37 protein-coding genes and 2 tRNA genes (1 of these 39 running past the window's edge) are annotated in these 49,408 nt (G+C 56.2%); 23 read left to right on the forward strand and 16 right to left on the reverse strand.

Going from position 1 to position 49,408, the window contains the following annotated elements:
• The 5 genes from WW58_RS04920 to WW58_RS04940 all read left to right on the forward strand — a co-directional run.
• Positions 1–1,534, forward strand: partial view of a GspE/PulE family protein gene (locus WW58_RS04920; protein WP_012420620.1) — the 3' portion only. Its footprint begins 125 nt before the window's first position; 1,534 of the gene's 1,659 nt are visible here — the last part of the coding sequence; its start codon lies beyond the left edge, outside the window; its stop codon occupies positions 1,532–1,534.
• 71 nt (positions 1,535–1,605) lie between these two features.
• A complete protein-coding gene (locus WW58_RS04925; protein ID WP_046435767.1) occupies positions 1,606–2,874 on the forward strand; it encodes a type II secretion system F family protein in 1,269 nt (422 codons plus the stop codon).
• Between the two features lie 18 nt (positions 2,875–2,892).
• Complete coding sequence (locus tag WW58_RS13010; RefSeq protein ID WP_094139497.1) at positions 2,893–3,561, forward strand: prepilin-type N-terminal cleavage/methylation domain-containing protein; 669 nt, start codon at positions 2,893–2,895, stop codon at positions 3,559–3,561.
• A gap of 134 nt (positions 3,562–3,695) precedes the next feature.
• A complete protein-coding gene (locus WW58_RS04935; protein ID WP_046435768.1) occupies positions 3,696–4,640 on the forward strand; it encodes a glycosyltransferase family 2 protein in 945 nt (314 codons plus the stop codon).
• An 8-nt stretch (positions 4,641–4,648) separates the two neighbouring features.
• Positions 4,649–5,470: a glycosyltransferase family 2 protein gene (locus WW58_RS04940; RefSeq protein WP_046435769.1), complete on the forward strand. Its 822-nt coding sequence runs from the start codon at positions 4,649–4,651 to the stop codon at positions 5,468–5,470.
• Between the two features lie 146 nt (positions 5,471–5,616).
• On the opposite strand, the gene WW58_RS04945 is transcribed toward WW58_RS04940, so the two are convergent.
• A complete protein-coding gene (locus WW58_RS04945; protein ID WP_022198738.1) occupies positions 5,617–6,072 on the reverse strand; it encodes a nucleoside-diphosphate kinase in 456 nt (151 codons plus the stop codon).
• Between the two features lie 103 nt (positions 6,073–6,175).
• Entirely contained in the window at positions 6,176–7,036 is an 861-nt protein-coding gene (locus WW58_RS04950) for a hypothetical protein (RefSeq protein WP_215836757.1), read from the reverse strand.
• 21 nt (positions 7,037–7,057) lie between these two features.
• Between WW58_RS04950 and WW58_RS04955 the strand changes: the two genes are divergently transcribed.
• From WW58_RS04955 to smpB, 3 genes are all read left to right on the forward strand, one after another.
• Complete coding sequence (locus WW58_RS04955; protein WP_022198736.1) at positions 7,058–7,624, forward strand: pseudouridine synthase; 567 nt, start codon at positions 7,058–7,060, stop codon at positions 7,622–7,624.
• 74 nt (positions 7,625–7,698) lie between these two features.
• Positions 7,699–7,920, forward strand: coding sequence for a DNA-directed RNA polymerase subunit omega (locus tag WW58_RS04960; RefSeq protein WP_012420612.1), 222 nt, complete (start codon positions 7,699–7,701; stop codon positions 7,918–7,920).
• 114 nt (positions 7,921–8,034) lie between these two features.
• A complete protein-coding gene (smpB, locus tag WW58_RS04965) occupies positions 8,035–8,493 on the forward strand; it encodes an SsrA-binding protein SmpB (RefSeq protein ID WP_012420611.1) in 459 nt (152 codons plus the stop codon).
• Between the two features lie 186 nt (positions 8,494–8,679).
• On the opposite strand, the gene WW58_RS04975 is transcribed toward smpB, so the two are convergent.
• Positions 8,680–9,243 carry a ribonuclease H-like domain-containing protein gene (locus WW58_RS04975; protein ID WP_022198735.1) on the reverse strand — a complete coding sequence of 188 codons (564 nt, stop codon included), beginning with the start codon at positions 9,241–9,243 and terminating at the stop codon, positions 8,680–8,682.
• Positions 9,244–9,323: 80 nt separating this feature from the next.
• Here WW58_RS04975 and WW58_RS04980 point away from each other — a divergent pair, with 80 nt between their 5' ends.
• Positions 9,324–9,788 (forward strand): tRNA (cytidine(34)-2'-O)-methyltransferase, encoded by a 465-nt coding sequence (locus WW58_RS04980; protein ID WP_012420609.1) that lies wholly within the window; start codon positions 9,324–9,326, stop codon positions 9,786–9,788.
• Positions 9,789–10,250: 462 nt separating this feature from the next.
• Here the strand turns inward: WW58_RS04980 and WW58_RS04985 are convergent, their stop codons facing one another.
• Positions 10,251–11,393: a citrate/2-methylcitrate synthase gene (locus WW58_RS04985; protein WP_046435771.1), complete on the reverse strand. Its 1,143-nt coding sequence runs from the start codon at positions 11,391–11,393 to the stop codon at positions 10,251–10,253.
• Positions 11,394–11,465: 72 nt separating this feature from the next.
• On the reverse strand, positions 11,466–12,134 hold the full coding sequence (gene tsaB, locus WW58_RS04990) for a tRNA (adenosine(37)-N6)-threonylcarbamoyltransferase complex dimerization subunit type 1 TsaB (protein ID WP_164907723.1): 669 nt from the start codon (positions 12,132–12,134) through the stop codon (positions 11,466–11,468).
• Positions 12,135–12,258: 124 nt separating this feature from the next.
• Here tsaB and WW58_RS04995 point away from each other — a divergent pair, with 124 nt between their 5' ends.
• From WW58_RS04995 to WW58_RS05005, 3 genes are all read left to right on the forward strand, one after another.
• Positions 12,259–13,167, forward strand: a complete 909-nt coding sequence (locus WW58_RS04995) for a hypothetical protein (RefSeq protein WP_128155069.1) — start codon at positions 12,259–12,261, stop codon at positions 13,165–13,167.
• Positions 13,168–13,247: 80 nt separating this feature from the next.
• Entirely contained in the window at positions 13,248–13,769 is a 522-nt protein-coding gene (locus WW58_RS05000) for a hypothetical protein (RefSeq protein WP_102734525.1), read from the forward strand.
• Between the two features lie 111 nt (positions 13,770–13,880).
• Positions 13,881–14,333, forward strand: a complete 453-nt coding sequence (locus tag WW58_RS05005; protein ID WP_128220536.1) for a hypothetical protein — start codon at positions 13,881–13,883, stop codon at positions 14,331–14,333.
• A 145-nt stretch (positions 14,334–14,478) separates the two neighbouring features.
• On the opposite strand, the gene WW58_RS05010 is transcribed toward WW58_RS05005, so the two are convergent.
• Positions 14,479–15,006, reverse strand: a complete 528-nt coding sequence (locus WW58_RS05010) for a methylated-DNA--[protein]-cysteine S-methyltransferase (RefSeq protein WP_046435892.1) — start codon at positions 15,004–15,006, stop codon at positions 14,479–14,481.
• Positions 15,007–15,362: 356 nt separating this feature from the next.
• Positions 15,363–15,437 (reverse strand) — tRNA-Arg (locus WW58_RS05015).
• 492 nt (positions 15,438–15,929) lie between these two features.
• Here WW58_RS05015 and WW58_RS05025 point away from each other — a divergent pair.
• Positions 15,930–17,117, forward strand: coding sequence for an iron-containing alcohol dehydrogenase (locus tag WW58_RS05025; protein WP_046435778.1), 1,188 nt, complete (start codon positions 15,930–15,932; stop codon positions 17,115–17,117).
• Positions 17,118–17,257: 140 nt separating this feature from the next.
• Positions 17,258–23,608, forward strand: coding sequence for an alpha-2-macroglobulin family protein (locus tag WW58_RS05030; RefSeq protein ID WP_046435779.1), 6,351 nt, complete (start codon positions 17,258–17,260; stop codon positions 23,606–23,608).
• Between the two features lie 107 nt (positions 23,609–23,715).
• Here WW58_RS05030 and WW58_RS05035 read toward each other — a convergent pair whose 3' ends face one another.
• From WW58_RS05035 to WW58_RS05045, 3 genes are read right to left on the reverse strand one after another with little or no spacing between them, the layout of a single operon-like run.
• Positions 23,716–24,909: a GIY-YIG nuclease family protein gene (locus tag WW58_RS05035; protein WP_046435781.1), complete on the reverse strand. Its 1,194-nt coding sequence runs from the start codon at positions 24,907–24,909 to the stop codon at positions 23,716–23,718.
• Positions 24,902–26,848, reverse strand: a complete 1,947-nt coding sequence (locus tag WW58_RS05040) for a DEAD/DEAH box helicase (RefSeq protein ID WP_046435783.1) — start codon at positions 26,846–26,848, stop codon at positions 24,902–24,904. The genes WW58_RS05035 and WW58_RS05040 overlap by 8 nt, the downstream gene beginning before the upstream one ends.
• A 5-nt stretch (positions 26,849–26,853) precedes the next feature.
• Positions 26,854–29,586, reverse strand: coding sequence for a DNA methyltransferase (locus WW58_RS05045; protein WP_046435785.1), 2,733 nt, complete (start codon positions 29,584–29,586; stop codon positions 26,854–26,856).
• A gap of 185 nt (positions 29,587–29,771) precedes the next feature.
• On the opposite strand from WW58_RS05045, the gene WW58_RS05050 reads away from it, so the two are divergent.
• From WW58_RS05050 to WW58_RS05065, 5 genes are all read left to right on the forward strand, one after another.
• A complete protein-coding gene (locus WW58_RS05050; protein ID WP_046435787.1) occupies positions 29,772–30,875 on the forward strand; it encodes a tyrosine-type recombinase/integrase in 1,104 nt (367 codons plus the stop codon).
• Positions 30,876–31,048: 173 nt separating this feature from the next.
• Entirely contained in the window at positions 31,049–31,558 is a 510-nt protein-coding gene (locus WW58_RS13015; RefSeq protein WP_253822217.1) for a DMT family transporter, read from the forward strand.
• Positions 31,537–31,965, forward strand: a complete 429-nt coding sequence (locus WW58_RS13020) for a DMT family transporter (RefSeq protein WP_237970201.1) — start codon at positions 31,537–31,539, stop codon at positions 31,963–31,965. The genes WW58_RS13015 and WW58_RS13020 overlap by 22 nt, the downstream gene beginning before the upstream one ends.
• A gap of 221 nt (positions 31,966–32,186) precedes the next feature.
• Positions 32,187–35,060 carry a PD-(D/E)XK nuclease family protein gene (locus tag WW58_RS05060; RefSeq protein ID WP_046435789.1) on the forward strand — a complete coding sequence of 958 codons (2,874 nt, stop codon included), beginning with the start codon at positions 32,187–32,189 and terminating at the stop codon, positions 35,058–35,060.
• A gap of 1 nt (position 35,061) precedes the next feature.
• On the forward strand, positions 35,062–38,226 hold the full coding sequence (locus tag WW58_RS05065; RefSeq protein ID WP_046435791.1) for a UvrD-helicase domain-containing protein: 3,165 nt from the start codon (positions 35,062–35,064) through the stop codon (positions 38,224–38,226).
• A gap of 212 nt (positions 38,227–38,438) precedes the next feature.
• Here WW58_RS05065 and WW58_RS05070 read toward each other — a convergent pair whose 3' ends face one another.
• From WW58_RS05070 to WW58_RS05095, 6 genes are all read right to left on the reverse strand, one after another.
• Positions 38,439–39,227, reverse strand: coding sequence for a PEP-CTERM sorting domain-containing protein (locus tag WW58_RS05070; protein ID WP_046435793.1), 789 nt, complete (start codon positions 39,225–39,227; stop codon positions 38,439–38,441).
• A gap of 261 nt (positions 39,228–39,488) precedes the next feature.
• Positions 39,489–40,874, reverse strand: a complete 1,386-nt coding sequence (locus tag WW58_RS05075; RefSeq protein ID WP_046435795.1) for a DUF6056 family protein — start codon at positions 40,872–40,874, stop codon at positions 39,489–39,491.
• 32 nt (positions 40,875–40,906) lie between these two features.
• On the reverse strand, positions 40,907–42,352 hold the full coding sequence (rseP, locus tag WW58_RS05080) for an RIP metalloprotease RseP (protein ID WP_046435797.1): 1,446 nt from the start codon (positions 42,350–42,352) through the stop codon (positions 40,907–40,909).
• Between the two features lie 618 nt (positions 42,353–42,970).
• Entirely contained in the window at positions 42,971–43,354 is a 384-nt protein-coding gene (rplT, locus tag WW58_RS05085; RefSeq protein WP_022198715.1) for a 50S ribosomal protein L20, read from the reverse strand.
• 149 nt (positions 43,355–43,503) lie between these two features.
• Positions 43,504–43,713 carry a 50S ribosomal protein L35 gene (rpmI, locus tag WW58_RS05090; RefSeq protein WP_012420592.1) on the reverse strand — a complete coding sequence of 70 codons (210 nt, stop codon included), beginning with the start codon at positions 43,711–43,713 and terminating at the stop codon, positions 43,504–43,506.
• Positions 43,714–44,230: 517 nt separating this feature from the next.
• Entirely contained in the window at positions 44,231–46,378 is a 2,148-nt protein-coding gene (locus WW58_RS05095; RefSeq protein WP_022198714.1) for an excinuclease ABC subunit UvrB, read from the reverse strand.
• Between the two features lie 86 nt (positions 46,379–46,464).
• On the opposite strand from WW58_RS05095, the gene WW58_RS05100 reads away from it, so the two are divergent.
• The 4 genes from WW58_RS05100 to WW58_RS05115 all read left to right on the forward strand — a co-directional run.
• The gene (locus tag WW58_RS05100) at positions 46,465–46,845 is read left to right on the forward strand and encodes a hypothetical protein (protein ID WP_012420590.1); all 381 of its coding nucleotides are present in this window, start codon (positions 46,465–46,467) and stop codon (positions 46,843–46,845) included.
• Between the two features lie 281 nt (positions 46,846–47,126).
• A tRNA-Leu gene (locus WW58_RS05105) sits at positions 47,127–47,211 on the forward strand.
• A 528-nt stretch (positions 47,212–47,739) separates the two neighbouring features.
• The gene (locus WW58_RS13025; protein ID WP_215833422.1) at positions 47,740–48,684 is read left to right on the forward strand and encodes a protein kinase domain-containing protein; all 945 of its coding nucleotides are present in this window, start codon (positions 47,740–47,742) and stop codon (positions 48,682–48,684) included.
• 11 nt (positions 48,685–48,695) lie between these two features.
• Positions 48,696–49,408: vWA domain-containing protein (locus WW58_RS05115; RefSeq protein ID WP_288143409.1), on the forward strand; the 713-nt coding region annotated here is incomplete at its 3' end.

The following is a 49,408-nucleotide window of genomic DNA, read 5'->3' on the forward strand; positions in this document are numbered from 1 at the left end:
CGGCATCATCGGCAGCAAGGATGATATCTGGCAGATGATTGCCAGCGACCTGGGTACGGAATTCATTACACTGGACAACTTCCAGCCGGATCCGAACGTGCAGAACATGATGCCGGCCACGCTCGTGCGCCTGCACGGGGCGCTCCCTGTGCGGCACGGTCCGGAAGGCCTGTACGTCTGCCTGGTGGATCCCCTGAATCCTCAGACGGTGGAAGACCTGCGCTTCGCCCTCGGCCAGGACATCCATGTTCTGGTAGCGCCGGATTACCAGATTTCCGAACGCATCAATGAGCTTTATGGAGGCGAATCCGCCGCCATGTCCGACCTGATGCAGGAACTGAACAACATGCAGGTCAACAATGAGACGGAGGATTCCGCCGCCGCTCCCGTCATCCGCTTTGTGGACCTCGTCATTACACAGGCCATCAAGGAAAAGGCCTCCGACATTCACTTCGAACCTTTTGAGAAGGAATTCAAAATCCGCTACCGTGTGGACGGCGCCCTGTATGAAATGCAGCCTCCCCCCGTCCACCTGTCCGTACCGGTCATTTCCCGCGTCAAGGTCATGGCAAACATGAACATTGCGGAACGCCGCATTCCGCAGGACGGCCGCATCGTCAAGCAGATAGGAAACCGTTCCGTGGACATGCGCGTTTCCTCCCTTCCCACTCAGTACGGAGAATCCGTGGTGCTCCGCGTTCTGGACCGCTCTTCCGTCAACTTGAACATGGACAACCTGGGGCTTCCCGCGCATATCCACGAATATATTCTGGATACGGTCCACAAGCCCAACGGCATTTTCATCGTTACCGGCCCCACCGGCGCCGGCAAGACAACTACGCTGTATGCCGCCCTGCGTGAAATCAATACCATTGATTCCAAGGTGCTGACGGCAGAAGACCCTGTTGAATACGATATTGACGGCATCATCCAGATTCCTATCAATGAAGCCATCGGCCTGGATTTCCCAATGGTTCTCCGCGCCTTCCTGCGGCAGGACCCGGACCGTATTCTGGTAGGGGAAATGCGAGACATGGCAACAGCGCAGATCGCCATCCAGGCATCCCTGACGGGCCACCTGGTTCTCTCCACCCTGCACACGAACGACTCTGCCGGAGCCATTACGCGACTGGTGGACATGGGGTGCGAACCTTTCCTGGTAGCGGCCTCCCTGGAAGGGGTGCTTGCACAGCGCCTGGTGCGCACCATCTGTCCGGACTGCCGCACCCCGTATGAACCCTCATCCACCATCCTCTCCCAGCTTGGCGTATCTCCCTATGAATTGGGGGACAAGCACTTTTTCACTGGCCGCGGCTGTGATAAATGCTCCAATTCCGGCTACAGGGGCCGCAAGGGGATTTATGAGCTTCTGGATATTAACGACACCCTGCGTGACATGATTACGGATCGCGCTCCCTCCGTGGTGCTGAAACAGAAGGCTATTGAAATGGGAATGTCCACGCTGAGAGAAGACGGGCTGAGAAATATTTATGACGGCAACACTACTATTGAAGAAGTGCTGAAATATACTTAATGGACAGCCGGACGCCATTGCTTCCCCACTTATTTCAATCACCAAGAAAAAACACTTAAGAAACAACATATATGCCTAAATATCAATACACAGCACTTGACCATAAAGGCGACCAGAAAACAGGCTCCCTGGAGGCCAACTCCGAAGCGGAGGCCATGGAAGCCATCCGGGCGCATGGCCTGTACCCCACCCAGATCGTAGAAGCGGGCAAGGGCAAGATTCAACAGACGCCTGCCGCCAAGAAAAAGGCCAAGGGGGCCAAGAAGCAAAAAGGCAAACTGGGAGGCAAAATCAAGGCCAAGGCTCTGATGATTTTCACCCGCCAGCTTGCTACTCTGATTGACGCAGGGCTTCCCCTGCTCCAGAGTCTGAACGTGCTGGCCAAACAGGAGGCAAACCCCAACCTGCGCGTAACTATCGAAGCTCTGGGAGATTCCGTTCAGGGCGGCTCCACCTTCTCGGAAGCCCTGGCCCAACACCCCAGAATCTTTGACCGCCTGTTTGTCAACATGGTAAAGGCCGGGGAACTGGGCGGTGTGCTGGAAGTCGTGCTGAACCGTCTGGCGGAATACCAGGAAAAGGCTCAAAAGCTGAAAAGCAAGGTGATCTCCGCCATGGTGTATCCCTCCATCGTCCTGTTTATCGCCGTAGGCATCGTGATCTTCCTGATGCTGGTCATCGTGCCCAAATTCAAGGCGATGTTCGCAGAGCAGAATCAGGAACTTCCCGGTATTTCCGAGTTTGTGTTCGGCATCAGCGACTGGTTCATGGCCGCCCCCTTCTTTGTGCCCAATGCCGTCATTCTGGCCGCTGTGGTCGCCATCCTGTACGCTGTTTTCACGGCCATGAGCAAGACGCCCAACGGACGCCGCAAGATTGACTCCGCTCTGCTGACCATGCCGGTCATCGGCAATGTGCAGAGCAAAAGCGCCATTGCCCGCTTCGCCCGAACCTTCGGCACGCTGGTGACTTCCGGCGTTCCCATCCTCCAGGCGCTTACCATCACGAAGGATACCGCCGGCAACATGATCGTGGGAGACGCCATCGGCCTCATCCATGACTCCGTCAAGGAGGGCGAATCCGTAGTTACGCCCATGTCCTCCTCCAAGCTTTTCCCGCCCATGGTAATCTCCATGGTGGACGTGGGGGAAGAAACCGGCCAGCTGCCGGACATGCTCCTGAAAATCGCGGACGTGTATGATGATGAAGTGGACAATGCCGTGGGAGCTATGACCTCCATGCTGGAACCCATCATGATCGTATTCTTGGCCGTGGTCGTGGGCGGCATCGTGTTCGCCATGTTCCTGCCCCTCCTGCAGGTTATTGAAAAGATGGGGTAACCCCTCAAGCAGAATCAGATGAAAAATCATTCCGCATACCGTCGGCTCCGGGAAACAAAGGGGTTCACCCTCATGGAAATCCTGGTAGTGATGGTGATCATCGTGGTGCTGGCCACGCTGACCATCTCCATTTACACCTGGCTTGAAACCAGAAAGAACGAACAGGCTACGGAATCCATTGTCCGCAAAATTGAAATGGGGTTGGAGAGCTACCACAGCGACCATGACCGCTACCCCTACGGCACGGAAGCTCCCTTCAATAATCACGGCGTAGCCGTGGCCAACGGGGAGGAATACAGTTCCAACGTGGTTTACATGGCTCTGTTCGGCGACCATAAGAATGAGGGTATTCCTTCCAGGGATACAACCATTTACAATGATGAGTTGAACCCCTCTACGCAGCCCAAAAGCAACCCGACTGTCCGGGAAGTCCATGTGAAAAGCAAGGACGGCAGGCCGGTTACCCTTTATATTCTTGCGGATCCATGGGGTTCCCCCTACCGCTACCGCCTGGGCAGCGAGCAGTCCATCCCCACCAGAACCGACAGGGCCAAAAACCTGAAAATGGGCAACGGCCTGAATCCGGATTATGATTTCTGGTCTTTCGGAAAAGACGGGGATAGTGATTTGAAAGATCCGCACGCCCCTGAAAACGAAGATGACATCGGCAACCTGCCGAAGTTCTGACCTTACCGGTATTTTTCCGCGCACGGCTTCTTTTCCGGCAGCCTTCCTCCCCTTCCAGTGGAGGAAGGCTTTGTGCATGGAGGGACTATTTTCTGGCATCCGCACGGCTTCTGAAGTATGATTTGGGCACTGACATGAAACGCATTTCCCTGATCGTTCCCTGCCTGAATGAAGAAGAAGCCATTCCGGCGTTCAAGCAAGAAATAGACCGGGTCTTCAAGGAATGCCTGGAGGGCTACGCCCCGGAACTTATCTTCGTGGACGACGGTTCCACGGACCGCTCCCTGGAAATGATTAAGAAAATGGCGGAACACTCCCCTGAAGTAAAATTCATTTCCTTCTCCCGCAATTTCGGGAAGGAAGCCGCCATCTATGCGGGCCTGGAAGCGGCCACAGGGGATTATGCCGCCGTCATGGATGTGGACCTTCAGGATCCTCCTTCTCTGCTCCCGGATATGCTGAAAGCCATTGAGAAGGAAGGATATGACTGTGCGGGGACGCGCCGCGTCACCCGGCAGGGGGAACCGCTGCTGCGGTCCTTTTTCGCCCGCGCCTTTTATAAGACGATTCATCAAATATCGGACACCCGCATCGTGGACGGAGCCCGGGACTACAAGCTGATGACCCGTCCCGTACTGGAAGCCCTGCTTTCCCTGAAGGAGTACAACCGATTTTCCAAGGGGCTGTACGAATGGGTGGGGTTCCGGACCAAATGGTTTGAATATGAAAATGTGGAACGGGTGGCAGGAGAAACCAAGTGGTCTTTCTTCAAGCTGTTCCTGTACTCCATTGAAGGTATCGTGGCCTTTTCCACCGCCCCCCTGGCGCTGGCCTCCATCATAGGGGTACTTCTTTCCTTCATCTCATTCCTTTCCATCATTATCTTGACGGTCCGCGAATTGATCTGGCCCCATTCCGCTTACGGATGGACTTCCCTGGTATGCGTCTTCTGCATGATGGGTGGCATCGTGCTGCTGTGCCTGGGCATTTTGGGCCAATATCTGGCCAAAACCTATACGGAAGTTAAAAAGCGCCCTATTTACATCGCCAGGGAACGTTCCATCAAGCCTTTCAACTAACCTTGCCTATGGACACAGAACCGGATTTCAGCATTATTACGCCCAGCTATAATTACGCCCGCTACGTAAAGGAATGCATAGAGAGCGTCAAAAACCAGGAAGGGGTTACATTTGAACACATTATCCAGGACGCTGGGTCCACGGACGGCACCCTGGATATCCTGCACTCCTACCCTCACCTGAAACTGCATGTGGAAAAGGATTCCGGCATGTCGGAAGGCATTAACCGCGGCTTCCGCAAGGCGCGCGGGAAATGGGTTATGTGGCTGAATACGGACGACCGGCTGTTGCCGGGGGCTCTGGCGGCGGTCAAGGCCTTTGCGGATTCCCGCCCAGATGCGGACATTGTGTATGGAGCATGGAATTTCATCGGACCGGATGGAGAGATCCAACGCGCCATGAAGGCCCTGCCCTACAGTCTGAACATGCACATCTGGTACGGTACCTATCTGGCTTCCACCGCATTGTTCCTGCGCCGGAGCACTACTATTGAAGAGGGGTTCCTGCTGGACGAACGTTTCCACTACGACATGGACGGGGAATATTACGCGCGCCTGGGCCGGGCGGGGAAGAAGTTCGTGCATTACAACAGGCTGCTGGCGGATTTTCGCTGGCATGGCGACAATCTGAGCGCCCCCAATATCGAACGCCGGGACATGGACGCTGAGTTAAAGCGCCAGAAGCAGCACGGAGAGGATGCCGCCATCAAGCGCATTTACGGCCATTCCTTTTCCAAACACAGCTGCAACAATATCATGGACGGCTTCATGCGTGAGGCCTACCGTATGAAAAAGGCCTTCCTTTATCTTACCACTCCCTGGGAAAAGTAACCCGTTCTTTCCTGCTTCTCCCGGAAAAGCCGCTGCCTCCCCCCTTCATCCTCCCATGGGAGGTACAGCCTCGCAACGGCAAGGGCCACAGCCGTTATTACAGCTGCGGCCCTCAATTAACCTGATGGGAAAAAGGCGGCCTTCCCTTAATTAAGGCCGTCAAACAGTTCTTCTTCCCGGAAAAATCTTGCCAGCTCCACGGCGGCGGATTCACGGCTGTCGGACGCATGGCAGATGTTCATCATGCTGTCTGTTCCGAAATCACCGCGGATTGTGCCTTTCTCTGCCTTCTGGGAATTGGTGGGCCCCAGCAGTTCGCGCACGCGCACAATAACGCCGGGCCCTTTCAGGGCAATGGCAATGACCGGAGAACTGGTCATGAAATCAAGCAGCTTCGGGAAAAGCGGTTCCCCATTGATGACCAGGTCCAGAATATGGGCGTAATGTTCCCGGAGCACCGGTTCATCAAGCTGGATCATCTTTATGCCGCGCAGGCGAAACCCTTCGGACAAAAAACGTTTCAAAATGGTGCCGGAAAGGTTTTTCCGCACACAGTCGGGCTTCAGCAAAATCAGCGTTGTTTCTTCTTGAGTGTTTGGCATAAAATCAGCGAAGTTTCAGGATGGAGTGAGGGAATTACACCCTAATCCCCGTCAGGTCAAGGATAATTGCACAACTGGTCTTTTCTGTTGGGAAAGGACTTCGTCACAAATTCCTCTTATAGGAATCGCACCGGTTCCGCCATCCGGCAAGCCAGCGCGCTTCTCCGCGGCCCGGCGGACTGTTGTCCACGCGGCGCTGAAGCACCCTTTTGGCCGCTTCCGCAAATTCAACCGCCGCAGGCTGTCCGGGAGAAACGGAGCGCATTTCCTCCAGCACCTGCCTGAGCCCCCAGCCTATCCCCCGGTAATGTTCCGCCGGATTGGTTCCTTCTCCCTTGAAATTCACGTAGTCAATCAGGGCATACATGCCGTTGGGAACCGACGCCACGGCGTAATAGCGGGCCGCCATCTCTTCCGGGCGGCGGGACTGGCCCTTGATACGCTCCAGAGCGGCCACAGACCTGGCAATAATGAAATCCGCCTGCATTTGCAGGGCCGCCGGACTGGACAACCACCGGCGCATCCGTTCAGGAAGACCGCCGCGAACGTCCGCCGCTTCAAATTCCTTTCTGGTCCGCCACGGAGCCGCACCGGAAAACCATTCCGGAACCCGGATTCCCCTCCTGCGGCAGAACTGAATGAAAGCAGGGAAACTTTCCTCAAACCTTTCCGTGACTCCGGCAGGAAACCAGATGAAATGTCCGATGCCCAGGGAAGGAAACGCTTCTCCCCGGTTCCAGGAAACCAGCCCCCTTATTGTCCCGGCACATTCGTTTTGCCAGATTTTCCGCGCAATTTTTGCCTTCACTTCCCCCGCATCCGGCGCCGCCTGAACCCAGACGGGCACGCAACACGCAAACATCAGGACGCAACCTGCCGTTTTTCCATGCATGCAGATACTTTCCTTTCCCAACGCAGACAAGTCAAGCCGCTTCAATTTCCCGTGCCAAAGCCGGCGGTTCATGCTACCCTTGCCGTGCACGGCATGATTCTGGCGTTCAATAAACCTTACGGTATTCTCTCCCAATTTACGAAGGAGGCTCCCCACCACCGGACCCTGGCTGAATTCGGTTTTCCTCCCGGCGTGTATCCTGTAGGAAGGCTGGATGCGGATTCGGAAGGGCTGCTTCTTTTATCCGATGAGAAGGGCCTGGCGGACCGTCTCCTGAACCCCTCCGGCAGGCATCCCAGAACCTATTGGAGCCAGGTGGAAGGCACTCCTTCCGAAACGGACCTTCGCCCTCTGGAACTCGGGGGCCTCCGCATCCGCGGGTACTGCACGCTGCCTTGCCGGGCACGCCTCATGCGCAGGGAGCCTGACGTGCCGCCCCGCATCCCTCCCGTCCGCTACCGCGCCTCCATTCCCACCTCATGGCTGGAATTGACGCTGGTGGAAGGGAAAAACCGCCAGGTGCGGCGCATGACCGCCGCCATCGGCTTTCCCACGCTCCGGCTTCTTCGTGCCAGAATCGGAAATTTCTCCCTGGCGGGACTGAAACCCGGCGCATGGAAAGAACTGGATTCCCGCGAGCGAAGGCAGCTCATGCCGTAATATAGGCTTGATTCCGAGCAGGAACCGTTTTTATATCTCTCTCCGCATCAGGATATCTACCTAGACCTTTTTACATGAAAGCCGAACTCGTCGAACAAGCCTCCAAAATCATTCCCGAGCCCCAAATGCTGATCAACGTGGTTTCCCGCCGCGTAGCCCAGCTTAATAATGGCCGCGCCCCGCTGGTGCCTACCACGCCCCATATGGGCAATGCGAACATTGCCCTGACGGAAATCATTGAAGGCAAGCTCGTCTATCATACGGAATCCGGCAGCCTCCAGGAAGACAACCAGTAATAATACATTCCCTTTATTGCCGTTCCGGATCGGAATTCCGTACGGAATCCTCTCTATCCGGCCAGGCCCCGGTCTCCCAGCCCGGGGCCTTTTCATCCTTCTCCCCTTCGTGCCATGAGCTCCGACATCTCCACCAACAAAAAAGCCCGCCGGGATTACGAAATTCTGGACACCTACGAATGCGGCATGGAACTCAAGGGAACGGAAGTCAAGTCCATCCGCGCCGGCAAGGTGAATATTGCCGATTCCTTCGCCAGGGTGGAAAACGGCCAGATGCTCTTGTACGGCTGCGACATCCAGCCCTGGGAGACGGCGGGAGAATTCTTCCAGCACCAGGCGCGCCGGCCCCGCCGCCTTCTTCTCCATAAACGGGAAATTTTCAAACTGGAACAGCAGACTTCCCAGAAAGGCTGCTCCCTGGTAGCTCTCAAGCTGTATTGGAAAAACGGCAAGGTGAAACTGGCTTTAGGCCTGGGCAAGGGCAAAACCCACCGCGACCAGCGCTACGATTTGAAAGCCCGCGTGGAAATGCGCGAAGCCCAGCGGGAAGTGGCCCGCATCAACCGCCGGTAAGTCAGGCGGCAACCGCGCAGTTGCCGTCCGCTTCTTCCCGGAAGCCTTTCTCTGTCCCAGCCATTCCCTGATAACCGGTATCTGCCCGGGATAAACGGCAACGCCGCCAAAGGAGGGAAACCAGACCCACTCCATCGCCCGGGAAAAGAACCGGCCACAGCCGGCCAGGCATGCCCGCAGAAAAAGTTACAATTTCCAATCTACGGGCAATTCCACCTGGCCGCCCTTTTTATCATCATAACGGATGAAACCGTGTTCCGCTCCGTACCAGTGCACATCCCGCGTCACCTTCACGTCAAAACAGCAATAACGGGCTATATCCATTAAAAGCTCCGTATTGCCCGTCTGCACGTATTCCGCCCACCATTTGAGAGCCTGGGTGCCCACGGCCGTTTTTGAAGAACCGATGGAGGCAGCCGCCACGGAATCCAGCTTGACGCGCACTCCCCCGCGCTGTTCGATGTCCTTGCACAAATCAAGGTTGTTCGTGATATCAATCATGTTCCACATCGTATAACGCTGCAACACGCCATAGTCGAAATGCTCGTGGTTGTAACCCACCACCAGGTCGGCTTGGGAAAGCTGCCGGATGAGATCATCCACCATTTCCTCGGAATAAATCGTATATTTTCCGGAAGCCGTGGAATAAGTCACGCCCACGGAAAGGCGCATCTCGGCCGTATTGTGCCAGCCGCCCACCTCCGCCGCGGAATGACGGGTTTCCAAATCAAAATACACGATGTCTCTCATCGGGTGAAAACGTACATTATTTGCCACTTTTGGACAAGTCCCACTTGAACGGGAGGCATGTTTGTGATGAGAATAAGCACATGCAGCCCCGTTTCCACATCGTCATGTTTCATCCGGAAATTCCGCATAATACGGGAGCTGCCGGACGGTTGGCTTTGGCAACGGGTTCCAGGCTCCATCTGATCAAACCTTTGGGGTTCAGCCTGGATGAAAAGCATGTGCGCCGTACGGGGCTGGACTATTGGGCCAAAGTGGATCTGCATGTCTGGGACAGCCTGGAGGAATTGAAGCAGGCGGCAGCCCCCGGAGCGCAATTCTGGTACCTGAGCACCAAGGCGCCACGTTCCCATTGGGATGCGGTTTTTCATGCGGGGGACTATCTGGTTTTTGGACCGGAATCCCGAGGACTGCCGGAAAGCATGCTGAGAGAGCACGCAGATACCGCCCTGACGATTCCGATGCCCGGGGAAGGAGCCCGCAGCCTGAATCTATCCACAGCCGTAGCTGTTGTTCTTTATGAAGGACTGCGCCAGACAGGCATTTGACGAAGCCGCCGCGGCCATCACGGGAAAAAGAGATCTGAAAATCCCAGCCGGCTCTTTTCCGGCATATTTCCTGCGCATCAAATATTCTTCTACGGGAAAGGCATAAAACTCCACCGTAACACGGGCCACCCGGTCAGACGGGTTGCGGGGGGGAGGGGGGGCTCCCATCAGCCCCCCGGAATCACTTGAAAGGCGTCTCTGCAAAAGTGCCATGTGCTCCACTATATGGAAGGACAGTCAAAAGAACATCAACGTCTAGAACTAACCGCTAATATAGAATCTCCGGAATCCCGCAGCCCAAAGGCTCACCGCCAGTACTACGGGAATCATTTCCCCAGCCAGACGGAACGGAGAGAAGGAAGGAAATGCCCAAGGCAATAAACAAACATTACGGAGAAGCGGTAGACACTTACAGAAAAGGCGCCGGAAGTAATATCCGGCGCCTTTCCTGATTAAAACCTGTCACCGCATGTCGATCGTAGGAACCGGAATGCGGTCCTTGGGTCCTGTGTAAAGAGTCAGCGGCCTGTACAACGTGTTATCCTCCATTTGTTCCAGAACCTGGGCCACCCAGCCGCTACAGCGGGCAATGGAGAAAATGGCGGTAAACAGCCTGGTGGGGATCCCGATGCTGTAATAAACCGTGGCGGAATAAAAATCCACATTGGCATTCAAGCCCTTGCGCTCCCGGACAAGTTTCGCGATGCGTTCCGACATGCGGATCCACTTGGGTTCCCCGATTCGGGAGGAAAGGCGGATGGCCATGCGTCGCAAATGCGGGGCGCGGGGATCCAACACGCGGTACACGCGGTGGCCCATACCCATGATTTTTTCCTTCCGCGCCAGCTTGTCCTCAATGTAGGAGTCCACCCGGTCCTCTGTGCCTATTTCCTTGAGCATTTCAATCACGCCCTCATTGGCGCCCCCATGAAGCGGCCCTTTCAGCGTGCCGATGGCCGCTGTGATGGCGGAATACATGTCCGAAAGCGTGGCGATGCAGACACGCGCCGCAAAGGTGGAGGCATTCATGCCGTGGTCTGCGTGCAAAATGTAGGCTACCTCCAGAATATGGGCTTCATCCTGATCCGGTTCCTCACCCTTCAGCAACCACAGGAAATGTTCCGCCTCGCTCAGATCCTCCCGAACGGGGGGAAGCTCCAGACCCTGGCACAAACGGTAGTAATACGCCACCATCACGGGAACCTTGGCAATGAGGCTGAGGCCTATTTCCTTCAACTGCCCGGCGTCCTTCGTCCGGTCGTCATACATGCCGAGCATGGAAACAGCCGTCCGGAGGGCGGACATGGGCCGGGCGGACTTGGTGGCCGTTTTGAAGAAATCCAGAATGGGCTGGGGCAGGTCGCGGTCGGAACGGAGGCGCTTCTTGATGCCCTCCAATTCCTCCCGGTTGGGAAGACGCTTGTTGAGAAGCAGATAAACCACTTCTTCAAAACAGCACATCTCCACCAGATCATCGATATCGTAGCCCAGATACAACAGACGCCCTTCCTCGCCGCGCACGTCACTCAAAGCGGATTCATTGGCGATGATTCCTTTTAAACCTTTGGGATATGCGAGGCGCTCGGAAAAAGTGTCATTGCTCATGTTAAAAAATGCTACTGGTGGTGAATATTACCGGTTAAAAGTCTAACAATCTTCCAAAAAGTCAAACCTTAATTACGCCTTCACGGCCCATGCGGGACGTTTGGCGCGGGTGATGTGCGGAGCCCTCACATACAGCGGTTCCGCCGGACTTTCCAGAAGTTCTTCTCTGCGGGCCTCCGCCAGGGACAGCCACGCGGCCCCGAGCGCCTCTGCAGAAGGAAACACGGGGACAATCCCCGACATTTCCCGGGCGGCCAGATGTTCCGCCGTTTCCGTGGAAAAAACGGGCACGCCTTTTTCCATGCACTCCGCCACGCAGGCGCGGGCCTGCTCCGCAGGCAGCACTGCCGGCACATCCGTCAGAACGCCGTTTTCCAGCCTCCCCCACGTCCAGCCGCCACGCCGGGCATCTGACATTACGCAGGCCTCACCATGATGCAGACCAAGTCCGTTCCAGGAGGAAAAAGCCGCCACGCGGGAACCGTGCACCAGGGAAAGGCCATCCGCCACGGCCAGCGCTACGCGGATTCCGCCGTAAGCGCCCGGACCGGAACCTACCACGATTTCCTTCAAACGCCGCCCTTCCAAAGCATCCAGAACCTGCCGCACCGCCTTGAAAATAGCGGAGGAATGGTTGCGCTCCGCTCTCCATGCCGCCTGGCACAGCAGACTTTCCCCGCTCCAAGCCGCAACGGAAGACTGCACACAGGAAGTTTCCAGAACCAGCAGGACATCTTGCATGCGGTGGATTATACAGGAACAGCCGGCGTGGATAAAACATTTTTTCCTCCGGTTTCTGGAAGAGGAAAATTTGGTTCGCATTTCTCCTCAAGTCCCTTTATGCTGGTTCCAGACCTCACACCGCATGCCCAAGGCTCCCAGACACACACCGCCGCGCCAGGACTGGCGCCGGTATGCAGAAACCGCCCGGAAACCAAGATCCGCGGCAAGCCTCGGCGACATGATGCGGCAATGCAACCGGGACGCCTGGAACAAGACTTACCGCGCCCAGGTATCCTCCGAATACTGGGAGGACGAATGCCAGGAATTTTCCTTCATGGATCTCCCGCGCAGAACCCGGTTCATCAGGCATGCCGTAGCCACCCTTATCCTGCTTCCGCTGGCCCTGATCACGGCCATGTCCCTGTGCGACCAGCTAGCCCATGCCTCCGGCAGCCTCAATATTCTCTTCTCCATTCCCGTATGGTATGCCCTGATGGGAGCTGCCGTGTGGGTGGTGCTGGGCAGCAGCAGGCTGTTCACATCCTCCCTGCTGTACCTGTACGTATTGGGGCATGAACTGACGCACGCTCTGGCGGTCATTTGCAGCCACGGCTCCATCCATGCTTTCAAAGCGGATCTGGACGGAGGGTACATCCAGACGGACAAAAACAACATCTTTATCTCCCTTTCCCCCTACTTCCTTCCTCTCTGGGCCATGCTGTGGGGATTGGTATGGGGCGTAACGTACCTCTTCTGGCCTACAGTCACCTGCCAGGCCATTCTTTACTCCGGCCTGGGCTTCTGGTGGTGCTTCCACCTGTTCTGGACGGCATGGATCATTCCCAAGGACCAGCCGGACCTGGCGGACAACGGCACCTTCTTCTCCCTGATTCTCGTATATTTTGCCAATCTTCTTCTCTTCCTGGCGCTCCTGCGCCTGTTCAACGCCGTAAGCCTTCACCGCTTTCTGGCGGATTGCATCCACAATGCGGAAAAATTGTGGGACGTTCTCAGGGACCTCGCCATGCTGGCTGCCGGGCTGTTCCTGTAAAAAATATTCTTTTCCTTACACGGAATGATGAACGGCAGAAGGAGAAAAGGAATCCAACCTTTCAATAGAAAGGAGTTTCCATGCGCACCACACACTTGATCATTCTGACAATGGCCGCAGTTTCCCTGATGGGCTGCAATCCCAAGGAAACGGTAAACGCCCTCACCTCCGACCAGAACGTTACCCAGAAGATGGCCGTGAGATTCGCGGAAAATATGGTTGGCCTGCCACGCGCTCTGGTCGTTTCAGATGCCAGAAAAGCGGCTCCGGGCGACAAAGTCACCGTCAAGGGAGCGGTGATCGGAGATGACCCCGTCTTTTCAAAAAACATTGCTTCCTTCACCATCGGAGACCCGGCTCAGCTCCTGGTCAATATGAAGGAGAAGGGAGTCTGGGCCGCCGGTACGGTACCGGTGGAAATACGGAAAAACAATACGATGACCGTCCAGTTCGTGGATGAACAGGGGCAGCCCATCAAGCACTCCGCCAAAGGCGTGAACGGGCTGAAAGAACAAGACGCCGTCATCATTACCGGAACCATTGATCCCCATTCCACTCCGGAACGTCCGGTGCTGAACATTGAAAGCATCGTGATTGAGTAACCCCTCTTCTGTGCCAAACCCTGATTCATGTCAAACGGTTCAGGCGTTTTGCGCCTGAACCGTTTTTCATATCAGAATGCGCGCATGGGATTTGATCCAGCATCATTGGGAATGATAACACTGGCCGCTACTTCAGCGGCAGCAGGTGCGGCATCCGCGTCTGCACAGAAAAAAAGCGCGGAAGCCACCAGACAGGCGGCGGACGCAAATGCCGCCACCCTCAGGAACGAAGCGGACCTCCAAAAACAGACAGGGATGGAAAATGCCAAACGCATGCAGCAGGACGCTGCGCGCCAAATGGGAGAAGCCCGACTGGACGCCGCCCAATCTTCCCTGCTTCGGGAAGGCTCCGTTCCAATCAGGGAACAGGCTCTGGCGACACGCCTGCAAACCCGGATTCAGGATGAAGCGGCGGAAGCCATGAGGAACGCCCAATCCCTGTACAACCGCGCCAACATGGAGCAATACACGGGCCGCGCCAATGCAAGAGCCCAGAAAACCTCAGCAATGGGCACCCTGCTCTCCGGATTCGCCCAGGGAGGGAATACCCTCCTCAAATGGTGAAGCGCCTCACAAGGCACCTCCATTTAAACGAAGACAGCCGGAAATTCCGGCGCAAACGCGGAAGCTTCTTAACGCCCCCCCTGCCAGGCTGCCCCGGAAGAGCAGCCTCCCAAAACAGCCTTGCCTGTCTTCCTCACATCACGGGTCACAAGGCCAGCACACTTCCGCTCACCTGCGCTTCCAGGGCAAGCAATTCCCGTTTCGCATCAAGCCCCCCGCCATAACCTGTCAGTTTCTGATTGCTGCCGATGACGCGGTGACAGGGCACGAAAATGGAGATGGGGTTGGTGGCATTAGCGGACGCTACAGCCCGGACAGCCCTCGGATGATGAATGCGGCGCGCCAGCTCTGCATAAGAAATGGTGGAACCGTAAGGGACTTTCATCAATTCATGCCAGACTGAGTTTTGAAATTCCGATCCGGTAAATACAATGGGTATATCAAAGTCTCTGCGTTCCCCCTGGAAATATTCACGGAGCTGGCTTACCGCCTGTTCAATAACCTCGGAAGTCCCTTCTTCATATTCAGCGTTGAGATGCTGGCAAATGCGGCGGTCTATCGTGCCGCGGCGTTTTTCCTTCGCCCAGTCGCAAATGCAAAGATAGCCGCCATATGAGCCAATCATCATTTCTCCAACGGGCGACAGATAACGGATTATTTTAATTGCCTCCATCTTCTTGTCCTTGTTATTGCATAACGCTCTTTCATCCATCCCCTGTACGGCTGGGAAACATTGCTCCATGCCTGCCTGTCATGTCCCGAAGCACAATGTTCCGCCCCAAAGGCTCTTCTCCGGCAGCCTTTAGCACATTTTCTTGCTGTCTGCAATCTTTCTTCCGCATTTGCTTTTTGTTTCCAATCAGACATGAATTCCAAGTTATTCGCCCTCTCCGGCCGGGCGCCGATAATCCGGATACCTGCTTTCCCCTTGAACCATTCCCCATTCAATCAACCATGACGATACCTCGCACAAGAGAGGCAAAATCCTTGCGTTTTTAATGCTGATGCAAGGCTCTGAATAATATTGGGTGGCGTCCCCGGCAGGAATCGAACCTGCATCTAGTCTTTAGGAGAGACCCGTTCTATCCATTGAACTACGGGGACCGGACATGGCCCGTGCGTGACAATAAACGGGAAGGCCTCCGCGCTCAAGCAAAAAGCAGGAGGAGTATGCCATGCATCGTGAATTCGAACAGTATTCACCAGGATAATTTTTACGGATTTCTGCAACTTCCCGTTTCCCCGCCATTCTCCGCACATCCCTGTCCGAATACAGCCATTGCTCCGATTACCTGCCGGAAGCGGCCCAGAATAATGAAATAACCGTCTTCCGCTGCCCCCTCGGGGCCGGAAGGCGCCGCCACTCCCGCAGAGAGTTATTTCCGCTGAATCTTATCGCCAAAAACAACGGAAAGAAAACAATCCCCCAGAAAGCCCCGTCCAGATGTGCCAATGATGAAAAAACAGAGAAGAACAGAACCACTGCATGAGAGAATATCCTCCGGAACAGCATCCCCTCCTGGAAATGGGAACAGGCCATACAAAAATCTTGAGAAGGGGGCGGAAGGGCCGTAGCGTTGCCGTATCATTCCCGCCATGCTCAACTTCGTTTACGATAACAAAACCACTCTTATTTTCGGAAAAGGCACCCACCATGAAACGGGAACCCTTCTCAAGCCGTTAGGCAAAAAAATCCTGCTTCATTACGGTAGCGGCAGCATCAAACGTTCCGGTCTTTACGATGCCGTCACGGCATCCCTGAAAGCCGCCGGCGTGGAGTATGAAGAATTGGGAGGCGTTCAGGCGAACCCCACGCTCCCCCTGGTGTATGAGGGCATCCGCCTCTGCCGGGAACACGGTCTGGGCCTCGTGCTGGCCGTGGGAGGGGGCAGCGTGATTGATTCCGCCAAGGCGATTGCGCTGGGCGTTCCCTACGAAGGGGACGTATGGGAACTATACCTTTCCAAAAAACAGCCTCAGTCCAACCCTCTGCCCGTCGCCACCGTGCTGACCATTCCCGCCGCAGGCAGCGAGAGCAGCCCGAATACGGTCATCACCAATGAAGAAACCAGAAGAAAACTGGGGTACGGTTCCCCCAAACTGCGCCCCGTATTCAGCATTATCAATCCGGAATTGTTCTTCACGCTCCCGCGCCGCCAGATGGCCAACGGCGTCAGCGACATGATGAGCCACATTTTTGAGCGCTATTTCACCAGAACCCTGCATACGGACCTTTCCGACAGCCTTTGTGAAGCCACTCTGCGCACCATCATGAAAAACGCCCGCATCCTGAACGGGGACCTGAATGATTACAACGCCTGGGCGGAGATTGCGTTTTCCGGAAACATCGCCCACAACAACCTGTTGGGCGTAGGCCGCGAACAGGACTGGGGCTGCCACGCCATGGAACACGAATTGAGCGCGCTGTACCATGTGGACCACGGCGCAGGGCTGTCCGTCGTCACCCCGGCCTGGATGAAGTATGTTTCCCCCAAACACCAGGAAATATTCGTGCAATTCGCCGTGAATGTGATGGGTGTGGAAGGTTCTTTCCGGGAACCGGAGGCCATCATCCGGGAAGGTATTTCCCGTCTGGAACGTTTTTACCGGGAATTAGGGCTCCCGACGACTATGGAGGAGCTGGACATCCTTCCCGGGGATTTCCCCCTGATGGCGGAACAGGCCGTCAGTGTGCGCGGCCCCGTCGGCGGCCTGGAAAAGCTGGATGTCCGGGACATCCAGGCCATCTACAGACTGGGTTGCAGCAACATTCAGCACGCATGACGAAAGGGGTAAAACATCCATTCATGAAATTCCCGGCCTTCCAGCATTCCCGGTGTTGTTAACAGCGTTAAGACACTCTCCCTTTTCCCGCAGCCTACTTGCAACTTGCCAAAGATTTTACTTGGAAGTAGTCTGGCGGAATGAACAGATTCTTTTCCGCTCTTTTTCTGGCGGCAGGATTGCTGGCCTCAGGAATGCCGTCTCCGGCGGACGCCTCCACCCCTCCGCAACAACATGCCCCAGCGGAAGTCAAAAGTTCCCCTGTTTCCCCGCAGCAAAGGAAGCAAGCTGTTGAAAACCTTGAAAAACTTCTGGGTAAAAGACTGTTCAAGAAGGCGGCGGAACAGGCTCTGAAACAACTTCATGAATATGACGACCAATACAGCGGGACAGATCTGCTTCTTTACTTCCAGGCTCTTACCCGTCTCAATGCCCTGGATGATTCCATCAATCTGGATTCCATTCTGCAGGAACAGATGAAGCGTCACGGCGGCAACCCATATTTCCTGATGGACGCCGCGCTCCTGTCCCAGAACGCCTGCCATACGTTCAAACTGGTGAACGGCGCCTATATCCGCGGCTCCGGACCATGGGATGGGGAATATTCCGGAGAAGCAAGGGACCGCGTGAAAGCCCTGCGGTGCCTTGTCAAGGCCATGCGGCTGGCGGAAAAGGACAACAACATGAAACTTCTGGGACAACTGCGCTTCATCACGGCACAGGCGTTGCTGGTGAAAGGCAGCCGCTACAGTTCCCCTTCCCCCTTCCAGGCTTACGCCGCCCTGGGGAACCTCACCAGCCTGGAGGAACTGCCGGGGTACGTCGCCAGGGAGGAAGCCCCCCCGTTCCGGAACGTCGCCACCGTGCCCGTCGAGGTCAATGCCAAAACGGGGAAGCCGGAAGTCGTCTTTTACCATGCCTCTTCCTCCTGGGAGACGGCTAAAAACGACGGAGAACGCATGCGCTGGCTGCTGGACGCCGCCATTCAGGCGAATCCGGAACTGGCCAACCAGGTCAATTATTTCACCGCATCCTGGTGCCGCCGGCTGTTCTCTTATGCCAATACGGCGCCGGATCAGGAATTCGTGTACGGTCCCGGCAATGCGGGCATGGTGGCGGGCATCAACCCGGCTAAATTAAAAACGAACCAGACCGTCGTTAAAACCGACCGGACGGGCAACGGCAAATTCCTGCTCGCCACCCTTCCCCCGGATTACGATTTCATCCGGATTGCTTCCGCCGTCCGGATAACTCCGGAGCCGGATGATTACATCAACGCCGCCCATCTGGCAGCGGACGAGTTCCTGGCCCGCAACCAGAGGCCTTCCGCCGCGCAGTTATTAGGAAAAGCCCTTCAGAACTGGAACGCGCAATCCTGGGACAAGAAAGACAGGAAGGAATTTCTGAACGTGGCGGACAACCTGAAGAAACGCATCGCCTCCATCACGGAACCCAACGGGACATTTGATACGGATAAAAGGACGCTGCTGGCAGGAGAACCGGTGACCGTCTCCTTCTCCTACCGCAATGCCTCCCGGGCTTGCGTAGCGGTCCGCCCCGTAGATATGAAGCGGTGGCAGGAAGAGCGCATGGACAAGATCCAGACCTCCAAAACGCTGGAAAAAGCTTACAGAAACGGGTATTCCAATCTGGGAAACCTGCTCTCCAATTTGCTGCATGACTCATCCTGTGCCCGCTATCTGGGGGAGGAAATCAAGGGGGAGGAAATAGCCCTGACTCCCGGGGACCGGCACCTGAACCACATCGCCCATATTCCCGTTCCCACCCGCAAGCCAGGCTGGTATCTGCTTACCGTCACCCTAGAAAACGGCTACCGGTTCCATCGCTTTCTCACTCTGTCAGACATGGTGCTGGTACGCCGTTCCGTTCCGGAAGGCAATCTCTGGTTCCTGGCGGACGCCGGAACGGGAATGCCCGTGGAAGGAGGCAGCCTGCGGATCCTCCGCTACCGGCAGGATAAAACGCTCCAAAAACGCCAGATAAAGGGGATCACGGACAAGGACGGAGCCATGGTGGAAACAATACCTCCCCGCGATTCCAGCGCCTTTTCCTACAACATGTTCCTGGGCATCGCTTCCAAGGGGGAAAGTTATGTGCTGGCGGGAATATCTGACTACGGCTGGGAATCCGGCAATTACCTCATGGATACGGCCAACAAGGCCTCCGACTCCTATTCCTGCTTTTTCCTGGAAAGCCAGCCCGTGTACCGCCCCGGACAGACGGCCCGTTTCAAAGGCGTCCTCTTCCGCCCGGACATCGCGAATCCCGGAACAAAAGACTGCGCCGGGAAAAAACTGACGCTGACCATTGCCTCCCCAACAGGGGATGAGAGCATTTTCCCTCCAAAAACCGTCACGACGGATTCCACAGGCAGCTTTGAACTGGAACTGCTTATTCCTGCGGACGCCCCGCTGGGCCAGTATGGGGCCAAGCTGAAACTGCATGACTCCGCAGACCCGGATTTCCGGCTGTATGCCCCCCTTTTCCGGATGGAAGAGTATAAAAAGCCGGAATTCTCCGTCAGAATGGAAGCCCCCGCCAAACCAGTCCGGCTGGGCCAGCCCATTCCCGTCGCCATTCAGGCGGATTATTACGCGGGCGGCCCCGTAAGCGGGGGAAAGGCAACCATCACGATTACCCGGACGCTGGGAGCGGATGTCTGGACGCCTTACTGGAAATGGAGCTGGCTGTACGACAGGTCTTTCAGCCCGTACAGCATTCCCTTTTCCCCGGATGCGCCTCTGACCATCCTGGAAAAGACGGTGCCGCTGAACAAAGACGGAAAAGCATCCGTAGAATTATCCACGGCGCAGGATGCCCGGGATTTCCCCTCCAACAACGTCACCTACCGCGTTTCCGTCAGCGTGACGGACGCCTCCCTGCGGGAAGTTTCCGCTTCCGGACAGGTCATTGCCACTTTCCGTCCGTTTAATATCTTCACCACCCTGAACTGCGGCTATGCCCCCGCCGGAACGCCGGTCCGGGCATCCATTACCGCAGCCACGGCGGATGGCGCCAAAATTGCCCATGCTAGGGGAACCTGCGTCCTGCAGCATATCCGTGCGGACGGCAGACGGGAAACGCTGGAAACCTGGGATATCGCCACCGGGAAAGATGGGGAAGCCTCCCTGTCCTTCCAGACCGGGGAATCCGGCCTGTATGCCCTTTCCACAACCCTGGAGGACGGGCACGGCAACAAGGTGGAAGAATCCTTCCAGTTCCTTTCCTACGGCAAGGGCAAACAGAATCCTTTTAAAATCAATCCTCTTTCCATCCATCCGGACAAAAAGGAATACGCTCCGGGAGATACGGCCAGGCTGCTCGTCACCTCTGATTATCCGGACGCCCGCGTCTGGACCTTCCTGCGCAACTCCTGGAAAAACGAATCCCGCCGTCTGGTTTCCCTGGACCGGCAGACAGCCCTTGTGGAATGCCGCCTGACCCGGGAAGATATGCCCAATATGGGAGTCAACGCCTTCACCGTCAGAAACGGAGAACTTCATGAGGCTTCCGCCGAACTTCTGATTCCGCCCGCCGGACAGCTTCTGGCTCCTTCCATAGTGCCGGGCAAATCCCAATACCGGCCCGGTGAACAAGGCAACGTCACCATTCAGGTCAAGGGGCCTGACGGCAAACCCGTCAGTAACGGCATCGTCGCCCTGGCCGTTTATGACAAGGCTCTGGAATACATCGCACGCCCCAATATTACGGACATCTCCAAAACCGTATGGGGCAGACTGAACGAAACCGGCTTCCTCAGCCTGAAAAAAATGACGGCTTCCGGCACGCAGCAGGATCGCGGTCCGGGCCAGCCCTCTTTCCAATCCCTGCTCTACAGAAATTACGGACCTATGGCGAGAAAGGCCAAAGGGATCGTTAACGGCTTTGCGGAGGCAGTGTTCGATTCCGGTGCAGATGCTGCCGCAAGCCGCGCATTGGCTACAGGAGCGGCCGCCCCCGCCGCCGTTCCGGTCATGGCCATGGCCGCGGACAAAGAAAGTGCAGAAAGCGAGTCCCTTGCAAACGGACAGGGAAATGCGGACGCACAGGAAAACGGTTCCCCGCACATTCAACTGCGCACCAATTTTGCGGACTGCATCAAGTGGTGCGGCACGCTCAAAACGGATGAAGAAGGAAACGTTGCCGTACCCGTGGAAATGCCGGACAACCTGACCACATGGAAGGCCTCAGCCTGGGTCATCACCCCCGGATTGCAGGTTGGGCAGGCTTCCGCAGAATTCCTGACCACGAAGGACTTCATGGTCAGCATGCAGGCCCCGCGCTTCTTTGTGGAAAAAGACATCGTGATGCTCAGCGCCCTGGTCCGCAACCGGACGGGAAAGGCTGTCCGCGCCCGCGTTTCCATTTCCCTGAAAGACGGGTGCCTGGAACTTCTCCCGGCTGACGATCCGGCCGTGAAGGGGCTTTCCGCAGATACGGATAATTCCGCCGTGCGGGAAGTGGACGTTCCTGCCCAGGGGCAGGCAGTCGTCAACTGGTGGGCTGCCGCCGTCAGGGAGGGAACCGCCGCCGTCGCCATGGAAGCGTCGGCTGGCTCTACCGGAGACGCCATGCAGATGAACTTCCCCGTACTGGTGCACGGCATGAAGCAGCTCCACGCGGAAAGCGCCGCAGTGCTCTCCGGAGAACAGGAAAAGACACTTTCCATTTCCCTGCCGCAGCAGCGGCGCAGGGAGGAAAGCGAACTGGTCGTCAAGGTCTCCCCCAGCATCGCCCTCAGCATGGTGGAGGCCCTGCCCTATCTGGCGGAATACCCCTATGGCTGCGTGGAACAGACGCTCAACCGCTTCCTCCCCGCCCTCGTCGTGACGGACACGCTCAAGCAACTCGGCCTGAATCCCGGAGCGGCGCTGAAAAGCCATCGCAGCCTGAATCCCCGGGACATCAAGAACAAGGCCTTCCATGACAGCGTCATGAAAAAACTGGAACGCAACCCCGTTTATGATGAAGCCGCGCTGAAAAAGATGGCTGCCAGGGGAATCTCCTCCCTCCGGGAAAAACAGCTCTCCAACGGCTCCTGGGGATGGTTCGGAGGGGCGGAAGAGGGAGATCCCGTCATGACGGCCCACGTGGCTCACGGCCTGAAAATTGCTTCAAACACGGTCAACGTGCCGGAAGGCATGATTTCCGGAGCTGTCCGCTGGCTGAAAAACTATCAGGAACGCCAGACAGCTCTTCTTGAACAAGGAGACAAATTCCGGAAACTGGAACAACTGCCGGACGGACCTGAAAAGAAGGAAGCTCTCCGCAAACTGGGGAATTACCGCCTGACGGCCTCCGCGACGGATACCCTGGTCTACTCCGTCCTGGCGGAATGCGGCGTGAAAAACCTGCCTATGGAACGCTACCTGTTCCGTGACAGGCTGGAACTTCCCGTCATCAGCCAGATTCAACTGGCGGAAATCCTGCTGGACGCCCACCGCATGGACGACTTCAACAAGATAATGCCCGTCATCTCCCAATTCCTCCAGCAGGACGATTCCCTGCAAACCGCCTGGCTGCGCCTTCCCAATGCAGGATACTGGTGGCGCTGGTACGGCAGCAGCGCAGCCACGCAGGCGGCCTACCTGAAACTGATGGCCAAGAGCGCCCCCGGCAATCCCGTCACGGCGCGCCTGGCAAAATGGCTGCTCGACAACCGCGCCAACGGTTCCTACTGGGACTCCACCAAAGATACGGCGGATTGTCTGGAAGCCTTGTCCGCCTACCTTCTCCAGACCAGGGAAGGCATGGAGGACATGGAAGCGGAAATCCTGTACGACGGCGTTCCGGTTAAAACAATCGCCAGTACGAAAGAAACCCTGTTCACCTTTGACAACGCCTTCCGCATGAGCGGGAAAGACCTGACGGACGGCAGCCATGTCATCACCATCCGCAGGAAAAAGGGCAGAGGGAACATTTATGCCAATGCCACCCTCAGCTACTTCTCCCTGGAAGATCCCATTCCCGCCGCGGGGAATGCCGTCACCGTGGAACGCTCCTACTACCGCATCCGGAAGGAAACGGTGAAAGACGGTTCCGTGAAGGACACCCAGACGGATGCAGGGGAGCTCGTCTCCCAGGGCAGAGACCTGACACGGCGCACGCTGTTGAAAAACGGGGACGTCATTGCCAGCGGCGACATCATTGAAGTGGTGATGACCGTGAAAACGAAGAACGACGTGGAATACCTCATGCTCCTGGACCCCAAGCCCGCAGGCTGCGAATCCCGGGAAACCGCCAGCGGCTACGCCCGGCTGGGAACCGTCTTCGGCTACAGGGAAATAGGGGATGAGGAAATACGCCTCTTCCTTTCCTCCCTTCCCATGGGCCAGTACCAGATCAGCCACCGCCTGCGCGCGGAACGTCCGGGACGCTTCAGCGCCCTTCCGGCCGTCATTGAGGCCATGTACGCCCCGGAACTCCGCGGCAACAGCCGGGAACACAAAATCGGCATCTCCATGCCATAAGACCTTCTGGAAATATCCGTCATTCCATGATGGCCCCGGCGGATATTCCGCCGGGCGCCTCTGGAAGCAGGCCGGTCAGGTGAAGAGCGGCCTGTCTGCCTTCCCCCTCACCTTCCTTTTCCGTCTCCCGCCCGTTTTTCCAACGTCATGGACTCCGGATCATACCGGTAATGAATAATGCTGCCGTCCAGCAACAGAGGAATCACCTGTTCAATAATCCCCAGAGGAACGGAAAACCATTCCCGCGGACGACACAGCCGCCCGCTCCCATCCCTGATTTCCAAATCCAGGCAGGCGGCGGCAAAGAAATGGTGAAGCAGGTTTTCCGCCTTGCGGGCATCCAGATTGTAACAATCCCACTTCCTCACGGGAATGACATCCGCCATCAGATACGTCGCCTCATGGCGAGCATGGGCAATACGTTCTTCCAGAGGCACGGAACTTACCCCTATTTTGTACAGATGAGGAATGGCCCGCACTTCCGGGAGCCTGCTGGCGGATTTCAGCACATACACGCAGCCGGTAAGGCAGTCATCTTCATTTACGGGGCCTTCCAGCTTCAATTCCGTTTCATCCGGCTCGCTGACCAGGCGGCCGCCGTCATACAAGGCACAAAACAGGGAGCGCATCAGCAGATCGGCCTCCGTTCCATTTTCAAAAATCACGCGCAAACGGTTATTCCGTTCTTTGCGGCGGTTATACGTAGTCTCTCCCTTATCGGCTATATAGGCCAGCATCCCTTTCAACAGAACAAAATTTCCCTGTTCCAGCACATTTTTCTGCCCATTGGCCACACGTGAAGTATGGCGTTTACCCTCATTCAGTTCACGCTGGCACCGCGCAAAAAGTTCCCGGAACAGCTCAAAATTCCGGCATGGCACGCGTTTGGCAATATATTCCGGCAGCTCCCGCCGGGGCAGAGCGCTCACGTCAAAAATATCCGCAGCGTCTTCATCCTCCAGCAGAGCCTCCATGCTCTTATCATGGAACACCTCCTCCACCGTGGCAGGCGGCTGGGGCAGCAGCCCGTGCCGGTCAATGGGGCGCAGCTGGGCCGCCCTGACGGGATCCTGACGGATTTGTTCCAGCCGGGCGGCCAGCCTGCGTTCATTCATGGATAGCCCCTTGACCGGTTCCCTCCCGCATTCATCCACAAAACGGGAGATCTCCTCAAAAGACTCCGCCAGCCTGTCCCCCCTGCTCACAGGGACTCGCTCCGGCTTGCTGTCCAGGTGGATCCCGGCTTCCTCCGCCTCCTCAAAAATGGCAGCAAGCCTTCTTTCCAGCGCTTCCTTATCCATGCCGCGCCCTCCTCCGTTTTTCCCTGCGTATCAGCACCAGGGCCTGCCCCAAAGTGGCTTCATTGGCATCCTCCGCGTTCGGGTCAGGTTCCCTGCCGCGCGCCTTGTTGAAAGCCAGCACAGATTCCCACAGCAGAACGGCCTCTTGCAGCCCCAGGGTGATGCGCGTTTCCGCAATGGCATCCCGTATCAGCCGCAAAACGGGGGCTGTCAGTTGCTTGGACATAATCTCAAATGCCCCGCGGAAGGGATTAATTCCGTCTATCAGGTTGATATCCAAATCATTAACATTAACAAATTTTTCACCCATCTTAATAAATTCCCGGCTCTGACCGCTCACGGAATCCTTCTCTTCCCTGATTTCCCCGCTCCTGATGGCGCAATCCGTCACCACGGCCTGACGCACTTCTTCCCGTTCCTCTTCCGTCAATCCGGGATAGCGTTCCGCAATGATTTTAGGCACCAGCACCTTATTGACGATGCGGGGGTCCGCATCCGGATGGGCAATCAGCTTTCTGACCGTATCATCCTGCATGATGCGGGCTTTCAAATCCGCCAGGTCATTCTCCACGATATCCCTCACACGCCCGGTGCCCGGTTCTTTGAATCCGCGGATGTGAATCGTCCCCGGCCTGCGTTCGTCCTCGCTCTCCGCACGGGCCCGGAATTTGAATTCCGGGGTCAGCACCTGCTCCATCAGCAGGGAGGCCGTCACCGCTTTCAACATATTATTCACCGCCAGCGTCACTTCCTCATCCTTCGCCGCCGGGGCGGCCACCAGATTGGTGAACTGGGCATGGGTCTTGCCCGGGCAGTCGCGCGTGGCGCGGCCGATAATCTGGATGATCTCCGTCAAAGACCCCCGGTAACCCACCGTCAGGGCATGTTCGCACCAGGGCCAGTCAAAGCCTTCCTTGGCCATGCCCAGGGCAATGATAATATCCAGTTCATCCTTCTGTTTCACTTTACGCAGATAAGCCACCAGCCTGTTGCGGTGGGCGGCCTCATCATTCACCAAATCCGCCACTTTCAGCACGCGCCCGTCCGCGCGGCGGCGCACGTAAAGGAGGCCATTCTCCGGGTCTTCTCCCTCCACCGTGCCCATGATATCCAGAATATGGCCTACTTCATCATACTTTTCTTTGGTGGATTCCCCGCTGTTCACATGGGGAATGTGCAGGATGGTCTTCCTGTCCGTATCCAGAACCTCCGGCAGGGCGTCCAGATAACGGCCCTGGTAAAAATGATAGCCTATCCCCAGGGATTTCAAATGCCTGTACCCGTTCAGCTGGTCATAATACGTATACACTACCCGGCTGAACCTGGCTTCATCTTCCGGCAGCAGAATGGGCACATTGTCCCCGCGGAAGTAGGAGCCCGTCATGGCCAGCACATGGGCGTCCGTTTCCCTCATCACGTCATGCAGAAGAGCGCCCAGCCGGCTGCTTTCACGGTCCGCGGACACATGGTGAAATTCATCTATCCCCAGCAGGCAGCCGCTGAACGCTTCCGTAGCCAGCTTTTCAAACGCGAAGCGTAGCGTGGCATGCGTGCAAATCAGGATGCGGGCCTCGCTCTCCATAAACTCCACAAAACGGGCCACCTTGCCGGCATCCGCTCCGGGCGTGCACAGGTTGTAGCGCAAGTCCGGCGTCCAGTCCGCGAAAAATCCGCTTTCCGTCAGCCGTACGGGCGCGAAAGAACCGCCAATCGTCCGTTCCGGCACAGCCACAATCACCTTGCGCAGCCCCTGCCGTTCCAGCTTATCCAGAGCCAGATACATCAGCGCACGGCTCTTGCCGGATGCCGGCGGCGCCTTTAGCAGCAGATACCGCTCACGCCTTTTGGCGTACGCGCGCGCCTGCATATCGCGCATCCCCAGCGCGTCCACCGCCGTGCTGGTCCCCGTGGCCCCGTAGTTGACCTGCATCATGTTCATGTTTCTTATTCCGTTTGTTGCCCCTGCGTCATTTCCCGGTACAGCTCAAACAGGCATTCCAGCCGTTCCCCGTCATCCTTAAAGCCCTTCACCCGGTAAAGCCGGTCCACCTCCGCATCCAGCCGGTCATGCGCCTTCCTCAGGTTCTCCGGCATCCTGTCCGGATCATACAACTCCGCCGGCGTCTTTTCCGGATGCGCCTCCCGCGCGTCCAGTACCCTCAGCGCCGCTTCCGTCACCCGCGCCTTTTCTCCCTCCGTCAGTTCCCTCAATGGAAAAGTGTTGTAGCAAAGCGTGGCGGAATAACGAAGTCCTGTCCCTAAACGTCCACAAGTCATTAATGCCCACACCATATGCATTTTAGATGATAGAATGCCAAATACCCACGGCTTAGCATCATAAACAGCATATGCTGGATGAGAGATAATTACATTATCGTTTACATAACCCATAGGTATTCTCCCTCGTTTTTCACTTGAAACCCCAGGAATAATGATAGCTTCAGTTGGTTTATAAGTCCGTTGCATAAATAGATGAGGATTTAACGCCTGTCTTTTTGTTGCATTTTTTTTACTTTGCAAACGAAATGACTTCACGGCATCTATTCTCTGACATACTTTATCAATACTCAAAGCATATTGATATTGATCATTTTCTATCCATAAACAATATCTTTTTTTCCCTTTAATCAATTCATCAGCCCCCATATACTTCTTCATAAGACATATGGATTCAGGATATAATTCCACCAATTCATCTTTTTGCGTCTCCGTCAAAATCAGATGGCCACCATCTACCGGAGCATTTCCTATCAGAATAGCGGGAAAATTCTTATTCAGGCATTTATTGCGCTGTTCCACAAAAACCGTTTTCCCGATGGTCAAATAAGGCGTAATATTAGAAACGCTCATTTTTTTATTCTCTTGGTAAAACGTTTTATCAGGACATTCATCCCTGTGGGAAAGGCCGAGGATCACACAAGAAACCCCTGCCTGATATTTCGCGTTGTTGCTCCATTTGAACGATGCGTAAGCAAAACCAATTTCCACACCCAATCCCAAGATGGGCTTCCATAAATTCGGCACCTGTGTACCCTGAGTGATGGAATTGGTACACACAAACCCCGATCTGGCGGAAGAATGCTGCATATACTCGGCAGCCAGCATCAACCAGCAGGAAACATAATCCAAATCTCGATAATTATTGCCGTATTTGGAAAATATATTTTCCTGTTCCTGTTTTTGCTCTTCATTCTCCTTTTTACCACCCAGATACGGCGGGTTGCCGAAGATATAAATCTCCGGCTCTCTGACGTCTGGCGCGGCGCGCTGAAGCAGGGGTTCCACCGTCCAAAGGGGCGCAGCCTGAGCGGGAGCCGTCTTCGGGCACACGGTTTCCCAGTCTAGGCGCAGGGCGTTGCCCAGCACGATGTGCTCATTGGGGCGGAGCGGCAGGGTAGGCACCCGTTTGCCCAGGCGTTCAAAAAACTCCTGATTCATCTGGTGTTCCGCCAGCCAGAGGGAAAGCATGGCGATTTCATGGGCAAAGTCATCTACTTCAATGCCGTAAAACTGGCTGATGGAAACGGAGGGCATGGGCAGCAGAGCGGGCACGCTTTCCAGCACCTCCATTTCCAGCCGGCGCACTTCTTTGAACGCCACAATCAGGAAGTTGCCGGAGCCGCAGGCGGGGTCAAAAAAACGGATGTTGCTGAGCCTCTCAATAAACTTCCTGGCCCGGGCTTCATGGCCCCGGGCCTGCCGGGCGGCGTTTTCCAGCTCTTCCAGGAACAAAGGGCGCAGCACCTTCATGATGTTGGGAACGGAAGTGTAATGCTCCCCCAGGCAGGAGCGTTTGTCCGGTGCCACGCAGGCCTGGAACATGTTGCCGAAAATATCCGTATTGATGTCTGACCAATCCAGATTCCCCGCGTCAATGAGCGCTTTCCGGGAACGGGAGGAAAAGCGCGGCACGGCGTGCACCCCCTGGAACAGGCCGCCGTTGACGTAAGGGAAACGCGCCGCGGAAACCGGGACGGCGGCGCGTTCCGGGCTGCCCGGCGGAAGATTCATGACGGCAAATGCCCGTTTCAGCTGTTCCCGCAGGTCGGATCCATCCGAAGCCGTAGCGCGTTCAATGAAATCCGTAAAAAGCCGTTCTTCCTCAAAAATTCCGCTGTCTTCCGCGAAAAAACAGAACAGCAGGCGCGCCATAAACACATTCATGGCGTGGCTGTCCAGCCCCGGGTTATCTTTTTTCAGGGAGTCAAATATTTTCCCCATCTTCTCCGCGGCGCGAACGTCGGCTGGATTCTCCAGCGTGATGACCGTCTTCTCCAGCCCCGCCCAGGGAAGAAAAAAGTCATAATGCCGGGGCAGATCCTTCAGGGGGAATTCCAGGGCTTCCCCGGTTTTCATGTCCGCCGCGGCCCAGGAACCGCCATCACAGACGATGATGAACCGGGGAGCGTACTTCAATACCTCCGGATCCCGGCGGCAGGCGTCAACCGCGCTCATCAGCAGCCCCGGCTCCGCCCTTTTGTAAAAAAGCTTTTTTTTCCACAGCAGATCCCCCGGACGGGCGGCCGCATTTAAGGCGCCGCTTTTCAGGCGGCTGACGCTGGATTTGGGAAGCCCATAGGCCAGGAGAAAGTCAAAAATCAGGGAATCCCCGTCCGCATGCTTCCACGTTTCCCATGCTTCCGCAACGGCCTGTTCTATCTGAAGAGGAGTCAGCACCCGTTCAGAGTATGTTGGCGCAACATGCTACCTTATTTCCGTATGCATTTATTATAAATTATATACAGAAGCCATCCAACAAAATAGCAGCAATATTGTTCATTCCACTCATTCTTTTTTCCTTTCATTTTCAACATTTCGAGCTTGATGCACATGTTGCGCCAACATCCATTATTTCATCCCGTATGGAACATCATCAGGAACCATGGGAACAGGTTTGCGCCCTGCTGACGGGCGGAAAGGTCAGCCCGGCGGAAGTTTTCATGCTGGGCATGCAGGCTCTGGAAACCGCGGGAAGCCTGCGCGGAGGCAGGGGAACCCTGAAAAGAGCGCGCCGCATTATCCTGCTGGGGGCAAAAAACCTGGAAGAAATGGAACAAAGCGTCAGCGTAGCCCAGGCGGCGCAGGATATGCTGGAGAGTAAAAAAGACCGTCTGCGCCCAGTCAGCTTAAAAGGGCTGCGCACTCTGACGGGCAAACTGCTCCGGGACAGGCCGGATCTGGCCCGGCGGCAGGTGCGCGGGCTGGATGCCGCCAGTTGCCGGGAATGGCTCAACGGCAGTTTCCGCACGCCGCGACGCTTTCTGAATGGCCGGGCGGCCCTCAGCGCGGTCTGCTCCCACGCCATACGCCGCGGCTGGGCGGAACGCAACCCAACGGCGGGGGTGGATATCCCCGTCATCAAGGAACGCCGCATTGCCGCCCTGCCCGTGCAGGCATGCTCCCTGCTGCTGCGCCTGGCCGGGGACATGCACCACGGGGAATGTCTGGCGGCGGCAGGCATCATGCTGTTTGCGGGAATCCGCCCGGCGGAAGTGGAGCGGCTCCGCTGGAAACACGTCTGCCTGGAAGACAAGGTAATCTCCATCCCGCCGCAACACTCCAAAACGGGCGGGGCGCGCCATGTCAGCCTCCAGCCCGCGCTGTCCAGCATCCTGAAACGCGTCAGGAGGCCCGCAGACATGCCCGTCACCCCCGCCAACTGGAAACAAAAATGGCGACAGGTCAGGGCGCGTTTCTCCGCCCTGACCGGCAGGCCATGGCAGGCGGACGTGCTCCGCCACACCTTCGCCAGCTACCACGCCAGGCAATTCAGGGATTTTTCCTCCCTGCAAATGGACATGGGGCACTCCAGCCTGTCTCTGCTCCGCACGCGTTATCTCAATATGGAGGGGATTTCACGCCGGGAATCCGCAGCCTTCTGGCAATTAAACCACAACGCTCTCTTCATCGGGCCTTCTTCATCCGGCTCCCCGGAAAAAGAGGGAACAGTTCCCGGCATCGCCTGAAGCCGGAACCATGCCTGCCGCGTTGACTCCCATATTCATTCCAGGCGCAGAATTATCTGACGGACAGAGAAACCATCTTCCGTTTTTTATCTTTGCCGGGAACACCCATAAAACTCTTGCAATCCGCTTGCGGAAGCGGAGAATATGCGGCCCGCCGCGCAGCGGGCCGCACCATGCCGTCAGAAACGCTGAAAGGACATATCGCGATGGGAGCGGCGGCCGTCATCTGGGGCCTCATGTCTCCCGTCAGTAAACTGGTCATGCAGCAGGGAGAAGTAAGTTCCGCTTCTCTCGCCACATTCCGCCTGCTGGGAGCGGCCATCCTGTTCTGGCTGGCCTCCGCTTTCGTGCCAGGGGAACCCATAGAGAGGAAGCACCGCCTGCCCCTGTTTTACGCCTCCCTGTTCGGAATCATTTTCAATCAGATGGCTTTCACGGTGGGCGTAGGGTTCACTTCCCCGGCGGATGCGGCCATCATCATCACCATTACGCCGGTATTGACCATGATTCTGGCGGCGTTCGTCCTCCGGGAAATGGTCACGGGGAAAAAATCATCGGGGTCTGCGCCAGCGCCATCGGAGCCATTCTGCTGGTTTCCGGCAGCGGAGGGCATGCGGCGGCCCTCCCGGGAGACAACAACCTGCTGGGGGACATTCTCTGCCTGGCTTCCCAGTGCAGCGTAGCCGTTTACTTTGTCTTCTTTAAGAACCTGATTGGCAGATACTCGCCCGTCACCCTGCTGAAATGGATGTTTACGTATGCCGCCGCCGTCTGCCTCCCCTTCACCTTCCGGGAAGTGGGGTCCATCCACTATTCCGCCCTCCCCGCACAAACATGGCTGGGCATTGCCTACGTGGTGGCTCTGGCTACCTTTGTCAGCTATATCTGCCTGTCTTTCGCCCAGCAGCGGCTGAAACCCACCGCCGTCAGCATGTACAATTACTGCCAGCCGGTGATTGCCTCATCCGTGGCGGTGATGTGGGGCATGGACCACTTCGGATGGATGAAAGTCCTCTCCGTCCTGCTGGTCTTTACAGGCGTGCTTCTGGTCACCGGAACCGGGGGAAAACGGGCCGTCCAGGAACAATAAACACGCCATTCCTCCGGATTTCCGCCGCCACGCCCTACCGGAAAGGCAAAAAAGTTCCTCCCTTCTCCGCCAACATGCGGCCAAAGCCCGCTCACCTCACGGCCCGCTATGCGCCGCCCCGTTAATCATGAAAAAATAGATGGGAAATTCAGCCATTCTGATATAGCATTCCCATGTAGCCCTCAACTTTTCCCCTTTCCGGGGATTCCTGCTTCCCTGCCATGAACCGATTCTTTCTATCCTGGGACAAACCGGCCTGCCGGGCCGTGGCGGAACGCCTGCTTTCCCTGGGAAATGACTTCCACCGGCATCTGGTGCTGGTTCCCACACGGGAATCCGGGAGGCAGCTGAGGGAATTCCTCGCCTCCATTTCCCGTACACAGGCAATCTTCGCTCCCCAGGTCATTCCGGCAGACCAGTTTCCCCGGATGGAAGAAAAGGAAGAAACGGCGTCCGCTCCGGAAGAACTGGCCGGGTGGCTCCTGGCTCTGGGGGACTCTCCCCATCGCCTTTATCCCCGCCTGTTTCCCCGCCCCATGCCGGAGGATTTTTCCAGCATGCTGGAAATGGCCGGCAGCCTGCAAAACCTGAGGCACGCCATGGCGAACCAGGGCGTCTCCTGCATCATGGCCCACCATGCCTGTGCGGGCAGAGACGAACGCTGGACGGACATGGAAAGGCTGGAAGAACAATGCACGCAACAACTGGAAAGCTGGAAGCTTGAAAACAGAACCTCCATGAAGGCGGAAGCCCCGCCCCGGCTACTGAACTCCCTGAGGGAAACAGGTGGAAATATTATTCTGGCCTGCGCAGCGGAGGTTCCGGCCCCTCTGCGCCATGCCCTCCGGCATGCGGAAAGCAATGGCGTACCCGTCCAGATATGGATCCACGCGCCGGAGGAAGAAGCCGCCTCCTTTGATTCCTGGGGATGCCCTCTGCCGGAAGAGTGGTCCCGGCGCCCCATCAAAATCCGCGACGACCAAATCAAAATTGCGGCCAATCCGGCACGGCTGGCTGAAGAAACGTGCCGCATCATCGCCCGCACAGCGGAAGGAGAAACGCCGGACATCGCCCTGGGCGTTTGCGATCCTGACATGAACGTCGCCCTGGACGCAGCCCTGCGCCAATACGGTTGGGGCCTCCACAATCCGGAAGGGAAGCCTTTTGCCGGAAGCGGCGTCATGGACCTGCTCCGCAATCTCCAGCGGGCGCTGGAGGAAAAAGGGACGGCGCGCCCCGTCTATTCCCTGGCGCGCTCCTCCCTGCTCTGCGCCTCCCTAGGGATAAGGAATCAGCAGAGTTGCTGCGCCGCGCTGGACAAAATCCAGCAGAAATACCTTCCGGAAACGGAAGAATACCTGCTTTCCAGGCTGAAAGAGGCTTATCCCGAAGCCTTTCCTTCCATCCAGGCCATTCTGGAATGGCGGAACCGGATGGCGGAACCGGGAATGCTGGGGGAACGGCTGATGGAATGGTTCCCGGCCCTGGCAGCCATCTATGGCCCGGAGACGGAAGCCATGGAAATGTTCCATTCCTGCCTTTCCGGACTCATGCGTCTGCAACAGCGCTCCACCGCGTTTTCCAGCCCGGAGACGGCTCTCCTGCTCCTGATGAAATGCCTCCAGCCGCTGCGCGTCAGAAACAGGAGAAAAGCTCATGCGGCGCTGGATTCCCTGGGCTGGATGGAAGTTCACTTCCGCCCGGAAAAAAACCTCATTCTCACGGGACTAAACGAAGGGACCGTACCGGAAGGAGGCGTTTCCGACCAGTTCATGCCGGAGGAACTACGGGAAACCCTGGGCATTGATTCCTTTAACCGGAAGAAAGCCCGGGACAGTTTTCTGCTGACCGCCCTGCTCCATTCCCGCGAACGGGAAGGCAGCCTCACCATCCTTCTCTCCCGGACCAGCAGCAGGAATGATCCTCTGACCCCATCCTCCCTGCTCATGCGCTGCCCGGAGGCGGAGCTGCCGCACCGCGTAGAACTGCTTTTCCAGGAAATCAGCGATGCGCCCGCACCCCTGCCCTACCAGCGAGGAAACTGGCACCTCCAACCCGAGGAAGGCTGGAAGACCGCTGCGGACATCGGCGCGATGGCGCCCGGCTACAAAAACCCGTGGAAGGAAAGAGGGAAGCCCTTCTCCCCCTCCGTCCTCAAAAGGTTCCTGTCCTGCCCCATGCGTTTCTGGACGCAGGAGGCTCTGCACATGAATGAGGAAGAATTCCTGCCGGACAAAGAAGATATGGCCGCCAATGAACTGGGCACCATGCTGCACGACGTGCTGGAATGCTTCTGCCGGGAACACGCCGTCCTGAAAGACGGCATGAACGCAGCTTCCCTTCAGGCCGCCATCACGGAAATACTGGAACAAACCTTCCGGAAACAATACGGCCCCTCCCCCCTCATGCCCCTGCTGCTGCAAAAACGCTCCATGGAACAGAGGCTTTCCGTTTACGCCGTTCAGCACTTGCAGGCCCTTCAGGAAGGATGGTCCTGCATTGCCTTTGAGCGTCAGGTAGAGAACTGGACACTGGGCGGCTTCCCCATGAAATTCCGTATTGACCGTATTGACCGCCATGCGGACGGGCGCATACGGGTCATTGACTACAAAACCGGAGCGGCCTCCTCCTGTGAAAAAAAGCATCTAGAACCGCTCGGACGGCCGGACGCCCTGTCCCTGCTTTCCCCAGCCCTGCATCCCTACACCAAACGACGGAAAAACGGGAAGCTGGCGCACGCGCGCTGGAAAGACCTGCAGCTTCCCGTTTATGTGCTGTGGGCCTCGGAAACCTACGGCGGCGCTCCCTCAGCGGCCTATTACAACCTTCCCGCCAATCCCATGGATATCGGAATCTCCTCCTGGGACACCCTCCACGACACCATGCCCGGATATGAGGAATGCGCGCTGGACAGCGCCCGTTCCTGGGCGGTGGAACTGATGAAGCTTCTTTATGAAGGCCGCGGGCTCATCACCGCGGAGGAACTGGGCTGGCCACCGCCCTCTTATGACGTATTCAAGGACCTGATGACTTCCCGGAGGGAAAGCCTGCAGGATCTTTTGGGCCTCCGCCTCACCCCCCACCTGCCTTTCTAAGATGCCGCCCCTGACCAACATGCTGATCTCCGCTTCCGCCGGAACGGGAAAAACCTACCAGCTCTCCCTGCGTTTCCTGGGGTTGCTGGCGCTGAACGGCGGCAACCACCCCGAACGCCTCATCGCCATTACGTTCACCCGAAAAGCGGCGGGAGAATTCAAGGACCGCATTCTGACAGACCTGGCCGCGGGGGCCACGGATGAGGCAGGCGCGGCGCGGCTGAAAGAACGGCTATGGGCGGTTATCAAAGGAACGGACGGGGAACCCGGTCTCTGGCCCGGCGCTCCGGAGGCATGGAAGGAGGAAAACCTGCATCGGGAACGCTTCCTCCATTTACTGCACATTCTGGTGCAGAATTTGGCGCGGCTCAACCTCTGCACCATTGACAGCCTGTTTGCCCAGATTGCCTCCGCCAGCGCCTTTGAACTGGGAGTCAGCGGCTTCAGCATGATTGACCCCACGGCGGAGAAACTGGCGCGCCGTGAAGCCCTGCTCTCCCTGTACCGGGAATGCTCCGTAAACAGGGAGCGAAGGAAGGACTTTGAAGATGCCTTCCTTTCCGGGGCGGATTCTGACGCGGAAGCCGCGGACGCGGAGAATTCCATGATGCGCCGCCTGAGCACCTATCACGAACTTTTTCTGGATGTGCCGGATGCCGGGATGTGGGGAAACCCCGTCACACTGGGCTTCACACTGGAGGAGCTAGCGCCTCCCGTTCCCCTGGAACAATTTGACTCCGTACTGCATTCCCTGGTTTTCCAGGTTCAGCAAACTCCTGCGCCGGAAGGGAAAAACGGCGTAAAAAACAAAGAACTGTTCCTGCGCTTCCTGAACGGATTTTCCCAATACGCCAGGCTGGGCCGCGTGCGCTTCCGCACAGAGGGAGGTTCCCCCTGGGCCATTACCGTGGAAGAGGCGCGGGAAAAATTCCGGGATTTCTGGACGCCTGCTCTGGAAAAACTCATCCAAAGCTGGCTGCGCATGGAAGCCCTGCACACGCTGCGCCGCACACGCGCCACGCACGGACTGATGCTCCTGTTTGAGGGCAAATACTCCTCCCTGGTCCGCAACAGGGGGAGGTTCCTGTTCCACGACGTTACGCGCATGCTGGGAGGGGGCACCATTACGCCGGAACTTAAACGGGATCTGCAATACCGCATGTACTGCCGTTACGACCATTGGATGCTGGATGAATTCCAGGATACGTCCCAGCCCCAATGGCGCGTCATCAAGCCTTTCCTGGATGATCTGGCGGAATCCAAGGCCGGAAATGAAGGCAGCATTTTCGTGGTGGGGGACATCAAGCAGAGCGTGTACCAGTGGCGCGGCGGAGACCCGGAGCTGTTCCGCTCCGTTTCTTCACAGCTTCAACTGGAACAACGCGGCATGTCCACTTCCTACCGCTCCGTCCAGCCTGTGCTGGATCTGGTCAACGATATTTGCGACTATGCCCGGACAGCGCCCGGGTGCGAACCCGCCGCCCTGGAACAATGGGGGGAATATCCGGAGCACCGGTGCGCCCCCCATCTGGAAGGCCGCCCCGGCGCCTCCCAAATCTGGCAGGCGCCCAAGACGGAAAACGTCTCTGCCAATGACCTGGTATGCCAGGCGGCGGCTGATATTCTGGAGCGTACAGGAGCCCTGCGTCGCGGCCTGGAAACAGCGATACTGGTCAGTACGAAGAACCAGGCTCTTGTCATCAAGGGATGGCTGACGGATCACGGCATCCCCGCAGAAGTGTGTGACGACGTTCCGGTAGGCGTGGACTCTCCGCTGGGGAAAAACCTGCTGTACTTCTTCCGCTGGCTGCTGATGCCGGGAGATCCCTTTGTCGTCGGCCTGCTCACCCACTCCCCTCTCCGGCCTCTCATCACGCCGGGATGCCCGGAAAGCATGGAGTGGAAAGAATGGCGCTTCCTGCTGGAACGGGACGGTTACGCCGCCGTCATGGAGGAACTGGAACGGCGTCTGCTCCGGGGAGGAACGGAACTGACGGACTTCCACCGCGACCGACTGGCCGTCTGGCAGAATGAGGCGGAACAGGTGGACGAACAGAGCGTTTCCCTGGATGAATGGATCAGGCGCATGGAGGACCTGACCCGGCGGGAAGATCCCGCCGCGGGAATTGTCCGCATCATGACCATCCACAAATCCAAAGGGCTGGGATTTGACATCGTCATCCTGCCCCAGATCGGCAGGGATACTCCTTTCGCAAACGCCACGCATTTGACTCACTTCGTCAAAAAAAACAGGGATGGTGGAATAGAAGGAATCGTCATCAAACCGCCCAAAGAAATCTATCAAGAAATTCCGCAATTCCGGGAACTTTACCGGGAATGGCGCGCCCGACAGCAATTTGACGGATTCTGCAAGCTGTATGTGGCGCTTACCCGGGCCAAGCGGGCTACCTACGTTATCCTCCCGTACCGGGAAGACAAGGGAGAAGAGACGGCAGATTCCATGTGGAAAGTGGTCCGTTCCTCTATCCGGTCCCTCAACCGGGGAACGGAAGACATACTTCCGGAATCCGGAGCGTCATGCCTGTACTCCCGCGGTCTTGAAGGGTGGTACGCGGAATTCCCGGAAATCATACACAAACGCGCGGAGGAAAGCGCGCTGGAATGGCCGACGCAAAAACCGTTGGCCAGAGAACGGATATCCCCCTCCGGCCTGTCGGAGGAAGCCTCCCCGCTCCGGGGAGAAAAACACGCGGGCGCAGGGAAGGCCGCCGCGCTTGGTTCCGCCGTCCATGCCGTGTTTGAACGGATTACCCGCTGGGATGATGAAAACAAGCCGGAGTGGGCTCTCCACCCTGCTACGGAGGCGGAACGCATCGTAGCGGAGTGTATGGAAATCCCATCCATCCGCGGACTTTTCACGTCTCCGGAAACGGCGCGCATCATGAAGGAACAGCGTATTGAAGCCATTGACGGGAACAACTGGATTTCCGGCATCATTGACAGGCTGATTCTTGATGACGGAGCCGCCGTCATCGTGGACTTCAAGACGGATCATGCCGAATCCCCGGAACAACTGCGCGAGCGCCACTCAAACCAATTGAATGCTTATGCCCGCATTGTGTCCAGAATCACCGGAATACCGCTGGAACGCATAACGCGCATCATTGTTTCCACTTGCTTAAAGGAAACCGTTCCCATCCAATAAGCCTTTCTTTCCGGACAAATCCGTTTCCCTGTATTTTCCCGCGCTTCACTCCTATTCCTGCTCATTTCCAGTATGGGAAAGGGGAACCCGGAAAACAGGCTGGAATAGAAATGCCCTGCCGCACAGACAGGAAGAGGAAAAACGCCAAATAAAAAAACCGCTCCGTGTGAATTAGGAGCGGCGTTGATAACAAGGCTTTGTTGCTTTCCGGATCAGGCCCTGCGGCGGCGCAGGAACAGAGCAGCAGCGCCCAGCAGGCTCAATGCTGCCGTAGCGGGTTCCGGAACCTGCGTCAGGGCAAGATAATTGAGGGCCGTCCGGCCGTAAGAGCTGGAACCATTCCCCTGAATCGTAAGGGTAAGCGTTCCGTCTTCCCCCACGACAATGTTCTCCACCGAGGAATAAAGCCCTTTATTGGCGGTAGCGCTGGAAGTTCCAGCATTTCCCGGAGTCAGAACGCCGGAATTATCTCCCGTCACGGAAGAAATTTCGGCCCAGTTCCCGCTGGCATCTGTACCGAAGCTTGTCCACACGGCATTGGAAGCATCGGCGTTTCCGATCGTCCAAGTCTGACCGGCAAACACGTCCTTGCCTGTGAAACCTCCAAAGATGGACAAGGCATATTCCCCGGCGGCAAGACCACTGAACGTTACGGTGAAATAACCGGAACCATCGGCCGTTTGCGTTAAAAGACCGTCACGAAAGGTGTCCCCCAGACTGAAAGGCATGCTGCCGTTGAAAGGATTTTTCCAATCTGCTTCTTCCTCAGCCGTCTTGGTGGTGGTATAACCGTTTTCCGATACATATCCTCCGGCCGTGCTCCACGCCAAAGAAACGCTTCCCGGCATGCTGCCCAAAGAGGCGGAGGCGTTATCATAATTCATATTGAGAGCGCCTTCCGTCGTGGCGTCACTGCGTCCGAAATCAATCTGTACCGTCGCCGCCTGTACTGCAAGCAGGGAACTCGCGATCAAAGCTAAAGAAAATAAGGATTTCTTCATGACAAAAGAGAGTAAACCGGTTCAACAATCCGGTGTCAATGGAAATCATGAAAACTTAATCATATACTACATTTATTTTTTATGGCATCAGTCATCTTCCATCAAGATGATAGAAATATATAACATGTTTAATGAGAATAAAATGGATTTTTATTGAGACAACCCGGCACTCACCGGATTGTTGATCCGCGGACATTAGCCGGTATCTAAATAAAAAAGGCCGCCCGGAAACGGATCAGTAAAACGGCAAAAAATAAGCCGTCAAGGTTCAGGAACAGCCACCCGGATGCTTTCAATCCCCAAATACCGGGCCATGGAACGATTGATAAATTCATCCGGATCCCCGCTGCTCATGCGCCACATCACGGAAACATAAGGAGCCAACGGCACGGAATCATAAGGAGGAACCGTAATGTTTTTCTTGCCTTGTTCCAATTCACGGCGGATGAACATGTTCCGTTCCTCGCACTGGCGGTGGATACGGGGAAAAGCCTTCAGATATCCGGAGCATATCCACAGGGCCGCGCCAGCCGCCGCCAGCAGCACGCAGAATGGAATCCAGCGCCTTTGCACAGCCTCCATCCATACTCCGTACAACCCCAGAATGCCCGTCATCATCAACACCGTAGCGGAAAACATGGCGTGCCATGCCGGAATCACACGTACAAAAAAGCTGATTGCCATGGCATGAGCCACCAGAATAAACAGCAGGGAGGCGCACATGCGCCGCCCGGCCTCCCCCCGCCAGATTTTCATCCCCGCTTTCACAGTCAGCAGGATCAGAGCGGCGGTGGCAACGGCCAGCAACATTTTAGGAATCGGCATGAATTCATAAAAGGCGTTTACCAGTTCTGGAATAGCGCCGAAACGCTCTCCCCAGGAATGAAGGACGGCAGCGCCGCCCGCCGTTTCCGAATGAAGGCGGGCGGCATTGCCCGGAGCCAGCAGAAGAAAGGCCCCTCCCAACGCATGGAATCCCCAGCCAATGAAGAACCAGCGGGGGAGAACCATTCCCCGGCTGCGAGCGTAAAACCAGTACACGAACAGCATGCCCAGGGAAGCGGGAATCTGGTTCTCATTCGTCATGCCGGCGGCAAACGCCGTGACGCCTATCCAGAACCAGGAAAAAGGAGTGTCCCGAATCCGGGAAGTTCCTGCCCATAAGGAGCGGTACAGGCACAGGAAACCCAGCCAGATGGCGGCCGACCATGCGTAATTGGTCCCTCCGGACAGCCAGAACATCGTGATGCCCGGCCTGGATGAAGACGTAAGCAAAAGAAGCGCCCCTGCGGCAAACAGCAGCACATCCCGCCAGTTTCCGGAATTGACCCTTCTTCCCTGCGCCAGGAAAAACATCATCAACGCCAGGGAAAGAAGCACGAAGGGATTGACGGCCAGAAAAAGCCATTTTCCCGCCGTAGCCGTAAAAATAGCGAGGAATTCCCCCAGCCGGGGATTCCAGTGCATGTATGACCACCAGCACCGCTCCAGCACGGGCTGAAAGGCAAGGCGGTGGTCCGCCCCGAACACGGAATGCATCAAGCTGTCCCCGGTGAAAGGAGTCCACCAGGTAAGCAGCATGGCATACACAAGAAACGCCAGCACCACCACCCGGAACAGGAAACGCGCCGCCAGTGACTGCTTCATGGAACAGGCCGGAATAAAAACGCCGTCCGCAACTAATCCGCGACGGCCTTGAATACCGGGGTGGGCAGCTTGTCCGGCTTCTTGCCAAAGAAATCCCCCACATCCTTGAATGTCACGAACAGGAAGAACCCCATCAGCAGGAACACAAAGCCGAACTGGACGAATTCCAGGACTTTTGTATTCAGGGGCCGCCGGAAAATCAATTCAACGGCATTCATGACCACATGGCCGCCATCCACCACCGGAAGAGGCAGAATATTCAGAACTGCCAGGTTCACGTTCAACACCACGGAAAACCACAGGGCCAGCTTCCACCCTTCATCCAGAGAGAACATCTTATAAAACTGATTGGCAATGCCCACAGGTCCGGAAAGATGCTCCACTCCCACGCTGCTGCCGGGAGCTACCACCTTCGCCAGGGTATCCCCCATCCATTTCAGACTCTGCTTGATCTGCGCCCACGGAGAAGGATGGACGGTGACGTCACGGCCCACGGAACTCAGGTCCCAGCTCACGCCCAGAATAGGCTGGGCCCCTTTGAGCAGGGAACCGTCCGCACCATTGTGCCAATTCTCCGGAAGTTTCCCCTGGATATTCACCTGCCTTGCAACTCCGGCCCCGTCCGTCACATCCAGCAAGAGCGGTTCATTCTTCTTCAGCAGAACATCCAGTGCGGCAGGGTTCCAGAGGCGTTCTCCATTGGCGGCCGTAATCTTATCGCCCGGGTTCAATCCGGCCAGGGCGGCAGGAGAATTGGGGATCACTTCCCCAATCACGCAGGGCATGGCCTGCATCAACCCCACCTGACGCATGCCGGAGCGCTGCCACCAGGACGTTTCCGGAATCCGGAATCCGCAGGAAATTTCCATCTCTCCTTCATGTCCAGGTCTCTGCACCGTAAAAACCACCCGGTCATGCTCGCCCAGCATGATCAATTCCCGCACGCCTTCCATATTGCCCGCCCACTTGTCCACAGGATGGCCGTCCACTTTCACAATCTTGTCGCCGGGAAGAATGCCGGCCTGAGCCGCAGGGCTGTCCGGAGCAACAAAACCGACCGTAGTCACCCCCATCTCCACATCCGGCTTGCCCACCATCCAGACAGCCACGGCAAACAACACAGCCAGCAGAAAAGAAGCGGCAGGCCCGGCGGCGGCCACGATAATCTTGTCCAAGGGAGTAACCGGCTTCAAATCCTTGGGAAGCTCCGCACGTCCTTCAATGGCCTCCATAGGAGCCATCTGCGGCAGGGATACAAAACCTCCGGCCGGAATCCACCCCAGCCCCCACTGCACGCCGTTAACCGTTTTTTTCCAGATGGGACGGCCAAACCAGATTTGAAACCTGTCCACATACAGACCACGCCAGCGGGCAGCGAAAAAATGACCAAGTTCATGAATAAAAATCATGAAGTTAAACAACATCACCACGCCGAAAATAATGGCGATGGTGGCAAGGACGGAAAGAATGCTATCCATGGTAGTTTTTGCCGTCTAACTTACCACGGGCCTCTCCGGAGAACAAGCTTCAAAGATGTCCTAATGACAAAGTGGATGCTGATATTCCAAATGGATTTCAAAAGGTGCCTGACAGCCCAGAAAACAGCCTTTACCTTCCGGGAATTCTGAAGCCGCAAGTAAAAGACCGCGTCCCCTTTTTTCGAGCGGTGCCTCTGGGAGAGGCGGCATCATCCCGCCCCGGAACCTGGACGAATAAAAGCGCCTTTTTTACCAGGAGAAAAACCGGCGGGGCATCAAACGCCGCAGCCCGCTTTTCTGTCCGAATCCCTGAACAGCCTTTGCAATAAATGCCTCCGGAATTGGAAGCAATGATTAAAGAGCCATTGTGTTCTTAACAAAAATGCGCACTGGCGGAAACAGGATTTTTCCCAGCCGGCATGGGAAAATCGACGCTGCAATAAGAGAAACTGGCTGGCGCACTAAATGATGAACGTGCGAACACCTGCTCCATAAGGCATTTACAGGAAAATGCCAACGGCCGGAACTGTCATATCCGGACATGAAAACAGCCTCCGGAAAATTATTTCCGGAGGCTGTCGGTTAACGTTTACTGAACAGATGGAAACTCCCGCACATTCAGGCGCGGAGAGCGGCGCCATCCTTGGCTTCAATGGCCTTCTTCGCTTGAGCGAAGATAGCGTCAAAAGCCTTTTCGTCAGAGACGGCCAAATCGGCAAGAACCTTGCGGTCCAAATCGATATTGGCGGCTTTCAAGCCTTCCATAAAGCGGGAATAGGTCAGACCGCGGTCGCGGACGGCAGCGGAAATACGGGCGATCCAAAGACGGCGGAATTGTCCCTTCCGACGCTTACGGTCGCGGTATTCATACTGCCAAGCCTTGTAAACAGCATCCTTGGCGTAGCGGAAGAGTTTGCTGCGGAAACCGCGGAAACCCTTGGCACGCAAGAGAATGCGCTTACGACGCTTGCGAGAGGCCGGTCCATTAGTGGCACGTGGCATAGCTTATTTCTATTTCTATCTTGAACAGACTGTTCTTCCTCACCTCCCTGCAGTCTCGCCTGTTCTTATCTTCTCATCGGAAGAAGGCTGCATGAAGGCCCCCCGTTCAGCGGGGGGAAAGCTCGGCATTAGTCGAGCGTTTCCGCGGTTTAGGCGAAAGGCAGGTTCTGCTTGACTGCCCAGACTTGCGTCTCGTCCACCAGAGCCACCTTGCCAAGCTGGCGCTTGCGCTTGCTGGACTTCTTCTGGAGGATGTGGCGCTTGCCCTGTTTACGGCGCAGTACCTTGCCCGTGCCGGTTACCTTGAAACGCTTGGCGACTGCCTTGCGGGTTTTATTGATACCACCTTTGCGGGTCATGGTGGAAGGAGATTACAGGCTTTTTCCAAATACGCAAGTATTTTTTATGCAAATCTTTTCTTCAGACGATGGCAAATGGGCCCTTCCTGACCATACATTGCCCGGCGCCTTTGACGCAGCCGGCTGCATCAAGAAATAAAATGGGGAACATAACCGGCAAAGGATAATCAGACAGCTACTGCTGCCAGCCTGGGAATCCTCTGTCATCCGCCATACCCTTTGCCACTTCGGCAAGTGCTTATCATGAGAAATTCTTATATATAAGAAAAGACTGGAACAAAGAGCCCTTCATATACTTCCCCATCGGTGTAAGGCCTTCTTAGAATATTTCACGTTGACAGCGGACTCCGGTCCGGAACACTGACGTCACATCAGCAGAATTCTTTAAGCAATTAACTGTTAAACCCAATATCCAAATCACCGTCAAATGACGGCCAAGAATAAGATGGACAAATATCACGAAAAAACAGCATGCCATCCTACCAGAAAGCTCATCCCCAATTCATCACGCCGGATATTATCCCCTGCCTTTTCCATATTCTCCACGCATCTGCCTGATTTCATCCCGAATCAAGGCGGCGCGTTCAAATTCCAAATGGGAAGCAGCCTCCTTCATTTCCGCCTCCAGCCTGGCAATGCGCTCTTCCAAACCATACCCGGCTTCATCCTCCGCTACGCGGAAGGACTCTTCATCATCCTCTGCGTACAACTTCAACTGCCCCTGTTCGGAACGGCTCACCGTCTGGGGGACAATACCGTGTTCCCTGTTGTATTTTTCCTGAATACCCCGGCGGTAATCCGTCAGCTCAACCAGCCGTTTGATGGAATCCGTCATCACATCCGCAAACAAGACGCACTCTCCATTCAAATGCCGCGCGGCGCGGCCCGCCGTCTGCACCAGGGATGTCTCATTGCGCAAAAACCCCTCCTTGTCCGCATCCAGAATGCACACCAGGGAAACCTCCGGCAAATCCAAACCTTCCCTAAGCAGGTTAATGCCTACCAGAACGTCTATCTTCCTGGCTCTCAAAGCACGTAAAATCTCCACACGCTCAATCGCATCCACATCCGCGTGAATATAGGACACCTTCAATCCTACCCCTTTCAGGTACTCCGTCAAATCTTCCGCCGTCTTCTTGGTCAGCGTCGTGACCAGCACGCGTTCATTTTTGGCAACGCGTTCATTGCACATGGCGATCGTCTCGTCAATCTGCCCTTTCAATGGACGGATGGTAATCTTCGGCTCCAGCAGCCCGGTAGGCCGGATAATCTGCTCTACAATCAGGGGTGTAGAACGCCTGGTTGGGTCAAATTTTTCTACCGGTTCCGTGGATGGGCTGGGAGCAACGCGAATGTCCTTGGGAGAGGTAAACAAAATTCCTTTGAACCCTTCCGGAGCCTTTTCTCCGGATCTGGCGGCACGGCGCACGGGAATATACGTCTTATTATCCGCACGGCAATTTACCAGTTCAAATGGCCCCGGAGTAGCGGAAGCATACACAATCTGGTTCTGCCTTTCCATAAACTCATGGAATTTCAAAGGCCTGTTATCCAGAGCGCTGGGCAGGCGGAACCCATGCTCCACCAGAATATTTTTGCGGCTTCGGTCCCCCTCGTACATGCCTCCCAGCTGCGGCACCGCCACATGACTTTCATCAATCAGGGTCAATGAATCCTTGGGAAAGAAATCCAGCAGGGTGGATGGGGCGCTTCCGGGCAGGCGGCCGGACAAATGGCGGGAATAATTTTCAATCCCCTTGCAGAAACCCAGCTCTTCAATCAGTTCCAAATCATAATCCGTGCGCAATTTAAGCCGCTGCGCTTCCAGCAGGCGCCCATGCTTCTCAAACCAGCCTACGCGGTCCTCCAGCTCTTCCCGGATAGCCTTTAACGCCGCCGCCCTTTTCTCCGGAGCGGCCACATACTGCTTGGCCGGGAAAAAAGTGTAGCTCCCAAGCCGTTCCCTCACACGCCCGGTGGCGGAGTCAATCAAAGAAACCCGTTCCACCTCGTCGCCGAAAAACTCTACGCGGATTGCTTCACCTTCCGAATAAGCGGGAAACACCTCCACCACCTCACCGCGCACGCGGAACGTGCCGCGGGTAAAATCAAAATCCTGCCGCTCGAACAGGCGTTCCACCAGTTGCTTCAAAAACACGTCCCGGTCCATGACATCCCCCTCGCGCATGCGCAGCGTCAGGTTCCTGTAATCCTCCGGAGTGGACAGGCCGTAAATGCAGGAAACGGATGCCACCACAATCACATCCCTCCGTGTCATCAGGGAATTCATGGCATTCAGGCTCAGGCGGTCCAACTCGTCATTAATGGCGGAATCCTTTTCAATGTAGGTGTCGGAACTGGCGATATACGCCTCCGGTTGGTAATAATCGAAATAGGAAACGTAGTAATCCACCGCGTTATTCGGGAAAAAACTCTTCAGCTCCGAATGAAGCTGTGCGGCAAGCGTCTTGTTGTGGGAAATCACCAGCGTGGGCCTGTTCATCCGGGCAATCAAATTCGCCATGGTGAATGTCTTGCCGCTCCCGGTCACTCCCAGGAGCCCCTGGTGCTTGTTACCCGCCTCCAGAGACTTGAGCAGCTTGCCGATGGCCTGCTCCTGGTCTCCGGAAGGCTTGAAGGAGGAATTCAACTCAAAAGACGACATACGCAATGCCGTCAGTATATTGCTCCCGCCCCGCCGGGCTAGGACAATGTTTGACAATTTTCCCCTCCTGACCCAGTATATGCGGCATGTACATTCCCACACAGGAAGAACGGTATGCAAAAAAAGGGGTTGTTTCCCTCATCCTGTGCGTTGTAGTCCCTTCCTGCCTGTATGTCTCTCTTTTGTCCAAGCAGCTGATGATGGTACGCGGGCATGAATGGGAAGCTGTCATGAAACTCTTTCTGGCATTTACCTACCCGCTGGCGGCCCTCTTCGCCATGACGGGCATTCCGTTCTTCTGGTGGTCTGTGGGCATCTCTCTGGCGGTTCATGCCGGCATCGTCGCCTGGCTGAAAACAACGCCTCTCCTGTCCCCTAAAAAAGCCGTCTGCATCGCCCTGTGCCTGGGGATGCTGGACTTTCTGTTCGTGAAACTATTTCCTTTTCCGGCACAAATCATGGGATAAGCCTGCCCGGGAAAATATCTGGGATATTCCATTCTTTACCGGCAGACAAACCAAGACGTATTCAATGCCCCCCTTCTAATCCGGAGTAAATGTGCCTTTGGGGAACCAGACATCCGCCCATGAATGGAAAATGCCGCCAGAAAGCAGACACCCAACAGGACAGCTAACTTTCCTATGGGTTCTCACCACAGGTGCTTCCCATAAGCGCGTCAAAGGTAAAAACTCCTGTTTAATCTTGAACGCCAGAGCCTGGTATGGCAGAGTGCGTCCGCCCATTCGTTGCGCCTGTGGCGAAATTGGTAGACGCGCCAGACTTAGGATCTGGTGCCGAAAGGCGTACAGGTTCGAGTCCTGCCAGGCGCACCATTTCATAATCCTCTTTAAACGAATAGTTTGAAGAGGGTTTCTTTTGAGTGTTGCAATAGATGCAAATTTCATAAAACGCCCCCAATCTGTGTACAAAGTGTGTACACTTTCAGGCTGTTTATAGCCTTATTTCATAAGCTATTTCTGTCATACGATTCACACAATGAACGGCACATTTGGCCGCTTTGTAAAACGGAAATCTTGTGAGTTATATATAATCGATGCAATGCCAATATATTGCGTTAATTTATGTCTATCTATACACTCCACCGTCAGGTGAGGCAACTGGATAAAACGTTCTGCGGCAATGGCGGGAAGTATTCGACTGGAGATGTTTTATTCTCAGGCCAGGGGAAACGAATCGTTCTGCATACCCCTATTGCGGAAGGCGGCGAAGGATCGGTCTTTACCGTTCATCTGCCATCAGAAACAACTCTCGTTGCCAAGCTCTATCATCCAGCGCAACGGATGCGTTGGCGAGAGCAGAAGCTTCGGTTGATATGTTCCCGGCCTATTCGTTCTCCGTGCGTGGCGTGGCCTCGTGCTATGCTGTACGACGAACTACGACGCTTTGTCGGCGTACTGATTCCCCGGGTGGACGGTGTTCCTCTCGGGGCATTTACTTCTCATGCGGAACTGCTGAAGAAACAGTTTCCATTATGGACTCGATACGACCTCATCAAACTGTGCCTGCATTTGGCTGAATCAGTCCACACGCTGCACCGTCATGGCGTTATCCTGGGTGATCTACATCCAGGCAATGTGATAGTGTCAGACAATGACTCCGTCTGCTGGGTAGATGTCGACAGTATGCAGATCGAAGACTATCCCTGTACTGTCGGCACGGAACGGTTCCGGGCTCCGGAGCTCCACGGCAATTACGGAGGTTTCCTCCGCACCTGCAGTCACGATGCCTACGCCCTGTCCGTCCTGCTCTTCATGACGCTGACGCTCGGTCTGTCTCCGTTCTCCCGACAAGGGGAAGAAGGAGACATGCGGGAATCCGCCAGAAAGGGAGAACCGCCGTATGCGTTTGCTTCGTACAAGCCACCTGCGGGAATCTACCCGCCCGATACCCCCGGACGCTATGTCTGGTCGTATCTCCCACGCAAGCTCCGCGATGATCTCGGTCACAATCTTACCTGTGTCCAGCGTCGCGATTTGCGTCCACGCGTCATGCCGGGGTATCTGGCGCGTTGTTTGCAGCAATACCTCAGGGATATGGAACCGGGTGGTAGGAGGAATCATCCCATGTATCGGGATCTTCTGCACGACAGTTCCTGCCCACCCCCCAGTTTGCTGGAGAAGATGACACCCAACATCTGCTCAGACTGCGGTATTCGCTTCCGGGAGGCTCCTGACGATGTCGCACGGCGTTTACGGCAATCTCATGCCCGTCCCCTGTGCAGGCTCTGCATCAGGCGTCGTAGCGCATTGAATCAGTCATCCCGGAATCCTACCATCAACCATTAACAAAAACCATAATGTCTACATCATCAACACACCCAACCAGACAGGAACAACTCGCCGCCATGCGCGAGTTCAGCAACAACACCAACGCCCGGCTTCCCGTTCTCTTCCTGCTGGATACCAGCAGCAGTATGAACGGTATTATCCGGGGCGACAACCAACACATCGTCCGTCAGGAATACGCTGACGGGATCAACTGGAATATCGTCACGGGAGATAACATGGTCACCCGGATGGATGAGCTCAATACTGGTCTTCAGCGGTTCGTCAGCGACATTCTTGCCGATCCTCTGGCCAAGCTGGCCGCCGACGTAGCGGTGATCACATTCGCCCGGACGGTGGCGACGGTGAAGGAGTTCGGTCCGATCCGGGAATCTGACACAGGCCTGAAGATCTCCACGTCACAGGAGAATGAAACGTTCCTTGGCGAAGCCGTCGAACTGGCTTTGTCTGAACTTGACAGTCGTAAACGTACCTATCGGGCACACGGGGTGGAATACTACCAACCCTGGCTCGTCGTGATGACGGACGGGGTTCCGACCAGCGCCCGGCACCGGGAGCTGGAGGGACGATTGAAGGAACTGATGGCTGCCCGCAAGCTCAGTGTGTTCGTCTTCGGTATCGGCCGTGCCGATCTGTCGGAGCTTTGCAGCATCAGCCCGGGGCGTCCTCCCATGCGGGTCAATGATCAGAAGTTCCCGGAACTGTTCGCATGGCTGAGCCGGAG

The organism is Akkermansia sp. UNK.MGS-1 (assembly GCF_000980515.1).
In the GTDB taxonomy this organism is placed as follows: domain Bacteria; phylum Verrucomicrobiota; class Verrucomicrobiia; order Verrucomicrobiales; family Akkermansiaceae; genus Akkermansia; species Akkermansia muciniphila.

What these genes read in the sequence shown, in the direction of transcription:
- WW58_RS04960 (WP_012420612.1), top strand. Translation starts at nt 7,699, where the DNA reads ATGAAAGCCGAACTCGTCGAACAAGCCTCCAAAATCATTCCCGAGCCC.
- WW58_RS05005 (WP_128220536.1), top strand. Translation starts at nt 13,881, where the DNA reads ATGATAACACTGGCCGCTACTTCAGCGGCAGCAGGTGCGGCATCCGCG.
- WW58_RS05075 (WP_046435795.1), bottom strand. Translation starts at nt 40,874, where the DNA reads ATGAAGCAGTCACTGGCGGCGCGTTTCCTGTTCCGGGTGGTGGTGCTG.
- WW58_RS04975 (WP_022198735.1), bottom strand. Translation starts at nt 9,243, where the DNA reads ATGAGAGACATCGTGTATTTTGATTTGGAAACCCGTCATTCCGCGGCG.
- WW58_RS04935 (WP_046435768.1), top strand. Translation starts at nt 3,696, where the DNA reads ATGAAACGCATTTCCCTGATCGTTCCCTGCCTGAATGAAGAAGAAGCC.
- smpB (WP_012420611.1), top strand. Translation starts at nt 8,035, where the DNA reads ATGAGCTCCGACATCTCCACCAACAAAAAAGCCCGCCGGGATTACGAA.
- WW58_RS05095 (WP_022198714.1), bottom strand. Translation starts at nt 46,378, where the DNA reads ATGTCGTCTTTTGAGTTGAATTCCTCCTTCAAGCCTTCCGGAGACCAG.
- WW58_RS05040 (WP_046435783.1), bottom strand. Translation starts at nt 26,848, where the DNA reads ATGAACATGATGCAGGTCAACTACGGGGCCACGGGGACCAGCACGGCG.
- WW58_RS04995 (WP_128155069.1), top strand. Translation starts at nt 12,259, where the DNA reads ATGCCCAAGGCTCCCAGACACACACCGCCGCGCCAGGACTGGCGCCGG.
- WW58_RS04940 (WP_046435769.1), top strand. Translation starts at nt 4,649, where the DNA reads ATGGACACAGAACCGGATTTCAGCATTATTACGCCCAGCTATAATTAC.
- WW58_RS05065 (WP_046435791.1), top strand. Translation starts at nt 35,062, where the DNA reads ATGCCGCCCCTGACCAACATGCTGATCTCCGCTTCCGCCGGAACGGGA.
- WW58_RS05070 (WP_046435793.1), bottom strand. Translation starts at nt 39,227, where the DNA reads ATGAAGAAATCCTTATTTTCTTTAGCTTTGATCGCGAGTTCCCTGCTT.
- WW58_RS13010 (WP_094139497.1), top strand. Translation starts at nt 2,893, where the DNA reads ATGAAAAATCATTCCGCATACCGTCGGCTCCGGGAAACAAAGGGGTTC.
- WW58_RS04925 (WP_046435767.1), top strand. Translation starts at nt 1,606, where the DNA reads ATGCCTAAATATCAATACACAGCACTTGACCATAAAGGCGACCAGAAA.
- WW58_RS05010 (WP_046435892.1), bottom strand. Translation starts at nt 15,006, where the DNA reads ATGGAGGCAATTAAAATAATCCGTTATCTGTCGCCCGTTGGAGAAATG.
- WW58_RS04950 (WP_215836757.1), bottom strand. Translation starts at nt 7,036, where the DNA reads ATGAACCGCCGGCTTTGGCACGGGAAATTGAAGCGGCTTGACTTGTCT.
- WW58_RS05000 (WP_102734525.1), top strand. Translation starts at nt 13,248, where the DNA reads ATGCGCACCACACACTTGATCATTCTGACAATGGCCGCAGTTTCCCTG.
- WW58_RS05050 (WP_046435787.1), top strand. Translation starts at nt 29,772, where the DNA reads ATGGAACATCATCAGGAACCATGGGAACAGGTTTGCGCCCTGCTGACG.
- rplT (WP_022198715.1), bottom strand. Translation starts at nt 43,354, where the DNA reads ATGCCACGTGCCACTAATGGACCGGCCTCTCGCAAGCGTCGTAAGCGC.
- WW58_RS13015 (WP_253822217.1), top strand. Translation starts at nt 31,049, where the DNA reads ATGCCGTCAGAAACGCTGAAAGGACATATCGCGATGGGAGCGGCGGCC.
- WW58_RS04980 (WP_012420609.1), top strand. Translation starts at nt 9,324, where the DNA reads ATGCAGCCCCGTTTCCACATCGTCATGTTTCATCCGGAAATTCCGCAT.
- WW58_RS05100 (WP_012420590.1), top strand. Translation starts at nt 46,465, where the DNA reads ATGTACATTCCCACACAGGAAGAACGGTATGCAAAAAAAGGGGTTGTT.
- WW58_RS05035 (WP_046435781.1), bottom strand. Translation starts at nt 24,909, where the DNA reads ATGGATAAGGAAGCGCTGGAAAGAAGGCTTGCTGCCATTTTTGAGGAG.
- rseP (WP_046435797.1), bottom strand. Translation starts at nt 42,352, where the DNA reads ATGGATAGCATTCTTTCCGTCCTTGCCACCATCGCCATTATTTTCGGC.
- tsaB (WP_164907723.1), bottom strand. Translation starts at nt 12,134, where the DNA reads ATGCAAGATGTCCTGCTGGTTCTGGAAACTTCCTGTGTGCAGTCTTCC.
- WW58_RS04985 (WP_046435771.1), bottom strand. Translation starts at nt 11,393, where the DNA reads ATGAGCAATGACACTTTTTCCGAGCGCCTCGCATATCCCAAAGGTTTA.
- rpmI (WP_012420592.1), bottom strand. Translation starts at nt 43,713, where the DNA reads ATGACCCGCAAAGGTGGTATCAATAAAACCCGCAAGGCAGTCGCCAAG.
- WW58_RS04955 (WP_022198736.1), top strand. Translation starts at nt 7,058, where the DNA reads ATGATTCTGGCGTTCAATAAACCTTACGGTATTCTCTCCCAATTTACG.
- WW58_RS05030 (WP_046435779.1), top strand. Translation starts at nt 17,258, where the DNA reads ATGAACAGATTCTTTTCCGCTCTTTTTCTGGCGGCAGGATTGCTGGCC.
- WW58_RS04945 (WP_022198738.1), bottom strand. Translation starts at nt 6,072, where the DNA reads ATGCCAAACACTCAAGAAGAAACAACGCTGATTTTGCTGAAGCCCGAC.
- WW58_RS05060 (WP_046435789.1), top strand. Translation starts at nt 32,187, where the DNA reads ATGAACCGATTCTTTCTATCCTGGGACAAACCGGCCTGCCGGGCCGTG.
- WW58_RS05025 (WP_046435778.1), top strand. Translation starts at nt 15,930, where the DNA reads ATGCTCAACTTCGTTTACGATAACAAAACCACTCTTATTTTCGGAAAA.